The organism is Streptomyces sp. NPDC050564, from assembly GCF_044457265.1.
Classification (GTDB): Bacteria; Actinomycetota; Actinomycetes; order Streptomycetales; family Streptomycetaceae; genus Streptomyces.
On sequence record NZ_JBITGS010000053.1, the window covers coordinates 1 to 51694 of the forward strand.

Below are 51694 nucleotides of genomic sequence, written 5' to 3' on the forward strand. Positions count from 1 at the left end.
CCTCAAACGCCGCCTGTCCAACGTGGTCTACCGGATCATGAAACGCGACCAACGAGACCTGCTCGCTCAGGCCGCTTGACACACAGAGGCGCTATCAGGTCACGTCCGTCCGGCGGCAGCGCTTGCTGCGTGCCCGGCCGGGCGGTCGACAGATCAACGCCAGGACACTCACGGGGTCAGTCATAAGCAAGAGTCAGACCGCCTCAGCCGGGGCTACCCGATCCTTGCGGGATCCGGTGCGAAGAGACTGACAGTCATAGCTCGAGCCGACACGGCCCATGCGGCGGCGGATGCGGTTTCGGCGGCAGACCTCGGCGAAGGCGGCCGAGGCGTATTGCCCGGCCCCGTCCGTATGGAAGACGACCCCGTGGACTTGGCCGCCGTGGGTGGCCACGGCCATCTCGATTGCGTCGGTGACGAGCTGGGTGCGCATGTGGTCGGCGATCGACCAGAATCAGACTTTTCCCTTCGACACGGCCATCAGCCGGGCCGCGTCGGCGCTGATTGTCTTGAGGCTTTCCGAGTCCGAGAGGACCGCGCGCACCTGCTCCTCGTCGACCCCGGCCGGCTCCGTGAACATCTTCACGACCTCGTCGAGGGCGGTGAGATGTATGAACCGGTCCCGGAGGCCCTCCCGGTCCTTTTTCATCAGCGGCGGGTACGCCGTCCCTTTGCCGAAGTCCTTCGTGTTCTGGCTGACGAAGTAGACCTTTTTCTCGGGGTGCTCCCGCGCGTACTGGACGGCCGGCAGCCAGATCGCGGCGTCCCGGCCTCCCGTCTTCACCTCGTCGCCGCGCTCGTTGATGACGATGGCCTTGCAGGGTGGGAGGACTTTCGCCTCCCGGTATGCCGCCTCACGCAGCGCGGTCTTGCTCGTCGGGGTCTCGTCGACGATCGTGAGCTACTGGTCCCGCCAATGCTGCTGGAAGCGCTCCAGGTCGAGTGGCGGGAGCGGGGCGACGACCCTGCCACTGTGTGGCCTGCCTGAAGCGCTCCAGGGCCTTTGTAGCTGCCTCGTACTTCTCCGGTACGGCACCGCCCGGTGTGACGCCAGTTCCTCCAGCACGACCCATGGCACAGCAACGGTTTCGACTCCTGCGGTGCGGATGGTCTTGAGGAGGTCCGAACTGACGCTGTCGAGCTTGAAGCCCCGCAGGATGTTCGTGTCCAGGATGATCAACGGTGCTCGTGTCCCTCGGCGCTACGTACGGCCCAAGAGTCCCAGGACGCGAAGAGAGGCGCACCGGAAATCCGGACGAGCAGTTCGTTCCCGGCGTACTCGCCCTTGACGACCTTGAATCGGGGGAGCGAGGCGCTGTCGACCTCGTCGTCGCCGTACGCATCCATCTCGCCAACCTTCCTTGGCAAGGGGGGCCGGCTGGCAGAACCAAGGGTGCTCCCAGCCGGCCCGGATCAACGGCGTTCGAACCAGTAGACCGCCAACGCGGCCACACCAGTCGTCGATGCCTTCACCACCAGTCGCACGAGCTCGTCGCTCGCGGTGTCCAGCAGCCGACGGGCCCGAGCTCGACTGGGGCTCAGGCGCCTGTTCTGTGGCTTCACGCCGAGCGGGGGACCGTCGAGGTGCTGGCCAGAGTTGCTTTGACGGTGGGAGCCCGTAGGCTCGTTCTCGGTAGGAATCGTGACCTCCTTCGGGGTGGCGTTTCTTGCTGTTGAAGTCGGTGGCCTCCTGTTGCGAGCAGGGGGCCGCCGCCATGTAGGCGGCGGCGCCGAAAGGCCGCCGGGAACATTGTGTCGGCTGGCGCCGACACGGAGGGGCACACGCACAGCTACGCCGAACGTGCGTGCTATCGCTGCCGGTTGGAGCTGTCTGTGCGTCACCCTCGCCCGACCAACCTATTCCCCGTGGGCGGCGAGCTTCCATGCGGAGAACAAGGAACGCCGTTGGCCAACCCCCGGTAACCCGCCGGGAACTGTGCCTTTACGCGATCAGAACCCAGATCGCTGGCCCTTTTTGCCAAGTTCGCTCGCATTCGGGATCCTGTGCCGCTGCCGACTCGGGAGGCAATCCTCTTATCGGTCTCCCCAACCAGCACATGGTGGATCCACCTTGCTTGTGGTTGGTCTCGACGATCCATTGGCTGTCGCGGTGCGGGTAGAGCCTGGCATGGCGGTCGGAGGCATGGCCATCGTCCAGCACGATCGTGGATTCGTGCGCTCGGCCCCGGCTGGCGGGGTGCCGACTGGCTGTAGGTCGTGCACTCCGACGCCGCCCGGGCACTGCATCGGCATCACCGCCGGCGTCCCGCGGGGGCAGAGCTTCCGTCGCGTGGCGGCGCGCACCAATGGTTTTCATCCGGGCAGAGGCGCTCGCCGCACCGCCTGCGCCCATCCGTCATCAGCGACGGTAGATACTCGCGGGTGACGGCCAAGGACGTTTGAGGAGTGGACGGTGATGTATGTACGGCCCGCGGCGACAGGGGCGTGGGCCCGCCCGGACCACCCGACGCCGTTGGCGAATTGGGGCCCGACGGGCCGGAACGAGTCGCACTGACCGGTGAAGCTGCAAGTGGCCCTGATCGAACCGGCCCCCGGCAGAACCGCATCGGCAGTGCGGCCGCGCGCCGTGACGCGCGCGCCCTGTCCCGGCTACGGCACTCCAACGCGTGGCTCTGGTGACCGGTGCACACCGCGTGCGGACGACCCGAGGTGTCCAGGGGAACCTGGCCGGAGATCGCGATCAGCGGCCCCGAGGCCGTCACGGTGTGGCTGTAGCCGTAGGCGGGAGGCATGCCGTCCGGGATCAGCCCGGGCGGGCCGCCGATGAGCGAGGCCGGAGCCGTAGGGCGACAGCCACGAACCGGCGCACGTGTAGGCCATGCCCTGAGGGTGCGCCGGGCCTCGCTCCACAGTGGCAGCTGCGCGCACATGGGATACGTACCGCATCTCACTGGGATGGATGTGGGGCGACTGCCCCAGAGAGCTGAATTCAAGGAACCTCCGTCGGGCGCAGATCCGCGCCTGGCTGGGACCATGGCCACCGCGCGCACACCCACGAACCCGCCACCGCCGAAAGTGCGTTCCGCCACCTAGGCCGGTGCCCCCAGCCCCGGGCATGTTGAACCCACACACTGCTTCCAGCGCACATGCCGGAGGCAGCCGTCGCGGCACTTCGGCGGGCCCGCGCCCCGGGACCTGCGTGCGCCGGCCGCGTTTCGCCCCAGGAGATTGGCGGGTCGGCATGGCCAGGATCAGCACCATCACTGACGAGGCCGGGTTCGAACGAATCAGTTCCGGATCACGTGAGATCGCAGGCCTGTACTTCTACCTCCAGCTTGACCATCTCGCCGAGTTGGCGCACCACGTCGCCCGGGACTTCTTCGCCCGGCCCCAGCTGTACACCGACACCGGCGACAAGTCGGTGCCGCCCGCGCTCGCCCGGCTGCGCTCCCGCTACGGCAGCCACGAGCGACTGCCGGACCGGGCCCAGCGCGACGGCGTGTTCCTGCCGGTGTTCGGGCAGGCCGCCGACGGCAACCAGCAGGCCGGGGCGGACTTCGTTCGCCTGCGCGACGACCTCGCCGCCGCGGCGTCGGCCTTTGCCGAGCGGGCCTACGACACCGGCGTCGCGATGCTGCGCGAGCGGGTGCGCACCAGTCACCGGCCGCTGCGCGACTACCTGCGCGGGCTGCGCGGCGACTCGCTGCGCTGGAGCGTGGAGGAGGCGCTGTCGAGCCTGCACCGCGAGTACGCCTATCCGCTGCTGCGAGCGCCCGGAGTGTGCGCGGTATTCGGCATCTCCACCCCGCCCGTCTCCGACTGGCCTTTCACCGAAGACTCCAACGCCGACAAGCTCGTCGAGGAGATCTGTTCCCGGCTCAGCAAGGAGGGTGGGCCCCGGCTGACCCGCGAGAGCGCCAGCAACCGCCAGCGGGTCGCGGTGCGCGGCGCCGAGGCCCTCGCCACCGTCGTGACGTTCAGCGAGGACTCCAGTGACGACGACCTCGACGTCCTGATCACTTGCTGCTACACCTGGGGCGCCGCCCTGCGAAGTGTCGCCGTACCGGAGCGCACCGCGACGGAGTTGTCCGAGCGTCCCGGATTCCTGGGCTGACCGATGGCCGGTGCGGATCTCTCCGAGCAGACGCCCGTCTTCGACTTCATGGTGGTGCGCGCCCCGGAGACGCCCGATGCGGCCGACTCCCGGCGCCGCTACATCCACGACGATCAGGTCGTCTCGCACGGCGGGGTGCCCGCGCGGGAGGCCGTCGACCTGACCTCGCAGGCCGCGGCCTCCGCGATCGGGCGGCTCGTGCACCAGAAGGTCGTCTGTGATCCGCCGCCCAAGGACGATGCGTACGAGGAGTTGCTGGTCGCGCTGCTCAAGGTGCTGACGCCACGGGTGCCGGTGTGTGGCGAGGCCGAGGCACGGGAACCGGACGTCTCAACGAACAACGCGGGCCCACAACCCCTCGAGTTCGGCAGCCTCGACCAACATGCGCACCTGGAGCACGACGGGGTCTTCTACCTGCTGCCCGACACCCTCGACCAGCTGACGGGCACGCCCCTGATCCAGCAGCTGCTCAAGGCGCTTGCGCTCCTTGAGGCCGAACGCGCGGCCGCCGAGCCCGACAGCCGGCGGCTGCTTCGCGGCCTGGAAGCCCTCTTCGACAACACCCCGCTGCGCAGCGTGGTCTTCCAGACGGACGGCGCCTACACCGCCACCTTCGCCCGTGCCAAGCGTGACCTCTTCGACACGCTGTACCTGCTGTTCGTGCTGCGCCGCTGGGCCGAGGTCGACCTGGAGCAGATCACCGACGGACTGTGCGCCCTGCACGTCATGGAGGCCCTCGCGGGCGAGGACAAGCAGGCCAACGCGGCCACGCTGCGGACACTCCTCGACGCGCGGCCCGTGGTGCACCCGCTGTTCACCCGGCTCTACTACTACCTGCGGCCCTTCAACCGGATCCGGCCGATCGGCATCGGCGACCTGAAGGTCGTACGCCAGTGGCTGACCGCCTACCGTCCCGGCGAGATCTCCCACGTCCACAACATCGTCAAGGGCGAGTCCAAGACCCGCGACCACCGCAGACTGGAGCGCTCCGAGGACGTGTTCAGCTACTCCGACACCCGGTCGACGGAGACCAGCACGGATGCCTCCTCCACCGAGCGCTTCGAGCTGAAGAGGGAGGCCGAGCAGGTCCTGCGCACCGAGCTGAACGTCAACGCCTCGGCGAACGCGACCCTCAGCTACGGCACCTCCAGCACACCGATGCGGATCACGGCGAGCGTCGGCGCGGGCTTCGCCTACAACCGGGCCTCCGAGGAGCACACCAAGACCTCGCAGAGTTTCGCCCGCGAGGTCGTCGCCAAGGCGGTCGGGCGGGTGGAGTCCCAGACCGCGACGAGCCGTTCGGCCACCCGGACCTTCGAGAGCGAGGAGAAGAACCAGCAGGTCTTCGACAACCGCAAAGGACCCGCGCACGTCTCGGGGATCTACCGCTGGATCGACAAGGAGTACACCGCCCAACTCTTCAACTACGGCAAGCGGTTGATGTTCGAGTTCATCGTGCCCGAGCCCGCGGCCTTCTGGGTCGAGTCGAAGCTGCGCGGCTACGAGGCCGAACTCGACGTGCCGCAGCCGCCCAAGGAGCCCGAGTACGCCGAAGTCGTCATGCCCACGGTGAAGGATCCGCTGGACCGCGCGGAGTTCCTACGGCTCGGGCAACTCTACGACCTCACCGGCCTTGACTTCCCCGAACCGCGCACGGCCACCCTGGTCAACCGCGAGAACGGGCAGGCGCGCATCGAGGAGACGGGCCTGTCGGCGGACGACCTGTGGATCACCAAGACGTACGCGGCCCGCCTGGACGGTGGCAAGGACCACCTCATCACCGGCCTGCGCCTCGCCGGGAAGGTCGAGTACCGGGATTACGACGCCGGAGCGCCGACGAAGGAGTCCGACCGTAACCTGTTCAGCCTGACCGCCAACGGCACCATGCTGCTCGACTACGACGACACAAGCAGCCTCTTCCATCCGTTCTGGCCGATGGGAGTCATCGCGGTGTCCGGCCCCCAACTCGACTCCGACGAGGTGACGTTCACCATCGGCGGTCAGGAGGTCACCTCCTGGCGGCTCACCGTCGACGCGGTCCTCACCCCGGGACCGCGCCTCCTGAGCACCTTGCGCACCCAGGTCCTCGAGCGCGTCCGCACCGCCGAGACCCAGCGCGTCAGTGCCGCCAACCGCAAGCTCGAACTCGCCTACGAGACCGAACTGGCCACCTACCGCAACCGCCTCGGCGAACTCGAGGCCGTCACCGTCGCCGAACTGCTGCGCGGCGGCTCGGACGCCGCCAACCGCCAGGTCACGGACGAGGAGATCAAGAAGCACTGCCTCACCATGATCACAAAGGAGTTCGACAGCGTGTCCACCGACGACGTCCTGTCCGGACAGGACGCGCTGGGCACCCGCGACATCGCCGCCGTCACCACCCTGTTCAAGGTGCGGCCCAAGGGCTCCACCAAGGAACAGACCACAACCACCGCGCAGTTCGAACACTACGACCGGCCCAAGACCGCCTACCCGGCCATCGACATCAAACAGACCCGCACCAAGGGCACCGTCGTGCAGTTCCTTGAGCAGGCCTTCGAGTGGGAGCGGCTCTCCTACATCTACTACCCGTACTACTGGGCAGCACAGCCGCGCTGGATTGAGCTGATGAACCGCTTCGACGACGCCGACCCCGCCTTCGCCTCGTTCCTGCGCGCCGGGATGGCCCGCGTCCTGGTCGCCGTCACCCCCGGCTACTGCGACGCGGTCCTGCACTACCTCGACTCCCGCCAGCCATGGGGCTGCCGAGGCCGGGCCCCGGTCATCGGCGACAAGCTGTTCATCCCGCTGCACGAGGAGATCCGCAAACAGCAAGACGACCTGTACGGAGGCACACCCGAGGGCGAGCCGTGGACCTTCACCGTCCCGACGAGCCTGGTCTATCTGCACGGCAGCGCCGACAAGCTGCCCGACATCGCCGCGGAGCGTGCCCGGGCCAAGGCCGTCGCCGAAGCGGCGAAAACATCGGGCAAGAACGGCGGCGGCAAGCCGTGACCGTCGTGTTCACCCTCAACCCACCACGGCGCACCGGCCCGCCGAGCCCCGTACAGGACGCCCTGCCCGGAGCGCCGCCCGCCGGCGATCCGTACCACGAGCAGCTGCGACTGGCGTACGTACGCCGGATCACCGTCTACCACGCGGAGCGGGAGGGGTTGCGCAGGGGCGGCTCCGCGGCGGCCCAGTGCGGCCTGCGGGCCGACGAGTTCCCCACCCTGACCGTCCCCGCCCCCGTCGACGAGCAGGTGGTGTTGAGCCCCGCGCTCTTCCCTCAGCTGTTCGACCTGTACCTGTTGCACGGCTGGCCGGCCGTCACCGCCGCCGAGGCCGCGTTCCCCAACAGCGCGCTGCCGGTCACGGGCGACCTGCCCGGCGGCACCGCCGAGCCCACGGTGTGGACCGTTGCCCGGTCGTTCTTCGCCTTCACCCGCGACCTCCTGGGGATGGCGGTGCGCCACGAGCTGATTGCCCTCGAGGACCTGGCGGCCTCGTACACCGCACGCGGCCTCGCATACAGCAAGGAGCAACTGACCAATGCCATCACGGCACTTGACGTGATCGAGACAGAGATCCCCGCAACCAAGACGGCCGGGCCGGGCGGCATGATGCCGATCCCGGTCGGCCCGGGAGTCTATTACCGCTTCGGCAAGGACGAGTTGGGCGCCACGGTGTACAAGGAGCTGATGGCCTATATCGCGTGGCGCGACGAGTACGAGGCCGCTGTGGGCTATCTCGATTGGCTGGGCGAGGCCATCATGACCAACACCTCGCAGGCCTTCAGCCGGCCCGGCCCGGTCCATCTCTACCCGGATCAGGAGACCACCGCTCTCTATGCAGAGCAGGCCACCACCCGTGCCGACGTGGCCCTCTTGGCCGACCGCGTGGCCAAGGCCAAGGCGGACCTGGAGAAGACCTGCCCGCTCGCCTTTCTCGTCACCGGCACGCTCGCCGCCACGGACAACTACCGTCAGATGGAGACGCAGCTGGGCCGCATCCTGTGGACCCTCAAGCGGTCCGCAGACGGCCTGACCGCGACTGCGATCAGCGGGAAGCTGCCGAGCGCACTCCCCGCCTGCGAGCCGCGGGACAGCGAGCCGGTGCGCCGTGCGCGCCTGGGCATCTCCGCTCCCGGACACAAGGCCGACGACAAGGCGCCTGCGCGCCCGCTCGACGACGACACGAGCTGGCAGCCCTACCTCGCCTCCGGCCCCGAGTGGACGCTCATCGACACGGCGGCGCAGCGACTCGACGACGACGCGGGCTGGTTGCCCCTCGTCCACGAGCAGGTGTGGCACAAGCTGCTCACCGGCTCCGAGATCCCGCGGCAGAGCTTCACCTACTTCGTGGCGTTCCACTACCGCGTCGCCCTCATTCGTCACCAGGCGCAGGCCGCGACCAACCGCCAGCTGTGGGACGTGTTCTGGGCGGCGCTGGAAAAGGCGGGGGCCGTGCTCTCCCTCGCCGCCCTGGCGGGGCCGCTCGCCCCCACTGTCGCAGCCGTCGGAGTCCTGACGTCGGTCGCGCTCACCGCGCACTCCGTGAAGTCGGTACTCGACCAGATGACCGCCCTGGACACGTCCCTCGCCACCGCGCTCGCCAGCGGCAGATCGACCCTGGCCACCGACGCCCAGGCGAACGTCGGGGCCGTGGCCCTGCTGCGCGCGGAATTCCTCGAGGACGCCGCTCAGCAGTTCCTTCTCGACGCAGTCCTCCAGCACGCCGGCGAGTTGCCCAAACTAAAGGTCCTCGTCCTGATGTACGGCCACTACCAGGACGTACGTACTCTATTGGAGCCGTTCGATGACGCCGAAGAAACGCCGGGGGACGAAGACTTCGACGAAGACGAAGAGACTTCCGGGGAGTAAGGGCGCCAAGAAGCCCAAGAAGCAGGGCAACCTTCAGCGCATGGCAGGCAGGGCGGGCAGGACGACTGCCCAGGAGCTCAAGGAACTCCGTATCCGGCTCAAGGAGTCGGACGCACCGAGACACAGCGACCCCAAGGAGACGCCCGGCAGCCCCGGCTCCGTCCTGCGCCGTATCCGCGCCATGGGGTACGCGTCGGCCCCAGAACGCAAGGCCCTGCACGAAGCACTCGCACCGATCGTGGCCGAACACGGCGGTCCCAAGGCGCTCGGCATGGCCTCCATGGACCAGCTCGTCGACCGCGTCATCGCCTTCGCCGAGCACGTGGGCTACGGCGAGTTCTCCCTGCACCAGCTCCTCAACAGTAAGGGCGGCACTTACCACCTGTTCCGCGGCTACCTCTGGGAGTTGATCGCCCCGCACAACCCCGAACTGCGTGAGCGAGCCCGGCTCGCCTCCGCACTCACGGTCGGCGCCGTCAATGCCGCGCTGAGCAGAGGAACGGCCGAGCTGACGAACGGAGGTGGTCAACCGGTGTTCCTGCGCGGACAGTTCGGGGAGGCGACGGAGGCCGTCCACGTGGAACGGGAGGTCGCCCCGAACCAATGGAAGCTGTTCCGCGACCGCATCACCGTCTCTGAGTTCACACCCGAGCACGGTCACGCGCCGGGCCAGGAGCTGTTCCTGTGGCCCAGTGAGACGGAACTGAAGGTCTCAGAGACCGGCGGCGCGAGCCAGGTCGCGGCCGGAGCACCCCGCACCGAAGCCTCGCTGAAGCTGCGCTGGGTCGACGAGACGACCGGCAAGACGAAGACGATCACCCGCGACCAACTCATCAGGGACCCCGCCCAGCTCACCCGTCAACTGTTGATCCCCAAACTGGACGACGTGGCCGTGGGACATGACGTCCGCCTCGGGCACGGCACCTACAAGGGCCATGGGGAGGACTACATTCACGTTGAGGTGGACGCCAGCGGCAGACTCATCGACGCGATCGCGCGGAGTCTGATGCGGTGAGCCACGTCTGCGACCGGCCGCTGGTCACGGGGGTCCACGGCGGCCCCGAACGCGGGGGCGTCCTTGCACATCGAGCGCACCGCCGTCGCGTCAAACTCGTATGCCCGCAGCGGGGACATCGCCTCCATGCCCGGCTGCCGGTGCAGGGCGGGAGTCCTTTCGGAAGGTAACTTCCATCTCCAGCTCGCGGTTGCGTCGCTCGAGTTCCTTCAGGCGCGCCTGGCCATCTACCTGGCCGGACTACATATCGCTGGCATTGTTCGTGATGGCTTGCCAGCGTCGCTCGAAGTCGTCGGCCTGCTTGGCTATGTCCTCGGCGGTAATGGGTCTGTTGTATTGGGCGGTGATACCCCGATGGGTGCAGTCCTGAGCCACGCTCTCGGCAGAGGGGCTTTCCGCGCCCGTCCGGTGGTCGGCCCAGACGTGGTACATGCGGAAAGGCAGGAAGTACCGGCGCAGCGTGGACGGGCTGACCGGGTTGCCGCCGCGGCCGGTCACGCCATCGAGCGGTGTCCATCGAGGCGCCGCAGGGCCTGCTGCTCCACGACCTGTTGACCAAGGAGGGCTGGGGTGTCGACGAGCCGTGGACGCCGCTCTTCCGCGACCTCGCCGAAGTGGTGGAGGACCCCGGCGCGTGGATCAAGGCGATCGGCCTGGAGCAGGCACAGGACTTCGCCGACGTCCTGCGGTCCGCGTTCAACACCACGAGGCCCACGCGCGAGTACCGGCACGAGATGTCCGCGGGACCGTTCTACGCCGACGCCCGATGCCTGGGTGCTTACGACGACCAGGGCAACCCCGCGGCGGTGGTGACGGTCTGGTCGGCCGGCCCGGGGAAGCCGGGACTGGTCGAGCCGATGGGCGTCCATGCGGACAACCGCGGCCGCGGCTATGGCCGGGCGATCACCGTCGCCGGGGCGGCCGCACTGCGGGAGATGGGTTTGTCGAGCGTGCGCGTGTGCACGCCGAGCTCTAACGTCGGCGGCGTCGCGACGTACAAGGCGGCAGGGTTCGCGGCGAGGCAGGAGATCGCCGACCGGATCCGGAAGGTTTGACGTCGGGGTCTCTGGACTCGTACGGCGGGCGTGCGCGGCAGAGCCTCGTGCGGCCGCCGTACGATGTGCTCTGCTCTCGACTCGATCGAACATCCGCTGCTCCAACTCCGAGGGAGTCCGGCCGACGAGGGCGGTTCCATCCGTCATCCGCATAGCGCATACCACGACGTGCTGAGGCTTTTCCAACCTCAGTTTGAGCACGTCAGGTGCGACGGCCTGCACGAGTGCGGTGATGCGGGTGGTGCTGCATCGCAGCTTCCGCAGTAGGCGCCAGCCCTTGAGGGTGGCCATGGCTTGTTCGCCCAGGGCGCGGATGCGGGCGCGTGCGGAGTTGACCGCCCGTTGCCCGGCGGGCAGCTGGGACCAGCGGCCGCGGAAGGGCACCCTGAACTGCGATGTCTGCGAGCAGTTCGTTGCTGTCGAAGGCGCGGTCCGTCCGCCAGGAGGAGCATGTCCGGGGTCAGGTGGCCGACCAAGTCGTGGGCGTAGTCGGCCTCGCCCTTGGAGGCGGGGCCGAAGACCGCTGCGATCAGGCCGCGGGTGCCTGTTTCGCACAGGGTCATGAGCATCAGCCGGGGGTAGCCGGTCGGGCCGTAGCGGCGTTCGGTGCGGCCGAGCCAGGACCGGTTGCGCTCGTGGTCGGGGACGGACAGGCTCCCGCAGCCGTCGAAGGCGACCGTGCGCCAGCGGCGGTAGCGCACTCCAGGCGTGGACGGCTGGGCCAGCGGACCGGCCAGCACGTCGAACAGCCGCTTGAGCGGGGCCACCCCGGCCCGCCGTCGCAGATCGCGAAGTGCCTTCTCCGACGGCTGCGGCACCCGGGCGGCCAGTCCGGCTGCGAGTTTGCCCCATAGCAGCCCGGCGCCCAGATGCTCGAACAGCCCAAGCGCGAGCACGAAGTACACCCCGACGCGAGAGGGGAGGCTCCGAAGTCGTCGCTCGCGCGCCCCGCTCTCGTCCAGTACCGCATCGACCAACTCGGGTGGGATGACCTGGGTTAACTCACCGATGTGACCGGGCGCGAACACGTCACCGGTTCCGCCCGTGACAAAGTGGGCCACTGAGCCTCTGCTTTCTCAGGAAGATCTTGGTCGTCCCCTGGATAGCAGAGGCCCCTCTCGTGCCTCACCCACCCTTGACACCGCCGCCAAGCGCTTAACTTCGTGGCATTGATCGAGCATCGCGCGGTGGCAGTACGCCTCCGGCCGACCACCTCGGCCGCGCATCCAGCCCGGCACCGGCAGCAGCGGCCGGATGGCCGCCCACTCCGCATCCGTCATGTCCGACGGATATCGGCGCTGCCGCTGGGGCCGGTCAGCCGCGTTGCCGTACACGTGCGCGACGCAATCACACGACAGAGCAGCCGAGTTGGACTGCCCGGCCATCGACACGGAAGACTGCAGCACAGGGGCCTCCTGATGCTCTATGGATTCGACACCCACGAGCTGTTCAGGGGCCCCGCTTTCATGCTCTCGCCACGGCAGGATCACCCAACCGGGAACCCGCGTTCGACCGCCATCGCTCAAGATCGGAAAGACAACGGCTTCTGAGCCGGATGCGCTGAGCACGTCCGGTTTTGAGGGGGCCGGAGATCAGCAATGGTCTCCGGCTACCCGACCACAGCACCTCGGGCTCCGGCGCCGGGTCAAGAGACCGCAGGCCCGCCGATTAGTCGCCCACCGCGGCCTGTGGCAAGGCCGGAAGGCGCCAGGGCTTGGCCGTCGTCCCGTCGGGCTGGATTCCGTACGTCCGCAGGTGGTCGGCTTCGGGCTGCCCTCCAGCAGCCGCAAGACGGTCCGCAAGGAGGTCCAAGCCGGGCGGATCCGTGGTCCAGCTCTCCGATTCGCCCGGCCCGCGGAGCAGTTCGCGGCGGATGAGGGCTTCGGCCTGACCGGCATCTCCTGCTCGTTCGAGGACGGCAATGCTCTCCTCGAGGGCCGCCGGGTTACCAGCGTCCACCATGTCCCGCCAGACATCGAGTGCTTCGTCCGTGCGCCTTTGACGTTCCAGGAGCGCGGCAAGGCGCTGTAGAAGGGGCCAGTGGCGGCTGGTCAGCACGGCCCGGAGTGTGGCCACGGCATCCTCGAGCCGCCCGGACAACTCGGCTTCGGCCGCCTCTGCCATGGCCACCTCCAATGGGTCGTGTGCTTTGTCGAGTGGGAAGACGAACGACATGCCCCTCCGACCGACAAACACATTCGACGATCGTTGCTCAGTGGTAGTGGTCATCGCTGTGACACCGGATTCAGCTGATTCATCTGGTGCATCCCAGGTGCGGACCGCGTCGAGCCACTCGCGCGCGCTCTCATCACCTGCTGCTGCCAGCGGAGCGAACAGAGCATGGATCCGATCAGTCCTGCCGGCTCTGTGGAGGAGGTGGATCAGGTCACGCCGGCAACGGCGTTCGTCGTCACGAGCCAGGGGCCAAAGGACCTCCTCGGCCTCCTTGTCCCGCCCATGCTTGGCCAGGAGATCGGCCAACAGCCGCGCCGCGTCTGACCACTTCCCGGCCTTGAGACGGATCCAGGCTTCAGCCTCTTCCCAACGCTCGTTCTCGAACAGCAGCCAATACACCGAGAAGAAGGCCCGCACGTTCCCCTCCGCCCAGGCGCTGCGCTGCCACCGCAGGGCCTCCTCCACGTCTCCCTTTTCCTGCGCGATGAGCCCCATGGCGACCATCCCGTCAATGCTTCCTGCCACCGCGGCTACGGTCATGCAGCGGGTGGCGTCGTCGCGCAGCCCACGCTCGAGCAGGAAGTGGCCCAGGGCGCCATAGTCGTCGGGGTCGTCTGTTTGCTGGGCGCAGCGGTGCAGAAACAGGGCCGCATGCTTGTACAAGGCCCGGTTTTGAGCACTCTCTGCCAGCGCACGCAGGGCTTGCGGGGCCCTTTCATGGGTGAGTGACGAGTCCCAGAATGAGGCCGGGGCCGTGAACCGCTCGCGAGCGGCCGTCTGTTCCAGGTAGTCGGCGAGGTCGTAGACATCGGGGAGGGCTCCCATGCCGGTGGCACTGGAAACCGGCTTCAAGGCCGAGGCGACCTGCATGACGGGGCGCAGCGCATAGGCGAGGGCCTGCTCGAACCAGCGGTCTGCGTCGGCCTGCGCACGTTGGGTTGCCGAAAGATACCCTGGCACGGCATCCCGGAGCAGGGCCGCGCCGAGTGGCAGGCGATGACCGAAGCGCCGGGCGTCGATCGCCGCGGTGATCAGCGCTTGGCCGTAGGGGTTGGTGGCGTGACGCCAGTAGTCGAGCAGATCGGGTCCGGCGGCCAGTGTCTGACAGACCGCTCCAGGCTCATGAGCGGTGGCCACTGCCATAGCCAGGGACGCGTCGCGGAGGGCTTCCCGGCGCAAGGCAGACAGGGCCTCGCCGCTAAATTCGTTCGGCACCTGCACGAGTCGGGCCCGTTGCAGCAGGCTGCGGGCCTGTCGATGGGGATCAGGTGTATCGGGCAAGGGCGTTTCGGTGAGCGTGCGGTGGGGGCCGGGCCAGATCGTGGCGAGGATGATGGCAGGTCCAGCGCCGTCGAGAAGGTCGTGCAGGTCGGTGGCGATGCCCTCCCCCTCTTCACCCTCCAGAAGGTGGTGGATGTCGTCGAGCCACAGCACCGTGCGGGGAGCCAGGCGCTCCTGGGACAGCAGTGCCCTCAGGTCCTCAGCTGTCCGTGGCTGGACGAGCTGCCATCCTGACAGCCTCGCCTTGGCGGCCTCGTAGGCGGAGCGGGTTTTCCCCGTGCAGGAACCACCACGCAGGAGAACCAGCCCCCCTCCCGTGCCGCCGGTGATCTCGGTGAGGTGTCTGCGTGTCTCGTCGTCGTGCGGGCGGGGCACGAAAACCGGAAGCACATACGTGCCTGCTCCGGGTTGATCGCCCTCGCTGCCGCTGATGGCCGGGTGAACACCGAGACGGTCCGGGGTGTACACCTCGACGGGTAGTGCTTCGCAGCGGGCCGTCGCGGCCACGGTCTGCGAGGCGCCAATGGGAGTCGGCGGGTCGGCGTCGGCGGCGGCCCTCAGCAGTCGCTTCAGCGTCGTATAGGAACGATGCCGGACCGAGTCGGGACGCACGATGGTGAAGTGGTCACCTGTCAGGACCCCGGCGTCGGGGAAAACGCTGCGGGCCGACGCCGGCGTGACCACGTTGTCGGTCTCTCCCGCGTAGACCGAAAACGGGATAGGACAGGTCCGGTCGGTGGTCTCGGCGGCGTTGACGATGTCGCGCATCACGGCACGATGGGTGTCGGTGATCTGCTCGTCAAGGGGACGCAACTGGCGCTCCTGGGGATTTCCCCGCAGTGTCCAGCGGCGAAGTGTCAGCCCCAGCTGGGAGCCGTTGTTCGGGCAGGCGAACAGCACCACTCGACGGATCCGCTCCAACTCCCGACCGCGGCCCTCCGCAAGCATCCGTACGAGGTAGCGCTGGACGGTCAGCCCACCCTGACTGTGGGAAACCAGAACCAACCGGTTGAAACCCTCGGCCTCGGTGTTCATGAACTCTTTGAGGCTGTCGGCCACGGTGTCAAACGTGGGGATCCGTCGCAGTGGGCCGGGCTCCACCAACTTGGTCGCGTACTGAAAGCGCATCTGGGTCATGCCCACGAGATCGGTATCGGTGGACAGGAGATCTGCGAACGCGTCCCACATGGCGGGCGAAGACTTGAACCCATGGACGAAAACCACGCCGAGCACGTCACGTTCTTCCATCGGGCTCCTGCCAACCGTGCCACCTGTGCCGGGTGAACCACGGTACTGAATCCACGGCCTGGACGGCAGTCTTCGCTCGCCTGCGATGCCCGTGCATGGTCCTCAAGGCGCGGCTCGACCGTGTGGCGCGTCGGCGATCAGGCGGTTCGCCGAATTGCTCGGTGCGCTGGTGGGGCAGTCAGTCGATGAGGGGCGAAGACCACAAGGGCCCTTGTCGTACGGGACGGCATCACGCGTCTGGCCAGTGCGTGGGCCGTCCTTGCCGGCTCGGGCGCCGAGGCTGCAGATGCTGCCCGACCTGATGGTGGAGTCGCTGTTCGGAAGGATTTCGGGAAAGACCGGCTCGCCGTCTTTGGTGGTACCCACCACCTGAGGATCGACGACGAGACGCGCGGCTGCCCGCCGTCGGGCCCCGGCCATGCCCGCGACGCCGAGTGGACCGTCGTGCGCGTACTGGGCAGCGGTGCGCGGCATACGCGACGAGATCGGCCGCCTGCAGCAGCGGAATCTGCCTGGCCGGAACGAGCAGAGGGTCCCCTTGGACGTGCCGTCGGTCGGCGGGCAGCCGACGATGAGCTGCCCGCAGGACCCGCTCCGTGCCACCTACCGTGTCCCACACGCCAATGAAGGCGATCCCCGTCTCGTGCGTTCCTCGAGGGCGGTGGTGCACAGGCCTGGCAGCCGGGGATCGGGGCGGTTGCGGGCTGCGTTGGCCGCTGCGCTGTGTGCGGGGTGCCGTTATCCGGTGCCGCTGGATCTAACCAGCTGGAACGGTGCTGCAACGCTGCTTGGTCCACCGGGAGAGACAGCGCATCGACAACCCCACGTGATCGTCATCAAGATCGCGTGCCCGTGGTTAGGGGGGTGGGTGGGCCAGCTTCGGCGATGGCGCCGGCCCATCCGAGCATGGCGCGGGATTCCAGGCCGTCGTCGTCTTGGTTGAGGGCGTGTGTGCAGGGGTGGCCGGTGTGTTGGAGGGAGGCGTTGATCCATGGAAAGGCTGGCCACCATGGGGTCTTGTCGTCCCTGGCTCCGCTTGTCACCCAGAGGGTGACCAGTTCCCGGTCGCTTTCCGTCATCAGGTCCAGGAGGCCGGCGTGGCGGATGGGCTGTCGGGTTTCGACGATGGTGGTGCCGTCGCAGTCTTTCTCGTCGCGCTCGGGGCCGTGTGGGTTCGCATCGACCTCGACCTGGTCGGCGCGGGCCACGGCGACGTCGGTGGTGATACGCAGGAGGTTGAATCGGCTTCGGGGAGCGTGCGCGAGCACGGTTGTTTGGGTTTTTTCGCCGGGGCCGAGCCATGCGTGGTCCCAGACGACGGTGCCGACCTGGATCTGATGTGGGTCGGGGTAGGTCGCGTAGGTGTTGTAGCGGGCGACTGGGCCGTAGTTTTTGCGCACCGCATCGGTCATAGTGGTGGTGTGGGGGTGGCGGCGGACGCCGTCGGCGGTGACGACGCTGCCGGTGATCTCGTACATGGACACCAGGACCGTGACCGGAGTGTCCCCGGAGTTCTCCAGTGTGATGGTCGCTGTGATCTCCAACTGGCCGCCGTAATTGCGTACTTGCTTGATTTCATTCTCGGCCGACACGACAGGCGCGGAGGCATACGGCTTGTAGCGCACGGCATACCAGAACTGAGGGAGAGCGAGGCTTGCGGCCAGGAGCGTTCCGACGGCCCCCAGTGCACCAGCGGACATCGTGGCCCGGGCGGACAACGACTGGTGTGGGTCCGAATCGCCGTCGGGTTGAGGGACGGGACGGGCATGGCGCGCTTGCCGGACATCCCCCCAGGCCAGGAATGCCGCGATCAGCATCGTCGCAGACACACTGACCAGCACAAGGGTCAGGCGGATCTGCCAGACGAAGTTCGACTGGATGCGGGAGAGCAGCCACAGGTTCGTCAGTAGTGCTGAGATGTCGGCGGTCGCGAGCAGGAAGATCCGTGGGCGCAGGGTGGCATGCTCGGAAAACGACGCAGCGCACCCCAGCACGGTGACGAGAGCGAGGCAACCGAGCACCGCTCCGTCCATACGAATGCTCAGGTCGTCCCCGGTGAGCAGATCCACCCCGGCTACGGCCCCCACCACCAGCGCGTAGATGAGCAGAACCCACCGAAGCGCGGACCTGAGACGCCCCCTTGCTGCGGGCTCTGGCGACGGGCTGGTGGAGTCGTCTGTAAGCCTGGAACCGTTGTCGTCAGCCATTGCCCGCCTCCCCGTGCGTGCCTGATGGTGGATCCTAGGGAAACAAGCTCGGGACCGGGAGAGCGCGGAGAAGCTTCGGCGCGAGACTTTCCCCGGCTTTCGCGCCGGGGCGTGCGGTGGTGCGTACGGTCTCCGCGTAGTGCTCAAGGTTTCCGACCCGCCCGACGATCGCCTCCAGCGCAGTGGGGAGCGTCCGGAGCGGGGGCCTCCCGTACCTCGGCCACCGCGCTCTCGTTGCCCGATGTCCCGATCGCGTTGAACTTGCAGGTCAACTCGGCGTGGGACCACAGCAGGAGCGTGATCGCCCACACCTCTTCCAGCGCAGCCTGTGCCGACTCGTCCTCGACCGCAACGGCCATGAACCGATCGAGGCGCTCCTGGGACGGCGCGTGATCCCCGTCGTCCGTTGGTCTGGGCCTCGCACGTTCCTTCGGACCCTAGGCGAGGGTTGCCTTGCTTTCGGAGCCGCCCGCCCTTTCGTTTTGTGGTGCTGTGCGGCGTGGTTCACAGCACGCTGTCGGTCCTCTTGATGAGTGGAGGACGGGGGAAGAGCGCCAGGACATGGTCCGGTACATCGGGCACGTCCGGGGCCAGGTGAATGGTGACCGTACGTACCCCGGGAAAGAGGGTAGGAGCTCTCGAGAGGTCCTCGTTCCCGGTGAACTTGTTGAGGCGGAGTCGGGTGATGCCCGGCAGGACAGGGCCAGCCTCCCAACCTGTCGCATTCCAGTTGACTCGCAATTCCTCCAGGGCGGGCAGTTGAGCGACTTCCTCGAACTCGGCCGAGGTGAGCCTCGAAGGAAGGTTGGCAAGGCTCAGCCTCTTCAAGGAGTGCAGATGGCGTAGCCCACGAAGACTGGTGGACTCAAGCGCGTTTCTGGTGAACCGCAGGTACTCCAGTAGCAGTTCTCTGGGAAGAGCGGTGGTCAGGGAGTCCGCGTGCAGGGGAATGCCAAGGTCGAGCGAGTGGACAGTGGCCGAGACCTGGGCCAGGGCGTCAGGTCGTGCCAAGCCAGGCATGTCGTTGAGCGACAACCAGGTGAGTGGCAGGTCGGAGAGTGGGGTCAGATCGTCGATGTCCGGACTGAAGCCGCTGAGATCCAGGCGTGTGAGACCTTCCTGGTCCGACAGGAAGTGCAGATCCCGTAGGAGAGGGTTGTCCCGTACGACGAGTTCGCGTAATTGGCCAGGTTGGAGGGCGGAACGGATGTCATCCGACGCAATGCCTCCAACGATCTGCAGCCTGGACGGGCCGCCCAAATCCCGCAAGGCACGCAGCTCGGCGGGCGAATGAGCGCTGAAGTACAGGTCGTCCGGCCGTAGATGGGCGATGACCTCCTCCGCGTACTGCTCAGTGTCGAATCGGTGCCAAGTCCAGGTGAGTTGAGACCGCACGGACAGGGACGGGTGCGTGCGGAAGCGGGCCAGGACAGGAATCGCCGCGTCAGTGCCAATCAGGGAAGCCGTGATGACGACGGCCCTGGCCTCGGCGTCGGTGAGGCCCTCGGGGCCGGGCAGGAGCTCCAGGACGAGTGGGCCAGCTTCGGCGAGGGCACGAGCTTCGGCAGTCGTACGCGGAGGGATGAGGGATGCAGCGACCCCCTCCACCGTCGCTCGTACGTGGGGGCTGACCACCGCAGCCTGTTCCAGCGAGGCGAGGGCAAGGAGCCGTACGCGCGTACTGGCCGGCTCCTCGAGTCGCCCGGCCGACGCGCTCAGGCCGCCAAGCAGTTCGGCTCGTTCACTTGGACGCGCATGGGCGACGGCCATGCGGACGACATCCCCCCACTGCTCGTTGACGGCATTGCGTACGAGTAGCCCGAAGTCACCGTCCTCGACGGCCGCCCTGGCCCCCAGATAGTCCTGGAAGGTGCGATGGACGAAGCTGATGGTGCCAGCGGTGGGCTCGCGCAGCAGACCACTGCGCTCCAGGAGGTGGCGCAGGATCTGGCCGGCGCTGGCCTGTGCCGCGGTGGCAGGCATGGATGGCAGCACCCTGGAGATGACGTATTCGGCTCGCTCGCGGTCTATCTCGACACGGTCATTTCGGATGAGCCAGTAGGCGAGGTACTGGAGAAGCTGGATCTGGGGCGGTTCCGTGAGGTGAATACCGTGGGCTTGGACGAAGACGCCTCGTTCAACATCACGGCGTGAGACGAGCAGGGAGAGGGCAGCGTCATACAGCTCCTGCCTCCCATGGGGGAGAAAGCCGCGCCGGTCGCGATGGAGGGCGCAGATGAGCCCGCACATCAGGGGATTGGTGGCGAGTCGACCCAGGTCGGCCCTGGCCTGTACGGCTGCCAGGAGGGAGCGTTCGTAGTTATCGATGCGGTCGGTGTCCGGGGCATCAAGGCGCGCCGCAGTATGCCAACGTCGGATGAACGCGGTCACGTCGGCGCGGTCCAGCGGAGAGAGTGTGAGTTCAGTGAAGCCGTCCGACGAGAGCCAGTCCTGGCGTACGGCGGAGGGGCGGGAGGTCACGAGCCACTCGTTGCCGGGGTAGGCGCGGCAGAGATCGCGGAGCCAGCGGCGGGCCCGTTCGCGTTCCGGCTCGGGGATCTCGTCGATGCCGTCGACGAGAAGGAGGCCGCGGTTGGTGGTCAGGACCCGGCTGGCCCAGCCGTCGGGCTGAGTGGTGTGGAACGGCACGGCGACGGAGGAAAGGAACTTGTCAGGAGTCGGGAATCCGTCCGGGTGGCGAATCAGCGTGCGGAGGGGGAGGACGAACGGGACGTGGTCCCCGCGCCGGCCGCGGGCGGCGCTGACGGCCAGCCACTGCACGAGTGTGGTCTTCCCGGAGCCGGCGTCGCCACGCAGCAGCACCGAACCGTGCTCGGCGAGGGCTTGTTCGGCGGGTATCGAGGGACCGGACGAGGCAATACCGGGAGTGAACTCCTCGTCCGCGGTGGGACGCACAGCCTGGAGGTCGAAGTAGACGGCGTCGAGGAGCCAGCGGTCGGGTGAGTCGACGAGATCGATTCCATGAATTGTGAGATGCGAGTGCCGCGCGGCGACGTAGGCGCGGTAGCGGTGCTCGAAGTCGCCGTCTCGGGCCTCTGGGCGAGGAGACCGAGCCACCAGCTCGTCGAGCTTGGCGATGAGCTCGGCTTGTCCGCGACTCTGCTCCACGAGCGTGCGGGCGACGAATGTCGAGCGCTGCGTGAGGAAGTGCAGAATGTGCAGGCAGGCGGTGTTGAGCATCCGCTCGTAGAAGTGGGTCGCGTCGGTGGAGAGGTCGCGTTCCGGATGACCACTGGCGGAACGCAGATTGAGAGCAAGGGCCCCGTGGCCGAGGCTCACCGCGTCGACGTCGGTCATGGCGAGGTCGCCCAGGGCATGGAGCGTCCTGGCGAGGGCGTGGACGACCGCCGCCTCCTCCTCGGCCGAGGCAAGGGGCGCCTCGCCGGTCTTCACGGCGCGCCGAACCAGCTCGGCGGCGAGCTTCTCGAGATCGTTGTCGCTCAGGGCGCGGTTCTCACCCTTGAAGGACACGACGCCCGAGATCTGTACGGGTCCGTCGACGAGCCCAGCTCCCGGACGGTCGGCCACGAACAGCTTCTTCACGAGCGGAGTCACCACGCTCGACGCCAACTTGACACCCAGGGTCGTCGGGTCCATGTCGCTAGCGCTCCTCCACGGTGACGTATGCCTGGGGGAATAGGTCTGCGCAGCGCTCGGCGAGGAGCGAGGCGTCGGATCCTCCCTGAAGGACGACGGAGTTGAGACCTGGGAGGCGTTCGGACAGCAGGGACAGATGCTCTGTGCCGCGCACTGGAGCGATGTGCAAGGTGGTCACCTGAGGAAGTATGGGCATGAGTGTGACGCCCGAAAGGAGCGAGGGATGGAAGAACAGGTCTCCAAGGGCCGGTAAGGCGGCGACTTCGGCCCAGTCCTCGGTTGTCGGGCGAGCGACTCCGCGGTCGAGGTGCAGCTCCCGCAAGGTTCTCCAGTGCGACAGGCCTCTGAACCCTGTCGTGCGCGCGGCTCGCCCAGAGAGATGGAGGGAGTCCAACTCCGCTTCGACAGGAAGGGAATCGGTGAGGGCGTCACCAGGAAGTTGCTGCCTGACGCTCAGGGATCGGAGCGTGCTGAGCGACTTCAGCCCGTTCAGTTCGGGCAGGCCTCGAAGACGGCCCAGGCGCAGACCGACAAGGCACGACTGTGCCAGCGGGGAGAGGTCTGTGACGCCAGGGCAGTCGTCGAGGGCGAGGTGCCGCAACGACGTCAGCGTGAGTAGCGGGCCCAGGTCGATGAGGAGTGAGTTTTTGCTGAGGAAGAGTTGTCGCGTGACGTCCGGGAGCGCCGCTTCCAGGAGCTGCGGATCATGAGGGCCCTGGAGCCGGAAGGAGGACCACGAAGCGGGCAGCCGGCAAGCGGTCCTTAGCTGGTCCGGACGGTCGATGGCCAAAGAGAGGCCGGTCGGGTCGAGGTGCTCGAGCACCTCGTGCAAGTAGACGTCGGTGTCGAACTGCGACCAGGCTCCGGCCAGTTGTTCACGTACAGCGGGACTCGGATGCTCCCTGTACCTCCGCAACACCGCCAATGCGCCGTCAGTTCCGAGAAGTGACGCGGTGACTGCTACGGCATATGCCTCCTGGTCACTCAGCGAATCGGGGCCGGGCAGCAGTTCCAGGACCAAGGGGCCGGCCTCGGTCAGCGTCCTGGCGACCTCTTCCGTACAGGGCGGGACCAGAGCCGACGCTTTGGACTCGACCTCCCGACGCACTACCGGGTCCAACAGCGAGGCGTGCTCCAGGCAGGCCAGTGCGAGCACCGTGCATCGCGGCGTGCCGCGCGCCAGCAATTGGCGTAACAACCCCGCCCGTTCCCGCGGCCGGGCGTGGGCGACTGCCATGCGTATGACCGCCTCCCAGCTGGAGTCGTCGGCGTGCCGGGCGAGGACGTCGATGTGGCCCTTCTCCAGCGCGTCCTGTGCGCCCAGATAGTCCCGAAGCGCGTCGTGGAGGAAAGCAACGCCATCGTCCGGCAGCCGGCGCAGAAGACCGCTGCGCAGGAGGAGATGGTCGAGGACTGCGGTCACGTTTTTCTGCTGTGCGAGCGACGCGATCGAGGGGAGGCATCGTTCCAACAGTCCCTCCGCCGTGAACCGTTCCATAGCCTTACGACCACTCAGGATCAAGGTATACGCGAGACGTTGGAGGAGCGCCGTTTGTTGCTCTTCGTTCAGGTCGATGTCGTCCAGGGGGCGCATGCCCCGCTCGCGGTCGCGGCGCGTGAGGAGCATGGACAGCGCCGCGTCGTACAAGCCCTTGAGGTCTGAGTGAAGGAACTCGTGCCCTTCGCGATGGAGGGCGCAGATCAGGGCGCACATCAAAGGACTGGTGGCGAGGCGGGTGAGATGACGCCTGGTGCGGAGGGCATGCAGGACCGGCTCCTCCAAGTCGGCTGCCTGGACGGCCATGTGCCAGCGGTGCACGAAGTCGGTGACGTCGGTGCGCCGCATAGGGGTCAGGACCAGTTCACGGAAGTCGCTGGCGGCCAACCAGCCCGAGTGCACGGCGGTGGGACGAGAAGTGACCAGCCAGCGGTTGTCGGGGAACGCCTGCATGAGGTCAGCGAGCCAGCCGCGGATACGGAGTCGGTCCGCAGTGGGGATCGCATCGAGGCCGTCCACCAGGATTGTTCCACGCTTGTTGGTGAGAACTCGTTCGGCCCATTGGGCGGGGGGCTGCAACGGGCAGCCGACGAACGACAGGAATCGTTCGGGGCTCGGTGGCACGGAGCCCGGGGTGAGGTCACGCAGGGGAAGAACGAACGGGACCTGATTCACTTGGCGTGCTGCTTCGACCGCGAGCCACTGGATGAGGACTGTCTTGCCCGAACCCGTGTCGCTGAGCAGGAGGTTTCGGTCGTGACCGTCCTGGAACAGCTTCTCGGCGGGCAGTCGGACCGTGTCGGAAACGTGCCCCTCGCCCAGGCCGCTGGTGGGTGGTCTGAGAAGTGCGGCTTCCAGGCTCGAATAGGTCCCCTCAAGTGGCCAGTGGTCGGGGGAGTGGAGCAGGTCGACTCCGTAGATGGTGACGCGGCTGTGTTTCTTGTCGATGTAGGAGCGGTAGCGCCCCTCGAATGCTGCGTCCTGGTCGCCCCGAAGTGGATTGCGCCTGATCAACTCGTCGAGCTTTGCGATGATTTCCGCCAGTAGGCGGCTGTGCTCCAGCAGCGTCCGAGCCTGGAATGTGGACCGCTGGGTGAAGAAGTGGACTATGTGGAGGCATGCCCACTCCGTGAGTGACTCGAGGAAGTACGACGCGTCGGCGGAGAGGTCCGCAGGCGTGGGGGCTTGACGGTGGAGTGCGTGTGCCAAGTCTCGGTAGCCGAGCTGCACTGCCTGGACATCGTTCATGTCGAGGTCGCCAAGAGCGAAGAGCTTGTGGGCCAGGCCGTCGGTGACGGCGGTCTCCTCGTCCGGGGGGAATGGGGGTTCGCCGGGCGAGTCGACCGCTGCTCGGACGAGACGGGCGGCCAGCTTACGCACGTCCTTCTCCGTCAACTCCCGCTTCTCGCCACGGAACGACACGAGGGCGGACAGGCGTTCAGGATTGCCTACCAGTCCGGCGCCGGATCCCTCCTGTACGAATAACCTCTTCACCAACGGGCCGATAAGACTCGACGCGAGCCTGGTGCCGAGCACTGCCGGGTCCAACTCCGCCCCCCGTCGTCATGCGGATGGCGGTGAGCATAGTCCGGGTGAGATCGGGGCTGGAGGCCTTCCGACGGAAATGGACGAACAGGCGCACCGCTGATCCGCTGCGGGGGGGGGTGCCCCTATCTCTTTCGTCAAGGGGCGGGTCGGTTGATTGGTGATGTTTCAGGCGGCTTGGGGGACGGCTTGAGGTTCGAAGAATGCGCCGTCGCGGAGCATGGCGAACAGGACATCGACGCGGCGGCGGGCGAGACACATCAGGGCCTGCTTGTGCCGCTTGCCCTCGGCCTTCTTCCGCTCGTAGTAGGCCCGGGAGGCCGGGTCGGACAACGAGGCGAACGCGGCCAGGAAGAACGCCCGTTTGAGGTGCTTGTTGCCCCGGCGGGACGGGCTCTCGCCGCGGATCGAGGACCCGGATCTTCGAGTCACCGGGGCGAGTCCGGCATAGGCGGCGAGGTGCCCGGCGGTGGGGAAGGCGGTGCCGTCGCCGACGTCGATGAGGATCCTGGCTCCGGTCCTGACGCCTATCCCCGGCATCGACGTCAGGAGCTCGGAAAGAGGGTGCGACTTGAGCAACTCCTCGATGTCCGAGGCGAGTTCCTTGCGCTGGTCGAGCAGGCTGGCCAGGTTCTTCGCGAGCTTGGGCACGATCACCGCGGCCGCGTCGGTGCCCGTGACGACGACGGTCTGCTCGTCGAGCGCGGTGAAGATGTCCTCGACCAGCCGCTCGGCCATCCTGGGCGCCTTCGGCCGCAGCAGCGTGATCAGGCGCCGCCGGCCGGCCTTGCGGATCGCGCCCGGCGAGCCGAATTGTTCCAGCAGCGTGAGCACGGCCGGGTGCTGGATGCGTGGCCCCAGGACCCGTTCGAGGTGCGGGTGGATCTGGGTGAGCAGGCCGCGCAGCCGGTTCGCGACCCGGGTGACCTCGCCCGCGAGGTCGTCGTCGAAGCCGACGATCATGTGGAGTTCGGCGATGGTCTCGTCGTCCAGCTCGATCGAGCGGAGCGTGTGGGGCATGGTGCGGGCGGCGTCCGCGATGATCACCGCGTCGCGTGCGTCGGTCTTGCCCTCGCCGGGATAGAGGTCCGCGATCCGCCGCATCGTCAGGCCGGGCAGATAGGCGACCTCGCAGCCCGCGTCGCGGGCGACGGCCAGCGGCAGAGCACCGATCGAGGCGGGCTGGTCCACGACGACCAGGACCCGGCCGTACTTGGCCGTGAGCTTGTCGAGCATGGCCCGCATCTTCGGCTCGCTGTTCGGCAGTGGCTTGTCGATGACGCTCTTGCCGTCCGGCGTGAGGCCGGTGGCGTGGTGTTCGCCCTTGCCGACGTCGAGGCCGAGGAAGACGGCCACGTCGCGGGTGTCGATCACTTCACTCCTCCTGGGAGGGTCTTGTCTTCCCGGCCAAGGCACGGCGCCGACATCCGGCAACCACGTTACGAAGAGCGTTGCCAGCGGACCGGCGCTCCTGCCCCTATTAGCGATCTACCGGCGCCTCCCGACCCGGTGACACCTCCTCATGTTGTTGTCAAGCCTCAGGGGCGACGGGAGTTGGGGGTTGATAGCACCGCCGGTCACGGATCATGGCGAACAGAACGTTGACTCGACGACGGGCAAGAGCGAGGACGGCATGCTTGTGCGTCTTCTTCTCGGCTCTCTTGCGGTCGTAGAAGATCCGAGATTCCGGGCAGCTGCGGATGCTGATCATCGCGGAGCGGTAGAAGACGCGCTGCAGGCCACGGTGATAGCGGTGGGGCCGGTGCAGATTGCCATTCACGTTTCCAGAGTCTCGGGGGACCGGAGCGACGCCGGCGAAGGCGGCGAGCTGGTCGGCACTGGGGAAACGGTTCAGGTTGCCACCGGTCGCGGCGAGGAACTCGGCCCCGAGCAGCGGTCCAGTGCCCGGCAGGCTGGCGATCACGGGGGCGAGTTCGTGCTGGTGAAACCGGATCTCGATGAGCTTGTCCAGTTCGTGGATCTTCTCGTGGAGCTCGATCAGCTCCAGTGCCAAGTCGCGGACTACGCGTGCAATCACGTCCTCGCCGGGCAGACGGGTGTGCTGCCGATCCGCCGCGTCGACGGCAGCATCGGCGAGCGTCTCGGCGCTGCGGACCTTGCGGCGACGCAGCCACGATGTGAGCCGCTTGCGGCCTAAACGCCGCAGACCAGCAGGGGTCTGGTAGCCCGACAGCAGCACCAGCGGGCCGGTGTTCGTGAGCTCCAGCGTGTGTTCCAGGGCAGGAAAGATGCTCAGCACGTGCGCGTGCAGGCGGTTGGTCTTCCGGGTCCGCTCCTTGACCAGATCAGCCCGCCGGTCGGTCATGACCCGTAGTTCGGCAGCCAGTTCGCTCTCTGGAGTGAGAACGTGCAGGTCACGGCGCATGCGAGCCTGATCGGCGATGACCCGGGCGTCCTTCGCATCGGTTTTCCCCAGGCCGCGGTAGCCGGCTGAAGCGCGGTTCACTGCGAGGCCGGGCAGATAGACGATCGTCTGCCCATGGTTGAGCAGGACGTTGACGAGCAGGGAGGCCATGCCGTCGGCGACGTCCACGGCCCAGATGACGTCCTCACCCAGTTTCAGGACGTCGCTTATGAGGTCCTGCAGTTCCGGCTCGTCGTTGACCACTTTCCGCGAGAACAGGACCTCGCCCTCAGCGTCCAGGACGACGGTGTGGTGGTGGGCCTTGCCGATGTCGGTACCCGCCCAGTGCCAGGCCATGGGGCTCCTCCGGTCGTTCGGCGTACTCCGTGCATCCGGACGACCCCGCCAGCATGGTCCTACTCAGCGATACCCGTGGGCTCGCAGCTCCTCATCAGTGGTCGAGTCGTCGTGCGACCTCGGGCGGCCAGGTGTCACAGGAACCATCGAAGGCAACCACCCCCAAGCCATACCCGGGGCCACTGGATCCTCCGGACCGTACGACAGCCCAGCCGACCCATCAACAACGTAGGACCACCCTCCAGGTCATGGTCGACAGGGGGCAAAAGTCATGCCGGGCCAGAAGGCCGGGAGCCCCAAGATCGGGGCCGTCTAGAAGGTAACGGGGGCTGCCGTTTGACGTGCCTGCACGACTGCGGTCTCTCTCGCCCGGGCGGTTTCGACCCGGGGCGCGGATCCTGCAGGGCTCGACGGCGGCAGCACCGGGCGCCGCCGCCAGTTCGCCCGAGGGGGCTCGGCGTCTTCAGGCGTGTGCTGCCGGACGTTGTGGTCGTGCCGTGGGCCCTGCCCTCTGCAGTGCGACGGCGTCCGCGCGGCGGCCGGCCGGGTGGGGATGAGGAGGCGTGAGGCTGCACGGCCAGGGGGCGGGGAAGGCGGGCTCCTCCAGTGGTGGGGCGCCGGCGCCGGAAGCGTGAAGTGCCGTCAGCTGCTGCCTCGGCGTGAGGGCACCGGCGTCCGTGACGACCCGTGCCGATGCGCCGCCCGTGCCCGAGGTCAGGTGGCGACGTGGGTGCGGTGCCAGGCGAAGAAGGGCGCCCGGTGACCACCGGGATCCGCTACACGGCGGCCCTCCAGGGCCGCGGCCGCACCGTCCAGGTCCGCGGTGTCACCGGGCCGTACGCGGCGGGCGACGGTTCCCTGGTCGGACACATAGATGTGCCCGTGCTCGAACAGCTCGTCACACCCCAGCAGGCAGGCGGGCATGAGGTTGGCCATCAACAGACGCTCCTCACCGGAGGCGTCCTTGCGGCGCTTGATGTGCGCGGCACGGATGAAACGCACCGGCAACACCCGCCCGCACAGCGCGCAGGCGGCATGCTCGGCGCTGCCCAGCATCCTCCTGCGCAGCTTGGCCTGCTCGCGGCGGACAAGGATCTGCGCGACGGCGTTCGTCTGCCCCTCATGATCGACGCTGCCGTCAGCCGGCGGGAGCTCAGCAACCAACCGGGCGACAGAAGCCGCGCCCGGCAGGAGGACGGCGGCACCCTGCTTGTTCGCCGACAGCCGCAGACATTCCATGGCATCCGCGCCCAGGGCCGCGCCCGACACGTGCTCCTCCTCGTCGAGCACGTCGATGCCGAGGCGTTCGGGATACGCAGCATCGGGCCACACGGGCTCTTCATCCTGGTACAGCGGCCGGGTGACCTGCGCGACCACGACCCGCCGCAGCGTCGCTTCAGCCCATCCACCCGGCTGGACACGGCTGTTGGGCCCCTTGTGCCCCAGGATCAGGAAATCGTCCTTCTGCAGCGCATGCACGGTCGCCCGTGCTCCGCCCTTGTCCAGGGCGGCAGGCCGCCACCCCCACACGCCCCGATCGATCCCGATGGCGAGATTTCCGCGGGATGGGGCAGGGACGTAGACGTAGCCGGTCCGGGTCATGAAAACTCCGCTTCTCAACTCCACCGGCCAACCCCGCCGGAGGAGACGACTGAGATCGTCTGCGGCCTCAACCGGCCCGGCTCGACCACCGCCGGACGACATGGGCCCGCGAAGCGATCCTACTGTTCGCTGGCAGACGGCTCTGCGCCAAGTCCCCGGCACATCACCCCTGTTGCACGAAGAGCGACAGGAGAAAGTCACTGAGCCGCAGCTCGGCCCGCTGCCCTCGTCGCCCGTGACCACCCGGCCGGAACCCCACCCGGCCGCTCACGCGGTTGCACGCTGCGGACGCCCACCCACGCCAGCCCTCAGGCCGCAGCCGCAGCGGCGACTACTCGAGCAGGATTTCCTCCGGGCGCCGATTCGTGATTGCCGTCTCCCGCCCACTCAGGATGTGTTCGATGCAGGCTTCCAGGTCGCCGCCGTGGTCGTCGCGCGCCATGCTCCTGATCTGGTGGACCAGTTCCAAGCCGTTGATCAGGACGATCGGATACTGGTCTTCCACCATCTCCGTCTGGGCGGGCACGGAGTAGGCCCCCGTCGTCACATAGACGCCGATCCAACCGCGGCGCAGGCGCGCAACCACGCGCGCGATCTGCTCGGCACTGACGAGACTGTCCGGTTTGACGCACTTGGCCTGACCGAGCACGACGAGGCTGGTGCCGGCCAGCCCGCTGCCCAGATCGAGCCGCCCGACGAAGTCGGCTCCTCCGTCGCCGGAGCGGCGCGTCAACCACCCCTCCAGATAGTCGTTTCCCGCCCCGCGAAGAACTCGCGCGGCGACGGCCGAGGCGAACGGCCTCGAAGTCGTGCTTGCGCCCGTCGAAGTGCGCGTAGATCAACTCCAGGTCCTTGGCCTCGGCACTGCCGGGCACGGGGCGCTGGGCGGGCACCTTGGTGACCTTGGCCCGTGCCACCCGCCGGCGCAGCCTGGGCAGAGCCGAATTGCCGTGCCGGACCCACTCACGCCAGGCATGGGGAGCCGCCACCAGCGCCTCCTCATCCGCGGTGCCCTCGTCTCTGCGGGAGTGGATCCACTCCCAGGAGACGGCGTCGTCCTCGCTGGTGAGGCCGATGAGGGCCATGTCGTACACGTAGTTGATGAAGGTCGTGTGCTCACGACCGCCCCACTGCACCAGCCGCTCGGCCCGTTCGATGACGGCCAACCCGCAAAACTCCACATGACCCTTGGGACTGCCGTTGCGGGAGACCGCCCGGAACAACAGCAAGGGCGTGGCGCCCGCCCGCGCCTGCGGCGTGTGCGCCTGATGCTCGGCGAAAGCCTCGAGCAGAGCCGCGTTCCCCTTCGTGGTGCCAGGAGCAGCGGTCATGCCGGCCTTGTGGTCACCGAAGTAGCGGACGTGGCCGTTGTCCATGTCGAACACGTCGTGCCACGGCGTCTGTTCCGTGCCTGCCTTCCACGGACTGGAGCGAATGAGGATCACCGGGCGGCGCGGTCCGCCCGGTGCGTCGACCTTGGCCATCCCGTTGATTCCGGCTTCCAGCAGGGCTCGCTTGAGGTCGGGGGAGTGCGTCACATGGTGGAAGTTGGGGTAGCCGTCCAATTCGGCCGGTTTGGGATTCTTGCCGGTCGCGTAGCGATACACCTGGCCAACCCGCAACCGGCCACCCATATTTGCCCCCACCACAGCACTGTCCCAACGATCCTTTGCCGACAGTACTGGCCGCCACTGACACCCCTGCGCGTCGGCTTCTGCCTACTGTCCGCGGAGACCGTGCCGCGGATGTCGGCACAAAGACCCAAGTCTTGGCACTCGCGTGGACAGATGGTGAAAAGCCCCGCAGCACCGGAGATCGGTCACCGCTGCAGGAGCGCCAAGGCACTCCTACCCCCACGCCCCGTCATGGACACAGATGAATCGCGCTCATGCCCGATGAGGGGCGAAGGTGCGTGCCGACCAACAGGGGCGACTGCCGACCGGCAGGCCGAATCCCCGCCCAAACGGCGAGGCCGCGGGCGGCCGAGCGGGGCGTCCAGGGCAGGACGTGCGACCGGTCTCCAGCACGGCCACAGCCGGGTGCGGCGAGAGGGGGGATCAGCGCTTGGCCTCGCCGGGCGGTTGTCTGCCCAGGCAGGCGAGTCAGCCGTCCTGATCCGTGGCTTCCGGGGCGGGTGCCCTGTCGGTGTCATCTTGCAGAACGGGTGGGAGAGGGCCGTTGGGAAGTGCCTCGTAGACGAGAGCACCGAGTACGGCGCATGGGCCGACTGGGTCGGCGTACCGCGCCACACGTTCCATGCGATGTTCGGCGCAGTTGTGCGTGCGCCGAACACCGTCGCCCAGTTCCCGCAGGCGCGCGAGCCCCGTTGCTCGTCGCGTTGGCTCAAGCTGCTCCTGGAGAGCATCAACGCCGGTGTGTGGCGGGGGTGTTCAACAAACTCAGTTTTGAACACCCCCGCCACACACCGGCGTTGGCGTATGAACGGAGGCCCTCGCGCCAACGTGGCCGACCGCTCGTGTCTCCCGTTGTCATGGTTGGAGCCACGGACCGATGGGAGCGGAGTGTTCTGCAGCGTGCGGCAAAGTTAGCGTGCACACGAGAACGCTGCCCAGAATCACTGGGGCAGCGCGTACGCTCAACCGCTATTGAGACGCGGATGCCGCTTATTTTTCTGATCACGCTGCTGATCTGGGCGGATGAGAGACGGGCCAGGGGCAAGTCGTTGCGTCCAGACTGAATCACAGCTGCCGCTATAGGGCCGTTGGGGGCCGGATTCGCGTCTTCGGATTGGTGTTGTGCGCGAACATTTGGTGATGTGCAACTCGCCCGGGTGACGCCAACCACCCCTGGGTGCACACCAGTTGGAGCCACGGACCAAGGAGACACTCATGCCCCACCGTTATGCCGATGCCGCGTGCGTTGAGTCCGAACCGCGACCCGTGACCGTCCCGGAGGCGACGGTCATCGTCATCGTTCTCGTGCTGGCCGCGGTGCTGGCCGTGATGGGGCAGCCGACCGTGTCTGTCTTCGTGATCGCAGCGCAACTCATGATCACGCGCCTGCTGGGGGCACAGACGCTCGCTACCGCGGCAGGCGCGTGATGGGGCGGCGGGAGAACCCGATTGCGCCGTGCGACCGCCGCCTGGAGGCGCTGGTGCGATGGCTGCGCGAGCAGCGCATGGCGGCCGGGCTGAACTACACACAGATGGCCCGTCGTACGGAGTGCAGCGCGGACACACTGCGCCGGGCCGCGTCGGGACGCTGTATGCCACGCCGGCAGGTCGTGCTCGCCTACGCCGCGGCGTGCGGCGCCCGCACGACGGAGGCTGAGCGGCTGTGGCGGCAGGCCCGCTACCAGCAGGCCCAGACGGTCGAGCCGCTCGTCGAGCAGCCCAAGCACATCACCTACGTGCGGGACTTCGCCGACCTGCATCTGGCCCTGGTCGACCTGCATCGCAAGAGTGGCTCGCGCTCGTGCAGGGAGCTGGAAGAGCGCTCGGACGGTGCGCTGTCGCGGTCCACGGTGTGGCGGGTCCTCAACGAGCAGACCCGGCGCCCGGCGAAGCCGTTCGTGATGGCCTTCGCCGAGGTGTGCGGGGTGCGCGGTATCGCGCTGCAGGCGTGGGCACATGCCTGGGACCGGGCGGAGGAGCGCCGTACCGGCGGCGCCTCCCGCAGGCGCCGGGAGGCAGCGTATTACCGCATCACGAGCAGGCAGATGATCCGGGAGCTGGCGACGATGTCGGAGCAGATTCGGGCAGAGGCAGGAGTCCAGGAGTTCAAGGTGCTGCTGGACCGTGGCCGTACGGCCGGGGGACGGGATGTATGGCGCCCGGCCATCGAACAGCCCACGGTTCCGGTGACGCGCCTGGACGAGCTGGTGGATGGACAGCGGCTGGCGCTGTCGCCCGGGGAGTGGGAACGGGCTCGCCGGATGAAACGGCAGGCCCAGCACTCAGGGTCTGACCGGAGTGCTGCCAGAAACCGCGTCCGCAACGCTGCCTGACACAGAGGAAAGCGACCATCACCGGCCGGTGGCTTGCGAGCGACCGGCCGGTACGACCGCAGGCCCCGTTCGGTTCGGCCGCGGTGCTCGCGGCCCCGGGTGCGGGATGCACACGCCGCCCACGTATGGCGTCCGGTCGGGCACGCGACGTTCCCTGTTGAATCAGCGTGTTGAAGCTGATCCAACAGAGGTGGTTCTGTGCCAGATTGGCGTACGTACTGGTACGGCCGTACCTACCTCGACATCCGGCGCCGCGCACCGACGGCGTGGCTGCCGAACTCGCCGGCCAGCTCACCGACGGCGAAGCCTGTCCGGTCTGCGGCTCATCCACCCACCCCGCCCCTGCAGCACCCCACCCAGATCAGCCCACGGCCCCCCACGAACAGGCAGCCGAATACCGCTACACCCGCGCCCAGGAACGCCAAAAGTCCATCGAGGACATGCTGCGCCAGTCCGGCGAGCAGGCAGCCACCGCCCGTGGCCGGGCCGGCGGAGACGCGTCTGTGGCCGACCTGACAGCCGACCATGAAAGCCTGGAACAGCGCCTGAACGATGCCCTCGCCCACGCATCCGACGCCGGACCCGCCGACGAGCAACTCCAGTCGCTGGAACGCGAGTCCAGCGAAAAGGGCTGCACACACCGACGCCGCCCCCCGGCTGGCCGCCGCCAACACCGCCTACGACAGCCTCGACACCCAGCGCCACGACCTCGATCAGGAACTGGGCGCCGCCCGCGCCGATGCCCTCACCCTCACCGACCGCATCACCCAGCTCACCCAGATCGCCGACGGCCTCGAGACGGCCGGTTCACGCGCCAGTGCCGCCGCCCGCACTGGCGAAGAACACCGCCAAGCCGACGCGGCCGCGACCGAAGCCGCCCGCACAGCTGGCTTCGAATCCGCCGACGCCGCCTCTCAAGCTCTGCTGCCCGACGAAAAACTCCACGCCCTCGACGACGAGATCACCCAGTGGCGCCAGCAGCGCGCCATGCTGACTGCCCGTCTCGAAGAGCCGGACCTGCAAGCAGCCGCAGCCCAGCCGCCCGCCGACTTCGATGAAGCCGTCGCGCAACTCGACGCCGCCACCTCCCGCCACACCCGCACCGCCACCCTCGCCGGACAGGCCGCCGACCGCACACGCACCCTCGCCGACCTGAACACACGGCTCGACGCCCTCATCCAGCGCCTTCAGCCCCTCGAACACGCCTACCGCACCGTCGACCACCGACGACGGGTGGACAAGCACGCGAAGCTCCTGGCGGACACGGGTGATCTTGGTCGAGAACCCGTCTACCAGGAGCTTCGTCGTTCCGTACAGCCCATGCACACCAACACCCCCACGCCACAGCCAGGTTGGAAAGGGCTGAAAATCTGCCTTGAACCGCGCCGTGTTTGGACCGTTCAAGCGAAATAGCCGGGGAAGTCCTTGGCGGGTGTTCCGACGAGGTGCGCACGATCGAGGAATGTGTTGTTCATTTCGCAGCTTGTTTCGGGCAGCAGGAGGCATGCGTGGCAGGCGGCCAGGTTGAGCCCACCGACACCGTTGGCGTCGGCCTCCATGCACAGAGGGTCGCAGGAGCACCAGGCGGCGCGTTCCAAGGCGAACGACAGGCTCCTCGACAGCTCCGCGACCTGTCCTTGCGCGACGATGCCGCCCAGACTTCCTGCCGAGTCGCTGGTCGCGGTGTAGAGGAGGACCCCGCACATTTCGTCGTCGACGTAGAGCCGTTCCCGCAGGGACGCCGCGGGGTAGCCGCAGTCCAGGCTCCACTCGTTGATCAGCGCGTGCGCCAGGGTGTGGAGGAGGACGAAGCGTGACGTCAGCGGCGAGCGCGGGTTCTCCCACTCCTGTTCCCGGAGCAGGTCCGTGTGCGCGGCTCGCATGAGTTCGGTCCGATGGGAGTCGCTCGGGAGCAGTGTCGACTCCCACTGACGGAGTCGCTCCTGGTCCAGGGTGAGGAAGACTCCCTCCCCGACGACGTCGACGGCCGGGAGCCACCCGAGGTCCGTGTTTTTGCTCAGGCGACCGATGCGATCACGATCGGCCTTCGAGCCTTGCGGAGGGCGGATGCGGGTGAAGCCGGTGAGGACCCGAACCTCGCGAAGCCGCTTGACCAGCATCACCCGATCGACACCCGGGACATCGGATCGGTCCGCCTCCTCGGGGGGCTCGCACACGAAGTGCTTGTTCTCGGGCGTGTCCTCGGTGACCTTGGAAAGCTGCTCGTACTCCTCCTGCCGGAGCGGCTCGCCGGCGGCGAATCGCAGCTCGTCCTCGTCGTCCTCCGTGGGTTCGGGGTGGACCGCGTTCTCCAGGGTGCGGACGGTGTGCAGTACCTGGGAGGCGGAGTATCCGCCGGGAGTCAGCCAGCCTTCGTCCTGTGCGAACTCCGCGATGCGCTCGTCGCTCTTGCCGACGAGGTGTCTGCGGTGCGCCTCGATGAGTTCCATCAGTTCCGTGTGCCACGGCGGGATCGACAGGGCCGAGCGCAGGTCGGCGAACCAGGCCGCCGAGGAACCGCGCTGGAGGGTTTGCAGGGGACGCTTGCATCCACGCTCCGCGGCGTCGCGGCCCAGCCACGGGCGGGTGCCGTGGCAGCGAAGGCCCAGGCGGCGCAGAGCCGCCTTGCCGAAGGCACCCTCCATCGAGGCCTTCTCCCCGCAGCTGCAGCTGATGACGATGCTGCGGAGACTGGCGGTGCGACCGTCGGTCTCCAACGTCAGCTCACTGGCGGCCTGCGAGCACGTACGGGGGTGAGTGTCCTTGCGTTCCGGGTCGGCGTGGACCCAGGCCTCGTAGGGGAACTCGTCGAGGTGCCCGTCCTCGCAACCCACCATGAAGCGCGAGGGCGTCAGCAGGGTCGCGCAGTGCGCGCAGCGATTGTCGCCCTCTGCCGCGCTCAGGTCGCGGAACGCCTTGAGCGCCTTGCACTGGGGGCACGTGTAGGTGTCGGGGAACCGACGCACGCGCACGCCACGTCCGGTGGCGACGCGCGCCGCAGGCGGTCGTCTGAACCCGTTGACGTGCAGCATCGGCTCCAGGCGCTGGTCCCGGAGATCGGGCTCGCCCGTGACGTCCCAGGTGTCGAGACCGCTGACGATGTAGGACTGGTCGGCCACGGCGAGCAGGCCACCGACGCCGTACGTCGTGATCTGTTGGGCACGCCGGACAGAGCCCACGGAGGGGCGCTTGCGCTCGTCGCCGGGGGGAGTGGTGCCGGGGGTGCTTCTGCGAGGCATGTCAGTTCTCCAGGTACAGGTGGGACTCGACATCGACGTCGCGCAGGCTCCACAGGGTGGGACGGGCCTTGGTGAGGTCGTGGTCCTCGTGGGTGCGCAGCAGGGCGAGGTCCGGTCTGCGGTGGGGGTTGGCCTTGAACGTGAAAGCGGCCTCGTACTCCAGCTTGTCGTTGGTCTCCACAAGTTGACGCCAATGGTCGACGAAGGCGCGGATCTCCGTATCCGCGTGGTCGGCCTCGACAGGAGCGACGAGGCGGATGCGCTTGACCAACTGCTCACGGACCGAGGTGAGTTGGGAGGCGAACCCGTTCACGTCCTTGGCGTCCGTGTTGTCCCGGAGCTCCGGGTACAGGAGGCGGGCAAGTCCGAGGAACGCGGCGTGCAGGGCTTTGTCCCGGGCGCGGGCGGCGAACGGCGTCACGCTGGTCGATTCGACCTGTCGGTAGAGGGCCGAGTGGTAGCTGACGAAGTTCTCGTAGTGGGACAGGTCCCTGGATCGTGCTGCGTTGAACAGGGTGACGACGAGACCGGGGTGGGCGCGACCGACGCGACTGGTGGCCTGGATGTACTCGGCCGTGGTCTGCGGCTGCCCCGTCACGGCCATCAGGCCCAGGCGGTCGAAGTCGACGCCGACGGAGATGATGTTGGTCGCGAGCGGCACGTCCAACGCCGACCCGGTCGACAAGGATCGCCCGAGGGCAGCGAGCAGTGAAGGAAGGTCGCTGGAGGGAACGCGACTGGTGATCTCGGTCGGCAGGACCTCGCGCGCCTCCACCCCGTCACGAGCCGCGAGCGTCCGCAGCCGCTCGTTGACGTCGGCGTTGACCTGCAGTTCGGCGGCGCCGAGCAGACGCAGGCTGTTGAAGTATCCCAGCAGCGTCCAGTAGGCGTCCCGAACGTTGTCGTCCGGGCACGGGAGGTGCTTGGCGTTGTGGAGCAGGGACGCGTAGGCGCGGATGAGGAGGGTCGCCTGGGAGAGACCGGGAGCGAGGAGGCCGACGTAAAGGCGTGAGGGTCTGCGCTGGGCGGGTGCCTCGACGGCGAACCACGAATCGCGGGCGTCCAGGCCGGACGGCGGGAACTGTGCCACCTTCCTGCCGAAGAGGGCCTTCCCCTGGTCCTGGGCGCGACGGATCGTCGCGGTGGAGGCGATGATCTTCGGGCGGGCGCACGCGATGTCCACGGCCGCTTCGTAGAGACCGGCGAGGGTTCCCAGCGGGCCGGAGATCAGGTGCAGTTCGTCCTGGATGACGAGTTCGGGCGGTGGAGTGCCCTGGCAGAGCCGGTCCTGGTCCCGGTTGAACAGGGCCGCCACGTCCTCACGCCAGGCGATGCGGGCGAACTTGTCGGCAGTGGCGATCACGAGAGTGGGTTGCACCCGGTAGAGCTCCGTGTCCACGACATGCACGGGCAGCCCGGCGGAGAAATCGCATGCCCTGTCGTCGCACCGGATGACCATGCGCTTCGCGCCCGGGTCGACCACATGGTTGCGGACCAGCAAAGGAGTGCCGCACCAGGGGCAGTTCTTGAGCTGGACGGGGTTCTCCTGCTGAAGCTTCTCACCCCGTGCCAGTTTCTTCAGCGCCTTGTCGGCGTCCTTGAGCCTGTTGGGTGTTGCGGCCTTGCCCACCCACATGCCGATGGAGATCTGCTCCTGCCCCAGACGCTCCGGATTCTCGGCACGCACACGATCCATCGCGCAGATCAACAGGGCCGCCCGTTCGAACTGCTGCAGGGTCAGCAGACGCAGGGTGTAGCGCATGAGAACGCTCACGCCGGCCCCCGCCGCCCCGTGACGCAGACGGCGATGGAAGACGGTGAAGGCGATCAGCCCGAGGTAGGCCTCCGTCTTGCCGCCACCGGTGGGGAACCACAGCAGGTCGGCGACGTCCCGGTCGGGGTGAGCCGCGTCCACGGTGCCGTTCAGGCACAGCAGCACGAACCCGAGCTGGAACGGCCTCCACACGCCCTCGGGCGAGGGCACACCGGTCCGCTCCCGTTTGATCCATTGACCTCTGCCGCGCTGCACCGCCATGACGCGGTTGGCCAGACGGAACGCCTCCAACGCAGCGGGATCACGGTCCAGGAGGTCGATCCCCGCGCCCATGCGTTGTTGTGCGGTGCGGCAGTGCTCCAGCTGCTCCTGCGCCAGGCGCAGGTAGGCGCGATCGCCGTAGATCCCGTCGCGCAGGAGTTCCGCGTCCGCGGAGCGAGCCTCGATCCACTCTCCGTACAGGGCGACGAACGTGCGAAGAGAGCGGATCAGTTCGTGCTTCGAGGCCTCGGCGAGGTGCTGCATCCCCAGGAGCGCCTCGGGCACGGAGGAGTTCGAGTCGGACAGGAGGACCTCGCTCACGGGGACGTGCTCCGTCCACACGGAGGCCACTCCCGCGGGCGCGGTGTGCCGCTCGGGTCGATCGACCGGGCAGGGGGACCAGGACCAGTTCGCGGCACAGCCGTGGCCGACGGCGAAGGTCGGGGCATGACGATGCAGGAGCCGGGCGAGCCGGCTCTCGTCGTCGAGATCACGGACCGTGGGCCGCTCGACGAGCGCCGGGCTCGCGTCCGGGACCGTGACCTGCAGGCCCACCTGGAAGAAACACTTGGGATCCTTGATCTCCTGCTGCTCCACGGTGTGGGTGTTCACCAAGGTGGCGGTCACGGAGATCGTGTCGTGGGGTCCGCGGGCAGGACGGACCCGCAGGCGCAGGGACAGACCCTCGGCGAGTTTCACGGCCTCGTCGGGCGGGTCCAGGACATCCACCGACGTGACGGAGAGCTCCAGAGGGCGACGGCGCCAGCGCACCTCGGGTTGCCGGGTGCTGCGTTGTTCGGCACGTTCGGGCACGGCCGCATCGCCTGCGGCGTCCACCGGGTCGTACACGGCGGCGAACGCCTGCACGAGTACGTGACGGCTGCGCGTGGGGTCGACGGCGAAGGTGAGACCGGTCACCGAGGGGCGGGCGACCCTGGCGAGCACGATGCCCGCATCGGGGGTCTCGTCCACCGTCACGGTGGAGTCGGCGTCGTCGAGGTCCTGCACCGCGGCGTCCGGGTCCTGTTCGCGATGCTCTGACTGCGTCGGGTCCACGACGCGGGGGAACAGAACCCCGGTGGAGTAGGTGGTCACGGGCCAGTCGTCGAGGGTCTCGACGTCTTGGCGGTTCTCGCCGTGGGGACCGAGCAGGTCCGACTTCAGTTGCTGGGTCAGCTGTCCACGCAGCCGGTAGTGCTGTGTGTGATTGTTCGTCATGCGTCGTCGTCCTTGCGGTCGTAGTGGAACCGGCCGATCCCCATCGGCCGCGGTGCGAGCCAGAGCCGGCAAGGGCCCAGACCGGCGCGGGCGGCCGCCGCGTCCTCGCCAGCGACGGTCTCGACGAGGTCGATCCGCGTTCCGGTGATGCGGTCGGGCCAGGTCGCCGGCCGATGCCCGTGCCGTTGCTGCATGAAGCGGTAGAGGTCGCGGCGGAAGGCTTCGGAGGCGACAGCGACGATCTGTTCGCCGTGCAGGAGGGCGTAACCGGGGGCCGTACGGTCCTCGTGGGCCGCGGGCATGTCGTCCAGCCGCGTCCAGACCACCTCGTCACCGGGGAGTACCTTGTTCGCCAGGTACTCCTGAATCCGCCGCGGGTCGCAGACGAGCTGTTCGAGTCCTGCGGGATGGCCACGATGGACGTCCCCAGCCAGCAACGAAAGCCCCAAGCGCTGGCTCGGCTTGTAGCCGTAGCGTCCCCACCGTTGCACGCCCCTGACCTTGCGGACCAGCCGGAAGCCGCGACGACGGGCGAGGTGCGCCTCGGGCGGCTGCAAGCGGTACAGCTCGTGGCGGGCACGGGTCATCGCGACGTACAGGGCCCGGGCGGCGTCGCAGCGGTCGGCGTCCACCTGCTCGTGCTCGTCCTCCAACGGGCCCGGGTCGACCAGGAGCACCCGATCGAACTCCAGCCCCTTGGCCCGGTGGAACGTGGAGACGACCAGCCCGCCCTCCTGCGGTGCCACGAGAGCATCCGGCAGACTCCCGCGGGCGACGGCTTCACGCAGCCGCCCCGGCTCGACGACGCGCCCGTTGCGGTCGCCCGCCGCCCGCAGGAGCAGCTGCCACGCGCTGCGGCCCTGATCGGGATCGGGCGCATGCCCCAGAGCCCGCCACGCTTCGACGAACCGGTCCTGAGAGATCGAGACGGTGTCGGGCAGCCGGGACACGACCTGGGCCACCCACCCGGGCACGGCGTGATCACCGGCACCTCTGCGGACACGGTGATCGATGCCCAGATCGGCCAACCACCGCGAGATCAGCAGCGCGTCACCGTTGGTGGCGCACAGGACGGCCGTGCTGACCCCTGTCTCGCACAGCGAGGCGCGCACGTAGGGAACCTGCAGGTCGCCGAAGTCCAGTCGCGAGGCCAACTCCGTGCGCAGCTGTTCGTGCACCGCGTCGGCCTGCGCACGGGTGGAGCAGGCGCGCACCGCGGTCTCGTAGGGGCGGGCGCAGGCCGCCTCGTCGGAAGCGGCCCTGAAATTCTCCTCGAGGGTGAATTCCACGAGTTCGTCCGCGAACCGTTCGCGCAGCCAGGAGAAGAACCTGCCCGTCTCGCCCGCCCGCTCCTCGGGGTCCTTGACCTGGAATCCGTAGATGGCCTGGGCAGGATCACCTACCACGGTGAATCCGCACTCGTAGGCCTCCAGGAAGACCTGTACGAGCTGTCGTCGATCACCTACCAGGTCCTGGACCTCGTCGACGACGACGTGTCGGATCTCCTCGAGGGACTGCGGGGCGCGGCTCTCGTCCTCGACGAGCCCGATGGCCGCACGGATGCGTTCGTCGAAGGAGCGGGCGTGCCAGTTCTCGTCGTGCGCCGCCTCACGCAGCAGATGCAGAGCCCAGGCGTCGAAGGTCGACACACGCACGTGCCGGGACCTGCCGCCCAACAGGTGCAGGCGGTCGCGCACCTCGGTCGAGGCGGCGCGCGAGAAGGTCAGCACGAGGAGGTCCCCGCCCGCGAGACCTTCCGCGACCAGATGCTCGATCCGCCGGACCAGCGTGAAGGTCTTGCCGGTTCCGGCGCCCGCAGTGACCAGTGCCTTGCAATCCGCCGGTTTCTCGACGACGTGACGCTGAGCGTGGGTGAGTTCCACCCTATCGGTCATGGATCCGGTCATCGGCCCGCCCTGCGCCACAGGTGCTCCATGCGCGTATAGGCCAGTCCACGACCGAAGTTCTCGATGTTGTCGGCCACGTTGAGGATCAGGCAGGACTCCTTGCCCCCGTTGAGCTCGCCGCGCAGGCCCCGGCCGATCATCTGGATGTAGGTGTTGGGGCTGAACGTGGGGCGGGCGACCACGACGGCACGCACGGCAGGGGCGTCGAACCCCTGCGTCAACACCCGGTAGTTGGTCAGAACCCTGATCTTCTTGCTCTTGAACGCGGCGATGCGGCGCCGCCTGATGCTCGGTGGCGTCCCCCCGTCGATCGAGGCCGCCGTGATGCCGCGATCCTGCAGCAGTGCGGCAAGGACCTGGGCGTGCTCCACCGAGGTGGCGAAGACCAGGATGGGCCAGTCGGGGGGCAGTTCCCCGATCCTGTCGACGATCCGCCGGGTGCGGTCGACGTCCTGGGCGAGGCGGGTGACGACCTCGGCCGGCAGGGTCATCGCGTTCGTGCTGCGCGTCTCGGCCACTTGCTGGGCCGTCAGCGTGTAGGAGCCGCCCAGGAGTTCCTCGTGCTCGACCTTGGCCAGGACCTTCAGGGCCTGCAGGTGCCCGTAGGCGTCGTCGTTGTCGAACACCCCGTAGTCCAGGCGCTTGCGGCCGAAACGGGAGACCAGCGTCCGCGTCTCGTCGTCATTGTCTCCGCGGAAGGCGGTGGCCGTCAGCCCGATCAGGTGGCGCGAGGTCCGGTACTGGTCGATGCCCAGAGCGTCCAGGATCCGTGTGTAGGTCTTCGGCACGGCGAAGTGAGCCTCATCGACGATGACGAGGGCGCACTCACGCAGCCAGGCGTAGTCCTCCTTGGGGAGCCGCTTGACGGCCGTGTCGTCGATGGCGACGACTACCTGCGGCCCGTCGACGACGGGAACGGCGTCCGGGATGCCGCCCCACATGCGGGTGATGCGCAGCGGCTTGTCCGTTCCCACGGTCTGCCAGACGTAGGCCCAGGTCTCGATGGCCTGCTCGGCCAGCTCCTGGCTCTGGGAGATCCACAGGATCGGGCCGTCGAGCAGGCCCTCGCGCAGCGCGCGGACACCGGCCTCGGCGGCGATCCGCGTCTTGCCCGACCCGGTGGGGATCTGCAGCATGGCCCGCTTCTCCTCGCCCTGGGCCAGGTGCTCGTACATGCGCTGCACGAGCGCCTCCTGGTAGGCGTGCAGCTTCAGCGGCTTTCGCGGGCCCGGGACCGTCTCGTACGGCTCGGGGCTGCTGGGGGTCTGCGGGTCGCCGGCCCACGCCTGCGGGAAGCCGTAGGTGCGCACGAAACGTTGTGCCGCCGAACCGCTCGTCCAGATCCGCGGCACGTCGAAGCCCGCGTCGGCGAGCGCAGGTGCCAGGAAGCGCAGGATGTCATCCCCGTGAGCGGCGATCAGCAGTTCGGCCGCTCGCAGACCGTCGACCGGGATCGCGCGCAGTTGCGCGTCCGCCGATGCCAGTCCCGGCGGCAGCTCGGCCGTCAGCCGGCCCTCGCCGATGGCCAGCAGCAGCTTTCTGGTCGGATCGCTCTCCTGGCGGACCATCACCAACTTCTTGTCGCCTCGGTCCCGCGCCTGTTGACGCAGGAGATCCCGACACCCCTCGGCCCCCAGCCCCAGCCCCAGGAGCCGATCGACGGCCTCCAGGGTCGACTCGTCGTCACGCTCCCCGCACAAAAGCACCGTGTATCCGTCGAGCGTCTCGGTCAGCGCCTGCTCCCGTCTGCCCTCGGGGCCACGGACGATCCTGACCAGCTCGGAGCAGTGCGCCAGTTTCCAGGCCGTTCCTCGAGCAAGCACCTGACGCAGCCGAGGAAAGGCGTCCGTCAGGGACACCGGTTCGGTGAGCGGCACCCAGTGGATCTCCTCCACCAGAAGATCGGACGGGTTGCGGAAACGGAACCGGTCGATGAGGAGTTGGGCGTCGGCCTCGGTGGGGACCAGGAGCGCCGGTACACGCTCACGCAGCAGCACCTCGAACTGATCCTGCTCGTACGTGACGGCGATGCTCTCGCGCTGTTTCAGCGCCCAGTCCTCGCCGACCCTGCATCGGAACAGGCGTGTCTCGTCCCCGAGGTTGTCCGAGGGGCCCGAACCCGCGAGAAACGCGTAAGCGCTTCCGACGAATCCGATGTCGGTGCCCGTATCCGCGCGCAGAGCCAGTTCGCTCCACAAGGTGGCGGGCACGTTCTGGACCGTGGAGGGCAGGCGCAGCGCACGTGCGTGGGCGACGGCGACCTCGGCGACCGGCAGAAGCCTGGCGTCCACCTTCAGCTCGGGACTCACCGCGGCATTCGACCGCCTCACGCCCAACGAGGTTGCCAGCATGCCCCGTTCGCGGAGCATCCAGATCAGAGGCGACTCGACGCGCAGCTCGCCGCCCTGACCATTGGTTCGGGAGCATCGCCAATCGGGCACGAGCCCAGGGTCGGGCAGCTCGCGCACGAAGGCGGCCCTGCCTTCCGTGGACAGCTCCGCCAGGAGATGCAGGGGACCGGCGGGGTCCTGCCCCATCAGACTCACGGACGACAACCGAGGACGGGAGCTGTGGGGCGGAAGAGTCGCGCAGAACTGGTTGTACATGACCGCGCTGTAGTCGTTGAACCAGGGATCCGAGCGAGGGTTCATCCGGGGCACCGGACGATCCACCGCTCCGAGGGCCTTGAGCACCTCCGTGTCGGCCGCGTGGAAGGCCGGGTCGATCAGAACCGAGGCATCGCGCAGCCCATCACCGGGCACGACGGGCCCTGCCAGGAGGCAGTTGCGGATGAAGCGGAACTGGCCGGCGGCGGTGCGCACCTTGAGCGCCTCGTGCGGTGAGGGATGGCGCTCCTTGACGACCTCGACCACCTTGTCGCATTCGACCGTGCGCGTCAGCGTCCAGAAGTCCTCCCAGTCGTTGTTCCGGTACCGGTCGAAGCCCGTTGTGACAGCGGCCCGCAGACGTCCGACCGCGTTGGCCTCCTCCACCCCTAGGATCCGCAATGCGCCGACCAGCTCGGGGTCCTGCGCGATGGCGTCGTGCAGGTACACCGTCGACTCGTGCGCAAGGCGCACGCCGTCGTGCCGACGAAACACCGCGCCCTCGGAAAGGGAACGGAAGTGGCCGCCCTCGGTGAGCAGGATCTTCGCGCTGCGTGCCTCAGCAACCTGGGCCGCTGTCCCGGTCTCGACGATGGACGCCGCGAGCGCCAGAGCGCACTTGGCGCCCTCCACGCTGCGGTCCGAGACCAGTGCCGCCAGCCAGTCGCGCACCGAGGACGCGACGACGCCGGCCTGCTCGAGGATGTCCCTGGCCCTCGAACGCCGGTCGCGACCCTCCACGCTGTGATGGCACCAGTTCTTGGGACGCCCCGGGTGGGACGCCCACTGTTCGAGCCAGCCCGGCGCGAGACTCTCCGGGTGCAGCCGCAGAGTCTGAGGGAGTCGGAGAACCCCGTCCTGATCCGGTAGTGAGGGGCGACGGGCGGCCGCCTGGAGCACCTTCTGGCTGAGCATCTCGTCGCCCCACTGGGAGGCTTCCCTACCACGCGCCGTGAGCAGAGTCAGAAATGCCCCCGGATCCTTCTCCTCGTGCAGATCGGGGATCGAGTCGACCACGAGCTCCGCGGCCCGAGTCACCAACTCCTCGTTGAAATCGCTCTTGGTCAGATTCTGGCGATCCTCGGGGGTCTTCCACGGCGCGTTGAGCAGGCCGGTCAGCGTCGTGTCGTAGTTGGTCGGGAAGTAGGCCCAAAAGGTTCCACGCCTCCCGCGCTGCGGGACACCCTTGTCGGGAACCGCCCACGAGATGGTGACGACAGGCCGATCGTGCAACTCCCCAGCCGTCCGCGCGGCGCTCGCACTGGGCTCGTGGTCGACGCTGAAGACGAACCAGCGCTCGTTGCTGCGTGGAGCACCGTTGCGCTGCTCCACGACACGGTGCTCGATGCCCTCCGTCTCCTGTGTGATCTCCCGGCACACCTCGTGGCCGCCACGAGTGTCCTCCAGGACCAGGCGGTCCACATGAGGCGAGAAAAGCATGAAATGCGCGGGGAAGTTGACGATGTCCCGCCCCAACCGGTCCGCGGCCCCCTCGTGCAGCGGAAGCACCACCGTCGTCGACGCCCACGTCATCAGCTCGTCGAGCCGCTGGTCACGCCGACGCTCCGCCTCCAGGTCCAGCGGCTGCGCCATCCGCAGCACCGGGGTGGGATCCAGCCCGGAGAGGTCGGGGACCGTCTCTCGGATCACACGGGCCGACCAGTCCTTGTCGAAGCCGAACGAGCCGGACGCACTGTAGAAGCGAGGGGTGTCCGACACGCTCAGCACCGACTTGACGCCGACCCCGAAGCGTCCGATCTTCCCGGTGCGCTTCCGCGACACGGCCATGCGCAGGATCGTGTCGGCGCCGTCCGGGGTCATCGGTGTGCCGGTGTTGGCGCAGTACAGGTGTGTGGCGGTGAGAAGGACATGGATCGTACCCACGACGCCGGGCTGGCGCTCCATGTTCTCGTCCGCGCCGTTCTGGACGAGCTCGTAGATCTGGCGTTCACCGTAGCCGCCCTGGGTGATGCGCCGCTCGTTGTTCGCGTGCTCCAGGACGTGGCCGGGATCCGCCCGGTAGACGTTGAGAACCCGTTGCGACAGTTCCTCGACGACCTTGACGACACTGGCCGCCTCGGGATCGAAATCAGACATGAAAGAAAATACCCCGATCGCATGGGAAAGACAGCCTTCGATGCCGGACGTGATAACCCACCGGAAGGCTCGACTCGAAAGGCGTTCCCTATCGCTGACACGGCGACAGAAAAGCGCAGCGCGGCTCTATATGTGCGACGGCCCCCCCGGGCTTACGGAACCGGCCCTGAAGCGGCTGGTTTCCCATCGGAGCACACCTTAACCATGCGATTCGATCCGAGCAAAGACCCTTGACAACGGTCACCGACATCGGACGGGACCTTCGGGAGGGGATCAATCAGCCCTGATAGGTCACCTTGTGACGGACAGTCAGTATTGGCCCGCAGTTGAGTACTATCTCGGGTTGATGGCGAACTCGGACGATATGAGGATATCGCGAAGTTCATGCACTTTTGCCTTCCCTGGAGCGCGCTCGCTCACGGCGATGCGGAACCTCTCCGATCGGTCGCAAATTTGCATATCGAGACGGAGTCCGTAGCCGCGATCGCAAAATTCGAAATTTACCGAGCATTCTTGGAAGTCCTTGAACTTCGGTGCCTAGAAGGTGGATTGACGGGCCGGAAGAAGCCGACCGAAGAGTTCCCCGATCGTCGACAGATCCCGACCGGGCATGCTGCAATTCATCCGGGGGCGCCGAATGTGTTCGGGTGCGTCGGACGGCGCACGCGACGTGAGCTGCTGCGCACCTGCCGAACAGTGGGCGACCGCTCCTCGGCGCCCGGTGCTGCACCCGCAGGCACCGCGAGATCCCGAGGTCGACACCCTCACGCACTCCTCGACCGGAGGACGAATCGGGCGAGAAGGCCCGGACCGAGTTGCGATTCGGTGTCCCCGACGGCGCCGTCGGCAACACCCACACGCCAAATGCCCCCATCCGGGCACCATCGGCCGGGGGGGGCAGTTGTCAAGCCAGACCGGACGACCACGCGGCGCCTGTCGACGGTGGATGACATCCTTGATCGGATACGCCGTCATGTACCGGAGGTTCGCGTGCCGCTCGTTGTCATCCAACCGTCCTACGGCAACCCTGCAGCCCGCCGGCACTGGCGCGACACACTCGACAACGCCGTCGACTTCACCCACACCCTGCGCTCACCTCTTCTGACCCCCTCGCAGCGCGAGCAACTGCAGGAGTTCCACCCCGGTGGATCCGCCCGGTTCTGGGGGGCGACGAGCCGTCAGGACCGAAAGATGGAGCGCCTGAGCCCGGGAGACGTCGTCCTGTTCACCGGCCTGAACCATGTACGCGGCATCGGCGAGATCGGCGCTCTCTTTCGCAACGCAGCCTTCGCGGACAGCATGTGGGGCGCCGACGAGGACAACGGCAGCTGGCACAACGTCTACAGCCTCCTGTCGTTCACCCCTGTCGAGATCCCCTACACCGAGATCTGGGCCCTTCCCGGATTCAACTCCGGTGACAACTTCATGGGGCTGCGCATCCTGGACCCCGAGAAGGCCGCCACCGTCCTGGACGGCCTGGGCATCGAGGCACAGACCGAGGCCCGCGACGACGACAGCTCTCAGGAACCCCTCGCCCGCGCCCTGCGCACCCACACCGACATCGTCGACGGCGAGGCCTTGCGCACGCCGAGCACCCGCTACCGGCTCGAGGAGCGCGAACTGGTCGTCCACCGTACGGAGGCGTTCCCTGGTGCAGGAGTACGTCGACTTCCTGGGCGTCGACCGGCCGAAGCGACTGCGCACCCCCGCCGGGATCACCGACCTCCATCTGGCCCTGCCGGACGGCTGCGAGGTCGTGGAGGCCAAGCGAGCCAGCAGTCGTCGGTTCGTCCGGGAGGCCCTGGCACAGCTATTGGACTACGCCCCCCATACGCCCCGACCGACGATACGGCTGTCGGCACTCTTCCCCGAGCGCCCCGCCGATCGCGATCTGGAGCTGCTGCATCGCTATGGCGTCGATTGCGTCCACCGCACGGACCCGACGACCTTCGAGCGCACGCCAGCGCCGCAGGAGACGCGGGCGAGCATGATGCCGTTGTGGCAGCAACGCCGGCACGACTGAGACCGACCCGCTGTGCGGGGCGTCAGGCTTCGCTCCGCCCGTACGGCCAGCCACAAATCAGGGGACATCAGGCGGAGACCGGGTGGGACGCCTGCTGTCCATCGGTGAGGAGCCGAACAAGGGAGTCACTCCGATCGCCCGGACAGCGACACCGGAGGGTCGAAATCGCCCGGCGACTTCGACCGCTCCAGCCCCTGGAAAGGGACGGTCGGCACGCCCGGCCCGAGGCGTTCGGCCTGAACCGACGGGCGGGCGTTCCGGCAGGGACCACAGGGCGGGCGGACCCCGCGGCGCAGGGCTTCGTGACCCACTCGACCAGGACGCGCGGGAGGTCGAGCACGGCAAGCAGGAACCAACGAGGATCCTGTGTCGGCGGGTTGTGACGTCGAGACCCCGATGGCACGGACCTCGTCCGTTGTTGCCCCGCCGGCACACCGGCGTCACTCGATCCCATACCCACCCCGAAAACGCCCGGTGACGGGCTCCTGTGCCGCGGGTCAGGCCGCCTCGTCGCGCTCCCGTCCGACCGACCGCCACTCGGGCCGGAAGTCGGGATGGTCGGCGTACGCCGCAACGAGCTTGTAGATCACCGGGCTGCGAAGATACTGCGGGACACTGGCGACCACGTCCACGCCTGCCCTCTGCCAGATGTTGAGGTCCCTGCTCTCCGCCTTCAAAGTCTTCCACTCGTGCGCCTCGACCCAGCGCAGGAGCCGGCGCTTCGCAGTGACGTCGGCGAGGACCCGGGCCTGCAACCTTGCCACGCCCTCGTCCTTGCCGGGCTTCACTGCGCGAGCAGCGGTTTCATCCTCACGAAGACGGGCCCGGAAGAACTCCGTCATGGCCTCGAAGTCGTTGTGTCTCATCGCTTTCCCCCCTGTCGACAAATACTGATGGGCCATCATCCACCACGATCGGGCGGCGTCCTGCCGTCCTGCGCGGCGGTGACGGGCTTCCCGTGGGGGGAGTCTCGGGGACGGCGTTCGAAGGCCTCGCTCGAGCAAGGGCGCCTGTCGAACGCGGAATTGTGCGGCGGAACTCCTGACAGGTCTTGCGCGGATCCCGTATCGGCCCCATCCCTGTGACTGTCATGACCTGCAGGTACGACGTCTGCCGGTGGACTGTCGGCAGGCTCCGTACTGCCCGGGGGCAGAGCTTGGACTCCTCGCGTGGCCTTGGCGCGAAGGCCCGACGCGGCCGATGCCGGCGTTCGATGTCCTTCGTCGTTCAGGGCGTGGTCGAGGCGGCATCGAAAAGAAGTTAGAACTTTAGTTCCCATTTTTGTGGGTGTTGAAATTATTGGCTTGTTCAGAAGCCTTCCCTGGGTTCCGAAACCAGTTCTCCCGTGCCTGCTTCTTCCCGGGATCGAAGACCCTGCCAGGCGCATCGAACCGTCTGAGACGTAGAGACACCCCAGGTCATCGCGGTGATGATGCGGTCGTGCCGAGGAGTGACCGTAGCCCGCGCCCCCACGCCGTGCGGCGTCACAGCCTCCGTGACCGTCGCGGGCCGCCCGTCGGAGCAGGGGACGAACGAACCGGGCGAGCGGCCGGCAGCCTGCCCTGCCTGCTTGACCGGACTCAGCGATCACCGTCATGTGGCCTGCGCAAGGACACCAGCCACAGCCCACACCCCCGCCGCCGTGACCTGTTACCGGGCCACCTCGCGCCGATGGCCCGGCCGGGATGCCACCTTCCCGCTCGCCATGTCGCAGAAAGCGCCCGGCAGTTCGGTGACCACGTCGCCTGTTGAGGAGCCTCGCCGGTCGGCCGTCGCCACCGCGGTGCGGCCTGTTCGCCCGGCCGGTACAGGCCCGGGGTGTTGCTAGATGATGCCTGCGCTGCGGGCGGCGCTGAGCCAGGCGGGGAATTCCTGCAGCAGTCGGTCGTAGAGGAGGTCGTCGCCGACGGCCTGCGGGGTGCGTCCGGCGTGGAAGAAGCCGGCATTGTCGACGACACGCCGCTCGGGCACGGCGAGGGTGTCGAGCTTGCGCAGGAACGCGAACTCGTTGTCGGGGGAGTTCATGTCCCAGGTGGCGTGGCTGAGGGATCCGCAGGTCAGGCCGGTGTCGACATCCATGTTGATGGCGATGGCGACGCGTCGTACCCGTTCGGGCAGGACGGACAGGTGGAGGGTGGCGCGTTCGACGGTGTGCTGTCCCTCGTGCTGTTTGCCGGCAAGGCGTGCGGCGCCGTCGGTGGTTGAGGGCTGGTTGTAGAAGACGAAGTCGTCGTCACCGGCGACCTGGCCGTCGTCGCCGAGCAGGAAGAGGCTGAGGTCGGCGTCCGCGCCGGCGAAGCGGAAGGTGACCTGCAGGCCCTGCCAGGCTTCTTCGGGCAGGACCAGAGTCTGACCGGGAACGAGTTCGGCGGCGGTGGCTGGAGGCACCACGGGTTCAGGGGATGGCTGCGCGGTGGATTCGTGCTTCCATTCGGCGAACGGCTTGATCCGCAAGGGGTCGTCGACCGGGGTCGGGTCGTCGGGCGGGGTGTTGGCGCCGAGGGTGATGTCGAGGTCGGCGAGGGAGGTCTGGTCGGCCTCGGGCTCGTCCTGGGCGTGGTCCAGCAGTTCCTGCAGACCGGGGACGCGAGTGGTGTCCAGCGGCTTGATCGTGCTGGAGAAGGCGCCGGCCGCGGTCGTGGTGATGGAGCAGGCGACGTCCTGGCCGATGTCCAAGAAGCGCAGGGCGTCCTCGGGTGTGCGCCACGGGGTGGACTCGACCACCTGGCGGCTCCAGCGTCCGTAGGCGACGAATCCGAGGCGCTGGGTGTCGGGCAGGCGGGTGAGCACGGCCAGGTCGATGGCGGTGATGCCCGGAGCGGTGGCGAAGCCCTCCTTGAGGGTGGCGACGATGTTGGAACCCATACAGGTGAGCCACCACAGGATCCGGTCGCGCTTGGTCAGGTTCTTCAGGCTCGGGCGCCCGCTGGGGGTGACGCCGGGCGTCTGGGTCGGCATGGAGTCGAGGTCCTGCTGGCGCATCACGACCGACAGGACCGTACCGTCCGTGCCCACGGCGCAGCCGGCGGCCGGATTGTCGCAGAAGGCGGTGTTCACCGCCTCGCAGACGGTGTCCTCGTCATTGGCCAGCAGAGCCTGTCACCACAGTTCGGCCTCGCTGCCCATCCGTTCACGCACGGCGTGCAGACGCGCCCTCTCCGCGGCCAGATACGCGGGAGCGTCCTGCTCCGCACACTGTTTGGCGGCCGCCCGGTCAGCGCGGGCCAGCCAGCCCACGCCCCGAAGATGGAAGGCCTGCGCCTCGGCGAGCGCCCAGGGCACAGTCAGCTGCGGAACGACCGGGATCGCGGGTGGATGCGCGGCGGGGAACCCGCGGTTCCTGGAGGGCGAGCTTGGCATCTACCTCCCCTGGGAGGAGACGGAGGCAGAGCTGCCGGCAGCCGCGTTCACCTGACGGCGCCTTCAGGTAGCCACGTCCACCCAAGAAGGGTCATGTCCCGCTACACCACTTGGCGGGACGCCATCCCGATCCTGTTCCCGTCACGGAGCCGCACCTGCGCCGACTTCCCCAGAGGGCGAGCGCGTTAAGGGTGGGTGTGGCACCGTGGACGCAGGCCTGGTCCGTCACTCCCCCCGTGGTGGCGGACCAGGCCTCACTGCGTGCTGGAGGACTCAGTTAAGGCCGTGGCGGGCCGAGGGGGAGAGCCTGCCGGAGGTCGGCATACAGGCGGATCCGTA

Annotated in this window: 29 protein-coding genes and 7 pseudogenes; 9 read left to right on the forward strand and 27 right to left on the reverse strand. The window is 67.9% G+C overall.

Annotated features, from left to right (window positions below):
• Positions 1-253 precede the first annotated feature (253 nt).
• The 4 genes and pseudogenes from ACIBK0_RS45925 to ACIBK0_RS45940 all read right to left on the reverse strand — a co-directional run.
• Positions 254-451 (reverse strand): annotated as a pseudogene (locus ACIBK0_RS45925) (DDE-type integrase/transposase/recombinase); the annotation flags it as partial.
• Positions 452-454: 3 nt separating this feature from the next.
• Complete coding sequence (locus tag ACIBK0_RS45930) at positions 455-895, reverse strand: PIN domain-containing protein (protein ID WP_399094652.1); 441 nt, start codon at positions 893-895, stop codon at positions 455-457.
• Positions 896-1176: 281 nt separating this feature from the next.
• Positions 1177-1347, reverse strand: a complete 171-nt coding sequence (locus ACIBK0_RS45935) for a hypothetical protein (RefSeq protein WP_399094571.1) — start codon at positions 1345-1347, stop codon at positions 1177-1179.
• A gap of 595 nt (positions 1348-1942) precedes the next feature.
• A complete protein-coding gene (locus ACIBK0_RS45940; RefSeq protein ID WP_399094574.1) occupies positions 1943-2353 on the reverse strand; it encodes an FHA domain-containing protein in 411 nt (136 codons plus the stop codon).
• An 849-nt stretch (positions 2354-3202) separates the two neighbouring features.
• Between ACIBK0_RS45940 and ACIBK0_RS45945 the strand changes: the two genes are divergently transcribed.
• The 4 genes from ACIBK0_RS45945 to ACIBK0_RS45960 are packed head-to-tail and all read left to right on the forward strand — an operon-like array spanning position 3203 to position 9952.
• Entirely contained in the window at positions 3203-4075 is an 873-nt protein-coding gene (locus ACIBK0_RS45945) for a hypothetical protein (RefSeq protein ID WP_399094577.1), read from the forward strand.
• A 3-nt stretch (positions 4076-4078) separates the two neighbouring features.
• Positions 4079-7069 (forward strand): hypothetical protein, encoded by a 2991-nt coding sequence (locus tag ACIBK0_RS45950; RefSeq protein ID WP_399094580.1) that lies wholly within the window; start codon positions 4079-4081, stop codon positions 7067-7069.
• Positions 7066-8937 carry a hypothetical protein gene (locus tag ACIBK0_RS45955; RefSeq protein ID WP_399094583.1) on the forward strand — a complete coding sequence of 624 codons (1872 nt, stop codon included), beginning with the start codon at positions 7066-7068 and terminating at the stop codon, positions 8935-8937. The genes ACIBK0_RS45950 and ACIBK0_RS45955 overlap by 4 nt, the downstream gene beginning before the upstream one ends.
• A gap of 40 nt (positions 8938-8977) precedes the next feature.
• Positions 8978-9952, forward strand: coding sequence for a hypothetical protein (locus tag ACIBK0_RS45960; protein WP_399094586.1), 975 nt, complete (start codon positions 8978-8980; stop codon positions 9950-9952).
• Positions 9953-10192: 240 nt separating this feature from the next.
• Here the strand turns inward: ACIBK0_RS45960 and ACIBK0_RS45965 are convergent, their stop codons facing one another.
• Entirely contained in the window at positions 10193-10450 is a 258-nt protein-coding gene (locus tag ACIBK0_RS45965; RefSeq protein WP_399094589.1) for a hypothetical protein, read from the reverse strand.
• Between the two features lie 11 nt (positions 10451-10461).
• Between ACIBK0_RS45965 and ACIBK0_RS45970 the strand changes: the two genes are divergently transcribed.
• Positions 10462-11007, forward strand: a complete 546-nt coding sequence (locus tag ACIBK0_RS45970; protein WP_399094592.1) for a GNAT family N-acetyltransferase — start codon at positions 10462-10464, stop codon at positions 11005-11007.
• A 210-nt stretch (positions 11008-11217) separates the two neighbouring features.
• On the opposite strand, the pseudogene ACIBK0_RS45975 reads toward ACIBK0_RS45970, so the two are convergent.
• From ACIBK0_RS45975 to ACIBK0_RS46035, 13 genes and pseudogenes are all read right to left on the reverse strand, one after another.
• Positions 11218-11394: pseudogene (locus ACIBK0_RS45975) on the reverse strand (IS5/IS1182 family transposase); the annotation flags it as partial.
• A 413-nt stretch (positions 11395-11807) separates the two neighbouring features.
• Positions 11808-12068, reverse strand: a pseudogene (locus tag ACIBK0_RS45980) (transposase domain-containing protein); the annotation flags it as partial.
• Between the two features lie 141 nt (positions 12069-12209).
• Positions 12210-12287 (reverse strand): annotated as a pseudogene (locus ACIBK0_RS45985) (transposase); the annotation flags it as partial.
• Positions 12288-12675: 388 nt separating this feature from the next.
• Complete coding sequence (locus ACIBK0_RS45990) at positions 12676-15711, reverse strand: hypothetical protein (protein WP_399094595.1); 3036 nt, start codon at positions 15709-15711, stop codon at positions 12676-12678.
• An 836-nt stretch (positions 15712-16547) separates the two neighbouring features.
• The gene (locus ACIBK0_RS45995; RefSeq protein ID WP_399094598.1) at positions 16548-17918 is read right to left on the reverse strand and encodes a hypothetical protein; all 1371 of its coding nucleotides are present in this window, start codon (positions 17916-17918) and stop codon (positions 16548-16550) included.
• A gap of 143 nt (positions 17919-18061) precedes the next feature.
• Positions 18062-18277, reverse strand: coding sequence for a hypothetical protein (locus ACIBK0_RS46000; RefSeq protein ID WP_399094601.1), 216 nt, complete (start codon positions 18275-18277; stop codon positions 18062-18064).
• A gap of 145 nt (positions 18278-18422) precedes the next feature.
• On the reverse strand, positions 18423-21536 hold the full coding sequence (locus ACIBK0_RS46005; protein ID WP_399094604.1) for an NACHT domain-containing protein: 3114 nt from the start codon (positions 21534-21536) through the stop codon (positions 18423-18425).
• 4 nt (positions 21537-21540) lie between these two features.
• Complete coding sequence (locus ACIBK0_RS46010; protein WP_399094655.1) at positions 21541-24570, reverse strand: NACHT domain-containing protein; 3030 nt, start codon at positions 24568-24570, stop codon at positions 21541-21543.
• Between the two features lie 177 nt (positions 24571-24747).
• Positions 24748-25953 carry an IS110 family transposase gene (locus ACIBK0_RS46015; protein WP_399094607.1) on the reverse strand — a complete coding sequence of 402 codons (1206 nt, stop codon included), beginning with the start codon at positions 25951-25953 and terminating at the stop codon, positions 24748-24750.
• A gap of 157 nt (positions 25954-26110) precedes the next feature.
• Positions 26111-27301 (reverse strand): IS110 family transposase, encoded by a 1191-nt coding sequence (locus ACIBK0_RS46020; RefSeq protein ID WP_399094610.1) that lies wholly within the window; start codon positions 27299-27301, stop codon positions 26111-26113.
• A 714-nt stretch (positions 27302-28015) separates the two neighbouring features.
• Positions 28016-28903: a hypothetical protein gene (locus ACIBK0_RS46025; RefSeq protein WP_399094613.1), complete on the reverse strand. Its 888-nt coding sequence runs from the start codon at positions 28901-28903 to the stop codon at positions 28016-28018.
• A gap of 331 nt (positions 28904-29234) precedes the next feature.
• Complete coding sequence (locus tag ACIBK0_RS46030; RefSeq protein ID WP_399094616.1) at positions 29235-29636, reverse strand: restriction endonuclease; 402 nt, start codon at positions 29634-29636, stop codon at positions 29235-29237.
• Between the two features lie 274 nt (positions 29637-29910).
• Positions 29911-30537 (reverse strand): annotated as a pseudogene (locus ACIBK0_RS46035) (restriction endonuclease); the annotation flags it as partial.
• A gap of 1215 nt (positions 30538-31752) precedes the next feature.
• Between ACIBK0_RS46035 and ACIBK0_RS46040 the strand changes: the two are divergent.
• The 3 genes from ACIBK0_RS46040 (at position 31753) to ACIBK0_RS46050 (ending at position 34283) form a co-directional block, all read left to right on the forward strand.
• Complete coding sequence (locus ACIBK0_RS46040) at positions 31753-31965, forward strand: hypothetical protein (protein ID WP_399094619.1); 213 nt, start codon at positions 31753-31755, stop codon at positions 31963-31965.
• Positions 31966-32018: 53 nt separating this feature from the next.
• Positions 32019-32870, forward strand: a complete 852-nt coding sequence (locus ACIBK0_RS46045; protein ID WP_399094622.1) for a helix-turn-helix domain-containing protein — start codon at positions 32019-32021, stop codon at positions 32868-32870.
• Between the two features lie 552 nt (positions 32871-33422).
• Positions 33423-34283: a hypothetical protein gene (locus tag ACIBK0_RS46050; RefSeq protein WP_399094625.1), complete on the forward strand. Its 861-nt coding sequence runs from the start codon at positions 33423-33425 to the stop codon at positions 34281-34283.
• Here the strand turns inward: ACIBK0_RS46050 and drmB are convergent.
• The 5 genes from drmB to ACIBK0_RS46075 all read right to left on the reverse strand — a co-directional run bounded on the left by drmB (position 34271) and on the right by ACIBK0_RS46075 (position 47604).
• Complete coding sequence (gene drmB / locus ACIBK0_RS46055; protein WP_399094628.1) at positions 34271-36109, reverse strand: DrmB family protein; 1839 nt, start codon at positions 36107-36109, stop codon at positions 34271-34273. The genes ACIBK0_RS46050 and drmB overlap by 13 nt on opposite strands.
• Position 36110: 1 nt before the next feature.
• Positions 36111-39362 (reverse strand): DNA helicase, encoded by a 3252-nt coding sequence (locus tag ACIBK0_RS46060; protein WP_399094631.1) that lies wholly within the window; start codon positions 39360-39362, stop codon positions 36111-36113.
• Positions 39359-41257 (reverse strand): UvrD-helicase domain-containing protein, encoded by a 1899-nt coding sequence (locus ACIBK0_RS46065; RefSeq protein ID WP_399094634.1) that lies wholly within the window; start codon positions 41255-41257, stop codon positions 39359-39361. Before ACIBK0_RS46065 ends, ACIBK0_RS46060 begins: the two co-directional genes overlap by 4 nt.
• Positions 41258-41265: 8 nt before the next feature.
• Positions 41266-45972: a sacsin N-terminal ATP-binding-like domain-containing protein gene (locus ACIBK0_RS46070; protein WP_399094637.1), complete on the reverse strand. Its 4707-nt coding sequence runs from the start codon at positions 45970-45972 to the stop codon at positions 41266-41268.
• Between the two features lie 1092 nt (positions 45973-47064).
• Positions 47065-47604 carry a hypothetical protein gene (locus tag ACIBK0_RS46075; RefSeq protein WP_399094640.1) on the reverse strand — a complete coding sequence of 180 codons (540 nt, stop codon included), beginning with the start codon at positions 47602-47604 and terminating at the stop codon, positions 47065-47067.
• A gap of 19 nt (positions 47605-47623) precedes the next feature.
• Here ACIBK0_RS46075 and ACIBK0_RS46080 point away from each other — a divergent pair, with 19 nt between their 5' ends.
• On the forward strand, positions 47624-47995 hold the full coding sequence (locus tag ACIBK0_RS46080; protein WP_399094643.1) for a hypothetical protein: 372 nt from the start codon (positions 47624-47626) through the stop codon (positions 47993-47995).
• Between the two features lie 497 nt (positions 47996-48492).
• Here ACIBK0_RS46080 and ACIBK0_RS46085 read toward each other — a convergent pair whose 3' ends face one another.
• The 4 genes and pseudogenes from ACIBK0_RS46085 to ACIBK0_RS46100 form a co-directional block, all read right to left on the reverse strand.
• Positions 48493-48861 carry a DUF6221 family protein gene (locus ACIBK0_RS46085; RefSeq protein WP_399094646.1) on the reverse strand — a complete coding sequence of 123 codons (369 nt, stop codon included), beginning with the start codon at positions 48859-48861 and terminating at the stop codon, positions 48493-48495.
• A 958-nt stretch (positions 48862-49819) separates the two neighbouring features.
• Positions 49820-50008 (reverse strand): annotated as a pseudogene (locus ACIBK0_RS46090) (VWA domain-containing protein); the annotation flags it as partial.
• 30 nt (positions 50009-50038) lie between these two features.
• Positions 50039-50977 (reverse strand): annotated as a pseudogene (locus tag ACIBK0_RS46095) (TerD family protein); the annotation flags it as partial.
• A 117-nt stretch (positions 50978-51094) separates the two neighbouring features.
• Complete coding sequence (locus ACIBK0_RS46100; protein ID WP_399094649.1) at positions 51095-51355, reverse strand: hypothetical protein; 261 nt, start codon at positions 51353-51355, stop codon at positions 51095-51097.
• Positions 51356-51694: the final 339 nt, after the last annotated feature.

Excerpts from the sequence above, each read along its gene's own strand:
- ACIBK0_RS45990 (WP_399094595.1), bottom strand. The coding sequence starts at position 15,711 with ATGGAAGAACGTGACGTGCTCGGCGTGGTTTTCGTCCATGGGTTCAAG.
- ACIBK0_RS46005 (WP_399094604.1), bottom strand. The coding sequence starts at position 21,536 with ATGGACCCGACGACCCTGGGTGTCAAGTTGGCGTCGAGCGTGGTGACT.
- ACIBK0_RS46025 (WP_399094613.1), bottom strand. The coding sequence starts at position 28,903 with ATGACCCGGACCGGCTACGTCTACGTCCCTGCCCCATCCCGCGGAAAT.
- ACIBK0_RS45995 (WP_399094598.1), bottom strand. The coding sequence starts at position 17,918 with ATGGCTGACGACAACGGTTCCAGGCTTACAGACGACTCCACCAGCCCG.
- ACIBK0_RS45940 (WP_399094574.1), bottom strand. The coding sequence starts at position 2,353 with ATGGGCGCAGGCGGTGCGGCGAGCGCCTCTGCCCGGATGAAAACCATT.
- ACIBK0_RS45945 (WP_399094577.1), top strand. The coding sequence starts at position 3,203 with ATGGCCAGGATCAGCACCATCACTGACGAGGCCGGGTTCGAACGAATC.
- ACIBK0_RS46070 (WP_399094637.1), bottom strand. The coding sequence starts at position 45,972 with ATGTCTGATTTCGATCCCGAGGCGGCCAGTGTCGTCAAGGTCGTCGAG.
- ACIBK0_RS46060 (WP_399094631.1), bottom strand. The coding sequence starts at position 39,362 with ATGACGAACAATCACACACAGCACTACCGGCTGCGTGGACAGCTGACC.
- ACIBK0_RS46050 (WP_399094625.1), top strand. The coding sequence starts at position 33,423 with ATGCCCTCGCCCACGCATCCGACGCCGGACCCGCCGACGAGCAACTCC.
- ACIBK0_RS46100 (WP_399094649.1), bottom strand. The coding sequence starts at position 51,355 with ATGCCAAGCTCGCCCTCCAGGAACCGCGGGTTCCCCGCCGCGCATCCA.
- ACIBK0_RS45950 (WP_399094580.1), top strand. The coding sequence starts at position 4,079 with ATGGCCGGTGCGGATCTCTCCGAGCAGACGCCCGTCTTCGACTTCATG.
- ACIBK0_RS45935 (WP_399094571.1), bottom strand. The coding sequence starts at position 1,347 with ATGGATGCGTACGGCGACGACGAGGTCGACAGCGCCTCGCTCCCCCGA.
- ACIBK0_RS46065 (WP_399094634.1), bottom strand. The coding sequence starts at position 41,257 with ATGACCGATAGGGTGGAACTCACCCACGCTCAGCGTCACGTCGTCGAG.
- drmB (WP_399094628.1), bottom strand. The coding sequence starts at position 36,109 with ATGCCTCGCAGAAGCACCCCCGGCACCACTCCCCCCGGCGACGAGCGC.
- ACIBK0_RS46040 (WP_399094619.1), top strand. The coding sequence starts at position 31,753 with ATGCCCCACCGTTATGCCGATGCCGCGTGCGTTGAGTCCGAACCGCGA.
- ACIBK0_RS46000 (WP_399094601.1), bottom strand. The coding sequence starts at position 18,277 with ATGGCCGTTGCGGTCGAGGACGAGTCGGCACAGGCTGCGCTGGAAGAG.
- ACIBK0_RS45960 (WP_399094586.1), top strand. The coding sequence starts at position 8,978 with ATGGCAGGCAGGGCGGGCAGGACGACTGCCCAGGAGCTCAAGGAACTC.
- ACIBK0_RS46085 (WP_399094646.1), bottom strand. The coding sequence starts at position 48,861 with ATGAGACACAACGACTTCGAGGCCATGACGGAGTTCTTCCGGGCCCGT.
- ACIBK0_RS46020 (WP_399094610.1), bottom strand. The coding sequence starts at position 27,301 with ATGGCCTGGCACTGGGCGGGTACCGACATCGGCAAGGCCCACCACCAC.